Source organism: Microbacterium sp. SCPM-O-B-15248 (M128) (genome assembly GCF_058214835.1).
Map to the genome: position 1 here is coordinate 55355 of NZ_JBYQLI010000010.1, position 56446 is coordinate 111800.

Consider the following 56446-nt stretch of genomic DNA (forward strand, 5'->3'; position numbering starts at 1 on the left):
AAGGGTGCGCGGAGGACGACGAGCGGACGTGGCACGGGCAAGGCCAGCCACTCCACGGCGGCCAGGCCCGTGGCATCCAGGTCGACGAGCCACGAGCCGCGCGGCTTGCTCGCCTCGCCGAAGCTGTAGTGCAGCGGCGCTCCCGCGTAGCGCACGCGGTCGGAGAGCTGCTGACGTCCGTGGATGTGGCCGAGGGCGACGTAGTCGGGGCCGTCAAAGGCGGGCAGGGGGACGTTGTCGATCCCGCCCTGCCGGATCTCTCGCTCCACTCCGGGGGTCGCCTCGACCCCCGCGGCGAAGCAGTGCGCGACGGCCACCGACCGGCCGCCGCGAACGGCGGCGTCACGGCGGACGAGCTCCATCGCGTGACCGATTGTCTGCGCCTGGCTGCGCAGTTCGACGCCCTCCCACAGATGCCGGACGATCGCCGGTTCGAGATACGGGATGCCGTAGAAGTGCACGGGGCCGTGCGCATCGTCGATCGTGATCGGCGTGCCGACGGACAGCGGGTCGGTGACCACGGTGATCTCGGACCGGAGCAGGGCGGACTGGAAACCCAGCCGAGCGGCCGAATCGTGGTTGCCGGACGTGACGACGACACGCGCCCCGGCGTCGGCGAGGGCCGCGAGCGTGCGCGTCAGCAGCGGGTAGCACGCGGCCGACGGCGCCGCCGAGTCGAACACGTCGCCCGCGACCACGACGACGTCGACGTCGTACGCGCGCACCTGTCCGACCAGGACATCGAGGACCTCGGCGAGCGCGTCGAGTGTCGAGTGGCCGTGGAACGACCGTCCGATGTGCCAGTCCGAGGTGTGCAGGATCCGCATGCTGACACGGTACGTCGGGGCTCCGACATCGGCGCTCAGCCGATGCGCGGGTCGCCCGCGCCGAGCGTCACCCGCCGGCGACCTCGGCCGCCAGCGCGCGGATCCGGTCGTCGCCGACATCGAGTCCGATGTCGGCGAAACGCTGGCGCAGGACGTCGGCGATGCGCTCCTCGGGGGCGTCGCCCACGTCGGCGCGCGTCTGGACGACGACACCGTCGATGCGCGCCGCGTCGTCGGTGGGGTGGGTGTCCATCGCCGGCCCGGACTGCTCGTCCGGCCGCGGGACCTTCCGATCCTCGTGTAGAGCACCACCGACCGAGTCGGCGGCGGCGGCACCGCCCTCGGGGCCGTCCGAGGGCTCGGGGCTGCGGGTGTGGTCGGTCATGTCATTCCTCCGTGCTCATGTCGGGGTCGATGCCCTGGCTGGCGGCATCGCCCTCGATGGGGTCCGAGGGCTCCGCGTCGTTCAGACGCGGGGACCCCTTCGCGTGGGCGTTCTGCTCGGCGGTCTCGCCATCGGCGACGTCGCCGCTCTCCCAGCCTCCCGGCGGAATCGCGTCGATGACGCCTTCGGGCAGGTCGCGATCGTGGGTCATGGCATCCCCTTTCACCGACTCCAGCTTCCCGCCGACCCGCCGCATGACGGCGGGGGTTGACGGACTCCGGGGGCGTGGGTACCGGACGCGCTCAGGATCGGGCGTGCAGCAGCCCGGCCCGTTCGGGGTGGGCCTGGAACCACTCCCCCACGTACCAGCACACGGGCAGGATCTCGCGATCGCCCGCGCTCTCGATCGCATCCACGGCCCGCTCCACGACGACCGCGGCGTAGCCCTTCCCACGGAAGGTCGGAATGGTGAAGGCGCGCGTGAGGGCGATCGTGCGTCCGTCGTCTCGGTAGTCCAGCACGGACACCAGGTCGTCGCCGTCGTGCAGCGTGTACCGCGAGGCGGCCCGGTCGTCGGCGAAACGGAGATCGGTCATGGAACATCACCGTACGCCGCTCCGTCGCCCACGGCGTCGGGAGAGCATTGTGCTCGCTGAACGCTCAGCCTGTTCCGGCAAACACAGCAGGATGCCACATTCTCGGGGCGTCATGATTTGACGTGATCCGACCCGGTAGGTCATAATCACCCCCATGACTGTCAACGCGCTTTCTCTGTCCGCCCGGGAGGCGAACGGGACTGCCGGCATGATGATGCCCGGCCGCGTTGTCATGTGTTGTCGAATGTGCCGCTAACAGCGACCCTCGCTCCGACGACCCCGCGCTTCTGAACGCCGGCGTCGTCGCCCGGTCGTCCGCCTTCCGCGTCGATCACGCGCTCGCGGGCACCGCGCACCGGCCCCTCGGCCACACACCTCCCGTCGAACCCCGCACACTCGACGCCCGGGTTCACCACTGAAGGACACCTTCCTCATGTCGATCTCCGCCGTTCTCGACCGCCCCGCCGCCGCTTCGACCGCCGCCACCCGCCCCCAGCCCGCGCAGCGCGTGGCACCGGCACGCCCCACCGCCGAAGCGCCCGTGGCCGCACCGTCCCCCGCGGCCGCCACCGCCCGGCCCGCCGTCCCCGCCGGCACCTCCCCGCGCGGCTTCGCCCTCTACGTCGGCATCGACGAGGCCAAGGCCGCCGCCGCCGGCGTCAGCCTCGGCACCCTCGTCGAGGCATTGCGCCGCACGCTCGGCGAGCTGGCTCCCTCCGCCGAGACCTACGCCACCGTCGCCCTCGCCCCCGCCGGTGCGGGCGGTCGCGATGTCGACGTCGTCCGCCTCGCGCTGCACGAACCGTCCGCCGTGGCCCGCACCAAGGACGAGCCCGCCGACGAGGACCGCGCCCCCCGCGGCGTCATCGTCGACATCTCGCGCAAGCGCGTGCTCATCGACGGCGAGTCGGCGGCGTTCACGTTCAAGGAGTTCGAGCTGCTGCAGTACCTCGTTCTGCGCGAGGGTCGCACGATCGAACGCGCCGAGCTCGTGTCGTCGCTGTGGGAGGGCGCGACCGACGACGAAGCGCCCGGCGAGCGCACTATCGACGTGCACGTCCGCCGCCTGCGCGCCAAGCTCGGCGTGTACGAGGACATCGTCCGCACCGTGCGCGGCGTGGGCTACCGGTTCGACCGCCACGCCGACGTCTCGATCCGGTACGGCCACGGCACCCCCTCGCCCGACCGCTTCTGAGTCCTTCCCGGGCGGGTCGCCCTCGGACCGCGGCGATGTCGGCGGGCGGACGTAGGGTGTCCGCATGAGATCGACCCGGGTGTCCACGCGGCTGCGGCCGCGCGTGACGAGCCCGGCGTCCGCGGCACCCGTCGAAACCGAGTACCGCCCGCGGCAGCCCGTCGACGTCGGGCGCGCGGTCGCCGCGCAACGACACGGACGCAACGACCCCACGTACGCCGCGACCGGATCCCTCGGGGCGGGTGGCGTCGTCTGGCGGGTGAGCCGCACCCCCGACGGGGTCGCGACGCTCGCCCTGCGACGGACCGCCGACGGCACCGTCCGCGCGGCCGCCTGGGGCCCCGGCGCCGATTGGGCGCTCGATCAGCTCCCCGCCCTGTGCGGAGCGAGCGACGATCCCGACGGATTCGACGCGTCGCGGCATCCGTCGGTCGCCGAGTGGCATCGGCGGCATCCCGATCTGCGCATCGGACGCACCGACCTCGTGTTCGACGCCCTGGTCAGCGCGATCATGGAGCAGAAGGTCACGGGCATGCAGGCGTTCTCGGCCTGGCGGAGCATCGTCACGTGGTACGGCGAGCGCGCCCCGGGGCCCACGCCCCACCCCTTGTTCGCCCCACCCGATGTCGAGGGATGGCGTCATGTGCCGTCGTGGGCCTGGCATCGCGCCGGTCTCGAGCCGCCGCAGTCGCGCACGATCGTCGAGGCCGCGCGACGCGGGGCGACCATCGCCCGCGCGGCGACCGAAGCCCCCGACGGCGAGGCGCGCGATCGGGTGTTCATCAGCCTGCGGGGCGTCGGCGTATGGACAAGTGCCGAGACGCGCATCCGCGCCTTCGGCGATCCGGATGCCGTGAGCATCGGCGATTACCACCTCGCGCATCAGGTGGGGTACGCGCTGACCGGGCACCGCACCGACGACGACGGCATGCTCGAGCTCCTCGAACCCTTCGCGGGGCATCGCCAGCGGGTCATCCGACTGATCTCCGCGGGGTCGGCCCTCGAGCCGCGCCGCGGGCCCCGCTTGCACCCCGAGGACCACCGCGATCGCTGACGAGGAGCGTCGGCGACGAGGGGGCACCCGCGGGAGCGCGCCCTCTAGGCTGGGCGCATGACGCAATCCGGAACGGGCTGGCCTCGGGGACGCACCTACTGGATCCTCGGCACCGTGGTGCTGATCGGCGCCGGCGTGCTGTTCGGTCTGGTGTTCCAGAACGTCGGACTCGGCATCCTGCTCGCCGCGATCGTCTCGATCGGCTGGCTGATCGCGTTCGAGTCCAGCCGCGGGCGCAACGTCGGTGTCAACGACCCCGACAACGGCGTCGAGCTCTGACACCCCGCCCGTCCGCGGCGAGCCGTCTCGCGGGTCACCTCCGTTCGATGCCCGCGGCGAACGCGAGCACCCGCGCCGCGACGAACGGCCCCGAGTAGGCCGCGGCCCCCGACGGCGACGGTGGATCGACCGCGGTCGACGCCGCGGCCTCCGCGAGCGCTCCCCGCACGAACGGGACCTCGGCGCCGGTCCCGGTGAGCACGTCGACGGCTCGCCCCGTGTACTCGGCGGCGACCGCGACGCGGCGCGCGGTCGACGCCGCGGTGTCGACGTCGGCCGGCGGCCGCACGGTCTGCGCCGCGGCGAGAGCGGGAGCGGCGCGTGTGTAGCCCGCGACGGCGATGCCGAGCGCCGCCCATCCGTCGTCGCCGGGGACGATCTCGGCCAGGGCGTCGCGTGCGTGCGCGAGGGCGACGGCACGGAGCGTCTCCGGGTCTGCGGCGGCCAGCTTCGCCGCCGCCACGGTGTCGGAGACATCGTCCGCCTTCGCGCGTCCGGCTACGACGCGGGACGCGAACGCCTCCTCGGCGGCGATGCCCGCGCGGCGCAGCAGCGACGCCACCCCGTCGAGGTCGGCGCCGCCGGACAGCGGCGTCGTCGCGGGCTCGCCGGGCGATACGTCGGTCGCGCGCGCGGTCTCGAGGGCGGATGCCGCCAGGAGCGCCGCCGCGGTGCCCGCGCGGGCCACGTCGGGCTCGTCGGCGGCGGCGAGGGAGGTCGTGGCGTAGTGCGCCAGGGCATAGGCCTCGGCCGTCGCCGTGGCGGCCCGGAGCACGGCATCGGCTTCGCCGACCGACGCGGGCTCGCGCGCCGACAGGTCGGTCAGGAGATCGCCCGCGGCGGCGAGTGTCTGCTCGGCCTGCGCCGTCGCGGCGTCGGTCGAGGTCGCGGGCACCGCGCCGAGCACTGCCGCGTCGGCGGCGGTCGTCGCCGCGGCGAGCGCCCCCACCGTGTCGCCCGCGGCGCGCAGGTCGTCCGCGCGTGCGAGGGCGGAGCGCGCCTGCGCGATGGCCGTGGGATCGACGGCGACGTCGAGGGCTTCGGAGGCGCGGGCGATCGTGGCGTCCCGCGCGTCGCTCAGCGCCCCGTCGGATGCCGCCCCGTCCCCACCGGGATCGGGCGCCGTCGGCAGCGGTGAGGGCGAGGCGGCCGGCGTCGGGAACGCTTCTGCGGGGAGGTCCTCCCCGGTCATCACGGCATACGCGCCGGCGATGTCGGCGACCTCGGAGACCGTCATGCCCCCCGTCGCGGCGAGCTGGTCGAGGTCGACGGTGCCGCCCTGAGCGTCGCGGACGATGCGTTGCCCCGCGGGCACGAGGATCGTGTCGACGCCTCCGGCCTCGATCGCGGCCGTGACCTGTTCGGCGAGCCCGGGCACCGGCCGGATCGCCCCGAACGGCGTGACCGCTCCGGACAGCGCCACCCCCGGCAGGATCTCGGTGCCGTAGTACAGCGCGAGGACACCGACGGCGGTGACGGCCCCCGCGGCGGGAGTCGCGATGCGGGTGTCGAACCCAAACGTGTAGGCCGTGTCGGGCCGCGCCCCGGTGAGCAGAGTCGCCGCGGTCACGGCGGTCCAGGTCGCCGACTGCGTCACGGGATCGACGCCGCTGACGTCGTTCTCGGTGATGTCGATGCTGAGCCCCGCCCCTTCGGCCGACGCGGCCGTGATGCGCTGGGTGGCGAGGACGCCCTTCGTGCCGCTGGCGTAGAGCACGGGCACGGTGATCTCGGTGCCGTCGAACCGGCCGTCCTTCTCGGTGCCGAAGCCCAGCGAGAACTGCAGACCGCACCCCGAGAGCACGAGCGCACAGACCAATGCGACAGCCCCGGCGGCGATCCTTCTCACGAGGGCCGCTCCGAGACGAACAGCGCGCACGTCGTGTCGTAGTAGTCGCCGGTCTCGCCGGCGGGGAGCATGCCGATGCGGCGCGCGACGGCTTGCGACGCGGTGTTCTCGGGGTGAGTCACCGCGACGATCCGCCGGAGGCCGCTCTCGTGGGCGAGGGCGAGGACCGCCGCCGCAGCCTCGGACGCGACCCCGCTCCCCCAGGCATCCGGGTGGAAGTGCCAACCGATCTCGACATCTTCGGGGCGCCCGCCGCCGACGCCTGCGGACCAGGGGATCGGCTTCAGCAGGACCGCACCGAGGCGCTCGCCCTCGGAGGTGGTCACGGCCCGCACTCCGAGCACACCGTCCGCGCGCGCGGTCCAGCGTGCGAGCAGCTCATCGACCTCGGCGGCATCCGTCATGACCCGCCCGTCGCCGATGTACCGGCGCACCTCGGCGCGCCGATAGAGGTCGAACAGGAACGCCCGATCGTCGGCAGCGTCCGCCCACTCCCGCAGGACGAGCCGTTCGGTCGTCAGTCGCGTGCGGCGCATCGGGACGTGCGGGATGCCGTCCTCTGCGAACGGCTCCCCCGAGACGACGAAACCGAAGCGGCCGTACCAGTCGGCCAGGTGCGCTTGGGCGTCGAGGAGGGTAGGGATGCCGGGCGCCTCGCGGTCGAGCACCTCGAGGGCGGCGCGCATGAGGTCGGCCGCGAGTCCGCGCCCGCGCGCCGCGGGGAGCGTCGCCACTCGGCCGATGCGGGTGTTCTTCTCTTCGCGCAGCAGACGCAGGGTGGCCAGGACCGCGCCAGAGGGATCTTGGGCCCACAGCAGTTCGGCGCCCGGCTCGATGTCGCGCCCGTCGATCTCGGGGTACGCGGCATCCTGCTCGACGACGAAGACGCTCACGCGCAGCCACAGCAGGCGGTAGAGGGTGAGCGGGGGGATCTCGGCGACGGGGGCCCGGTGCAGCGTGACGGCCATCCCTCGACGCTATCGCGCACCCCGGACGCTAAGGTGACGGCATGTCGTTCCAGGCGTACCTCGACGCGGTCGAGAAGAAGACCGGGCTCACCCCTCGGCAGCTGGTCGATCTCGCGCACGAGCGCGGGTTCGGACCCGACACGAAGGCCACCCCGATCCTGGAGTGGCTGAAACAGGATCACGACCTGGGACGCGGCCACGGCATGGCGCTCGTGCACGTGATCACGAAGGGTCCGAAGATCAGCGACGCCCACGTCGGGAGCGGGGGCGCGCACGCCGACGCGACCGACACGCTCTGGCTCGACGGGGCGGCGACGAACCCGAACGCCTGACCGGCGCCGTCGGGCCCGACCGGGCGGGTCCCGGTCAGTCGCGCCCGAACCGCCGGGAGGCTGCGATCTGTTCGGCGATGCGGCGCAGGGCGAGGATCACCGGTTCCACGAGCACGGTGCCCAGCACCACGTAGCGCACGGCCGCCTCGGCGGATTCGGTCGGGGTGGCGTCGAGTTCCGCCTGCGCGATGGCCCTGAGGTGCTCGACGTACGACGCGAGCACAGGGGCGGGCACGGCGAAGCCTGCGCGATCGAGCGCGGCCAGTGCGCGGGCGAGGGCCGCGAGCTGACCGGGGTAGCAATCGTCGGTGTCGCCGCCGAGACGGTCGAGGAGCGCCAGGGCGGGGCCGAGGTCGAGATCGTCGTCCGCCTCGGGGGGATTCACCGCGGCGCTGGCCTCCCCCAGGAGCGCGTACGGGCTCTCGGGCGGGTTCTCCAGCACCGCGACGACGTTGCGCACGCCGGCGATACCCACTCCGGCGTCGACGAGCGCGCGGATGACCCCGAGTCGCCGCACGTGCGCCTCGCCGTACGTCGCTTGCGTGGGTGAGACCCGCTCCCCCTCGGGGAGCACGCGCTCGCGCAGGTAGTACTTGATCGTCGCGACCGAGACGCCGCTGCGGGCGGAGAGTTCCGAGATCCGCATGGATTCCCCCTTGACTGGATAGCCATACTATCCAATACTAGATAGTGGCACTATCGAGTGAGGACGGACCCATGGCATCCATCAATCCGGGGCGCATGACGCACCAGCACGACGGCGAACTGGTCCTGTTCCACATCGGCATGACGATCAACCGCTGGTGGCGGCCCGACGCGTGGCTGCCGATCTTCGGCGAGATGGGACCGATGCTGCGCGAGCTGAGCGTCGACCCCGACTCGGGCCTGCTCGGCTTCACGATGCTCTTCGGCCCGCGGGGTCCGTACCTCGTGCAGTACTGGTCGTCGCTGGAGAAGCTGTACGCCTACGCCTCCGCGCCCACCCAGGCGCACCGACCGGCCTGGACGCGCTTCCACAAACGCGCACGCAAGGCCGCCGGCGCCGTGGGCATCTGGCACGAGACCTACGTCGTCGATCGGGCCGAGACGATCTACGTGGCCACCCCGCCCATGGGGCTGCCGAAGGCGACGTCGACCGTACCCGTCGGCGCACGCCACGACCGCGCCGCCGCGCGCGTGGCGGACGGACGCACCCCGGCACGCGCGGCGACCGACTCCGCTCAGTAGCCGCTGCCCGGATTCAGGATGCCGCGGGGGTCGAACACCCGCTTGATCTCGTCGTGCAGTCGCACCGCGTCCTCGCCGAGCTCGCGCCGTGCCCACTCGCGCTTGAGCCGGCCGACGCCGTGCTCGGCGGTCACGGTGCCGCCGAGGGCCAGAGCGAGGGCGAAGATGTCGTCGGCAGCGGTGATCGCGTTCGCGGGGAGCTCGTCGCCGTGCTCGACGACGATGATCGGGTGCAGGTTGCCGTCGCCCGCGTGACCGAAGACGAAGATCGCCACGCCGCGGCGATCCGCGATCCGACGGATGCCGGCGATCGCCTCCGCCAGCCGACTGCGCGGGACCGCGATGTCCTCGATGAGCGGGCGACCGAGCCGCTCGAGCGCGGGGAGCGCCTGCCGCCGCGCGTGGAGCAGATCGGCGGCGCGGTCGGCATCCTCGGTCCACTCGACGTGCGCTGCGGTGGGGGCGATGGCGTCCACGACGACCCCCATCTCCTCCGCCGCGCCGAAACCATCGGTCTGTGCGAGGAGCAGGGCCTCGCCGCGCCCGCGCAGCCCCGTGCCCTCGGCGGCGTCGATCGCGCCGAGGGTCGCGCCGTCGAGGATCTCGAGCACCGCGGGCCGAGCACCGCTGACGGCGATCGCGGCCACCGCGGTCGCCGCCTCCTCCAGGGACGCGAAGAACGCCGAAGCCGTCGCCGTCCGCCGCGGCGCCGGCAGCAGCCGCACGCGGGCCGCCACGACGATGCCGAGCGTGCCCTCCGAGCCGACGACGAGACCGGCGAGGTCGTACCCCGTGACGCCCTTGATGGTCGGACGCCCGAGCCGCACGAGCGTGCCGTCCGCGAGCACGACGTCGACCGACAGCACCGCATCGCGGGTCACCCCGTACTTCGCGCCGCGCAGGCCCCCGGCGTTCGTGGCAATGTTGCCGCCGACGGTCGAGATGCCGACGCTGCCGGGGTCGGGCGCATACATCAGGCCCTGCGCCCGGGCCGCGGCATCCAGATCCGCCGTGATGACCCCCGCCTCGACCTCCGCCGTGCCGTCCACCGGATCGATCGCGCGGATGCGGGTGAGCTGCGACAGGTCGAGGACGAGCGCCCCCTCCCCCGCGACGGCTCCTCCGGCCAGACCCGAGCCCGCGCCGCGCGTGATGACGGCGAGACCGGATGCCGCCGCGCGTCGGAGCGTCTCCTGCACCTCGGCGACGTCGCGCGCCACGACGACCTCGACGGGGCGGCCGCCCGGGCGCAGGCCGGAGCGGTCGATGGCCCGGTCGATCTCGGTGGGGGGAACGGTCATGCGAGCACCTTTCGTTCGGCGCGGAGGGCGGGGAGGACGTGCGCGGCGATGTCCTCGAGCAGACGCGTGCTCTCGGTCAGACCGAACTCGGGCGGGAGGAACGCGATGAGGTCGTCCGCGGCCGCGACCGCGGGATCGGCGAGCAGGGCATCGACGACCGCCGACGGTTCCCCGTGGAGGGCGGGACTCATCGTGAAGGCCCCCGGCGGCGCCGATGTCGGTGCCGCGGCGCCGCTCGGTCGAGACGCGGCCGGACCGTTCGCCCGTCGGTCGGCGTCGTAGGCGGCGTACCTCCGCGCGCGGTTCGGCGACGTCGCGGGGAGGATCGATCGGCTCACCGACACCCGTGTCCGTGCACGGACCGGATGCCGGTCCCGGTACGTCTCGACGGCGGCGCGCTGCTCCGCCTCGTAGTCCGCCACGTCTCCGGTGAGGATCGTGCTCAGCATGAGGTTCAGTCCGCGCCGGGCGACGCGCTCCGCCGAAGCGACCGAGCCCGCGCCGAACCACGTGCGCTCGATCAGCGCGGGGCTCGCACCGCGGACGGTCAGCGACGAGCCGTCCGGAGCGAAACCGACGGGCTCTCCCCGCACGGCCGCGAGGAAGGCGTCCAGACGGTGAAGGGACTGCGCACGGCCGTCGTTCGGCTCCTGCCCGAATGCGCGGTCGAAACCGCCGAGCCCCGTGCCCAGGCCGAGCTGCAGGCGACCGCCGCTGAGGTGGTCCGCGGTGGAGGCGGCCTCGGCCAGCAGCACCGGGTCTTCGTAGCGGATGCCGATGATCGCGGTGCCGAGACCGATGCGGGCGGTGTGCTGAGCGACGACCGGCAGGAACACGAGCGGGGCGGCGAGGTAGTTGTCGAAGTGCCGCTGGTACACCCACCCGCGGTCGAAACCCAGATCCTCGGCCTCGCGAAAGAGAGCGATCCCGTCGCGGAGCCCCTCCGGCGCCCGCCCGCTCTCGAACGGCACGCGCGTGTGGAAGCCCAACGTCAGCTCGGGGAGGGTCACGACGCCACCGCCGCCCCGGCCGCGACCGCCACCTCGGGCGGCAGGGCCGCGGTGCCGGGGTGCCCGCCGCGCGCGGCGAGGGCGCCCACCGCCCGCTGCACGGCGTGCGCGAGCGGGGCCGCCGCGCCCGTCCGCCTCGCCAGCAGCCCGACGATCAGTCGTCGTCCGCTCACGCCACGTCCCGGCGGGCGAACACGACCTCGGGGTCGATGCCGCGGCGTGCGACCTCGTCCCGCACGAGCGGGATCACCAGGCGCCCGGCATCCACCGCGTCGTTGAGGTCGCCGAGCGTGGGGAGCGACACGATGTCGGCCCCGAGTTCGACGTACCGCACGATCGCCTCGGCGACGGTCTCGGGCGACCCGACCAGCAGCGACGACGCCCCGCCGGAACCGGCCACGCCCCGCGGCGTCCAGAGGACCCCGCCGTCGTGCTCCTCGGACTGCTCCGAGAGTTCCCGCAGCCGCACGGATCCGACGTTCGTGCTGTTGATGTCCTTGACCTTCTCGTAGAACGGTCGGGCCGCCTCGAGGATGCCGCGCGCCTTCTCGCGCGCGAGGGCGTCGGTCGCGGCGACGACCGGGCGGAAGGTCACCCAGAACCGGATGCGGTCCGTGCGACCGGACGCGCGGGCGTGGGCGTAGACGCGGTCGATCTGCTCGGCCGTCTGGGCCAGCGGCTCGCCCCACAGGGCGAAGATGTCGGCGTGCGCGCCGCCCGAGGCGTACGCGAACTCGCTGGATCCGCCGAGCGACACCGGCAGTGCGCCGCCGGAATGCGTGGCGTATCCGGGACCGAAGCCGTCGAAGCGGTAGAACTCCCCGTCGTGCGAGAACGGGGCGCTCTCGGTCCACACCCGGCGCAGGATCTGGATGAACTCCGACGAGCGGCGGTAGCGCTGCTCCTTGTCGAGGTAGTCGCCCTGGCGCGCCTGCTCCTGGTCGCTGCCGCCCGAGATGATGTGCACGAGGGCGCGCCCGCCCGACAGCTGGTCGAGCGTCGACAGGCCCTGCGCGGCGACCGTCGGGAAGGCCGAGTTCGGGCGGACCGCGACGACGGTCTTCAGCGAGCGGGTCGCCGCCAGGACCGTCGCGGCGAGCGCGTACTGATCGGCGCTCGCCGACGCGTAGGGGATGAGGGTGTAGTCGAAGCCGTACGTCTCGATCGTGCGCGCGTAGTGGCGGAGCCAGTCCACGTCGATGGGGGTGGTGAAGGTGCTGCCGCTGCGGGCGGGGGCACCGGGCGGGCGGCTGCCGACCATGTTGACGAATTCGATGGGCATGGGGGTTCCTCTCTGGAGAGCTGCGGTTCAGGCCGTGACGGGCACGGCGGGTCGGATGCCGCGCGGATCGGGGACCGCGGCGACGAGGGACTGGGTGTAGGGATGCCGAGGGTTCTCGAGCACCTCGGCGGCGGGCCCGTGCTCGACGACGCGCCCGTGGCGCAGCACCGTGACGGTGTCGGCGATCTGGCGTACGAGGGCCAGGTCGTGCGAGACGAAGAGGTAGGTCAGCCCGCGCTCGACCTGCAGACGCGCGAGGACGTCGAGGATCTCGGCCTGCACGGTGACGTCGAGGGCGCTCGTGGGTTCGTCGAGCACGAGGACGTCGGGTTCGAGCACGAGGGCGCGCGCGATCGCGACCCGCTGACGCTGCCCGCCCGAGAGCGCCGCGGCCCGCCGCCGCCACAGGTGTTCGCGCAGCCCCACCGCCGACAGCGCCGCGCGGACGGCCTCGCGTCGCGCTCGGCGGTCGCCGACGCGGTACCGGTCGAGCGGTTCACGGACGAGGCTCTCGACGTGCCACGAGGGATCGAGCGAGGTGAACGGGTTCTGGTACACCAGCTGCAGGTGCCGGCGCACGTCGCGCAGCGCGCGCCGGGAGCGCCCGTGCACCGACTCCCCCGCGACCCGCAGGTCGCCGGCATCCGGGGTCTCCAGCCCCAGCAGGAGGCGGACCGTCGTGGTCTTACCCGACCCCGATTCACCCACGAGGGCGTGGGTGCTGCCCGCGGCCACGGCGAAGGACACGTCGTCGACGGCGCGGAGCTCCTCCCCACCGATGCGGAACGTCTTCACGGCGCCCTCGACCCGCACCGCCGGGTGCGACGCGTCGATGCGGCGCGCGGCGAGCGTCGCGCGGTAGCGGTCGGGCGCGAGGGCCGGCACGTCGGCGCGCAGGGCGGCGGCGTAGGCCGAGCGGGGCGCGGCGAACACCTCGGCCACCGGCCCCGCCTCCTGGATCGTGCCGTCGCGGAGGACGACGAGGTCGTCGGCGCGCTCGGCGGCGAGGGCGAGATCGTGCGTGATGAGGAGGAGGCCGATGCCGAGCGACGTCCGCAGCTCCGTGAGCAGATCGAGGATCCGCTTCTGGATCGTCACGTCCAGGGCGCTGGTGGGCTCGTCGGCGACGAGCAGCGCGGGCGAGGGCAGCACCGCCAGGCCGATGAGGACACGCTGCAGCATGCCGCCGGAGAGCTGGTGGGGATACGAGCGGTAGACGCGCTCCGGGTCGGCGAGCCCGACGCGCTCGAAGACCTCCAGGATGGCGGCGCGCCGGCGTGCGGCATCCCGCTCCCCCGTCAACGCGGCCGCCTCGTGGGCCTGCGCGCCGATGGTGCGAACGGGGTTGAGGGCCGACGCCGGGTCCTGGGGCACGAAGCCGAGACGGCGACCGCGCAACGGTCGGAACCGCGCCGGAGACAGGGCGAGCACATCGTCGCCGTCGAGCAGGACACGCCCTTCGGCGCGACCGGAGTCGCGCGGGAGCAGGCGCAGCACGGCCTTCGCGATCGTCGACTTGCCCGATCCGGACTCGCCGATGAGGGCGAGGCTGCGACCGGCGCGCAGATCGAAGGAGACGTCGCTGACGACGCGGCGTCCGCCGTACGACACCGACAGGTCGCGGACGGCGAGGAGGGGTTCGGTCATGGCTCAGTCCTTCGCTCGCAGCCAGCGGCTGACCCGGTTGATCGACAGCACGACGACGACGATGACCGCCGAGGGGGCGTAGACGAGCCACGGGCTCGACACGAGGTAGTCCTTGCCCGCCGAGACCAGCAGGCCCCAGTCGGATGCCGGGGGCGGGTCGCCGTAGCCGAGGAACGCCAGCCCCGCGATGACGAGGATCGACACCCCGAACTGCAGCACGGCGAGCGCCAGGACGGAGCGTGAGGCGTTGGGCAGGACGTGGGTCAGGAGGACGTGCCACCGGGAACCGCCCTGCAGCTGGGCGGCCTCGACGTACACGGTGCCGCGGACCTTGAGAGCCTCGGACCGCATGACCCGGGCGAAGACCGCGACGGCCGAGACGCCCGTCGCGATCGCGGCGTTGACGGTCTGGAACCCGAGGGAGCTGACGACCACGACAGCGAGCAGGAAGCTGGGGATCGCCAGCAGCACGTCCACGACGCGGGCCGTGACGACGTCCACCAGACCGCCGAAGAAGCCCGCGACCAGTCCCAGCAGCCCGCCGATGACGACCGCGATCGCCACGGCGATCAGGGCGCTCAGCACCGACGACCGTGTTCCGTAGACGACGCGGGTGAAGAGGTCGCGGCCGAGGTTGTCGGTACCGAACCAGTGCGCGGCGCTGGGCGCGAGCAGCTTTTCGCTCGTGTCGCCGACGATCGGATCGGATGCCGTGAACAGCCCCGGCGCGACGGCCCAGGCCGTGACGATCAGTAGGACGAAGGCCGACACGACCACGGCGACCGGTATGCCGCGGCGGAAACCGCGCACCGGGTCGGAGCCGGGCAGAACCGGGGAGAGCACGGCGGTCATCGGACGCTCGCTTCCGGGAGGGGGACGGGGGTGGCGGAGGCCGCGGCGCGGCGCGACGGGAGCACGGACACGCGCGGGTCGAGGACGGGGTAGAGGAGGTCCGCGAGGAGGTTCACCGCGACGAACACCACCGCGGCCAGCGCCACCACCGCCTGGAGCACCGGGAGGTCTTGCGTGGCGACGGCCGTCTGCACGACGCTGCCGATGCCGGCCCGACCGAACACCGTCTCGGTGATGAGGGCGCCGCCGAGCAGCTCCCCCACCGTCAGGGCGATGATCGTCACGACCGGGAGGGCCGAGGGCTTGAGCAGGTGGGCGAAGAACAGGCGCGCCCGCCCGAGCCCCCGGGCGTAGGCGACCACGGCGTAGTCCTGGACGAACTCGTGATCGAGGCCCGTCACGAGGACCTGCGCGATCTGAGCCGACACCGGGATGCCGAGTGCCACCGCCGCGAAGAACGTGGCCACGGGGGCGTCCGGGGCGATCACCGAGAACAGCCCGAGCTGGAACGCGAACACGTTCAGCAGGAGCAGGCCGATGACGAAGTTCGGCACCGAGAGGAACAGCGCCGGAACCGACCGGAGGAGCTGTGCCGCGCGGCGCGGGAGCACCTGGGTGCCGTAGGCGATGACGAAGGCGAGCACGAGGGCGACGCCCAGCGCCGACGCCGCCAAGGCGAACGTCGACGGCAGGGCGTCTCCCACGATCGTCGCCACCGGTCGGCTCGACCTCAGCGAGATCCCGAGGTCACCGCGGACGAAGCGCGAGAGCGCCTCGACGAGCTGGACCCACACCGGGCGGTCCAGTCCGTAGAACTCCACCATCCGCTGGATCTCGTCCTCGGTGAATCCGTTCTCGGGGTTGCGCAGGGTGCTCGTGAGCGGATCGCCGGGGAGCACGCTGATCACCACGAACGTCAGCACGTAGGCCAGCAGCACCACCACGACCGCTTGGCCGAGGCGCTTGGCCGCGAAGAACAGGTAGGTGGGGTTCATCGGGCGTCCTACTTCTGCAGGTACGCCGTGGCGTAGTTCGCGATCGCGACGCCGTTGTACGTCACGCCCTGCAGCTTCGGGCTCTGGACGTAGATGCGCTGCACGATCTGCGTGATCGGCACGAACAGCCCCTGTTCGAGGACGTACGTCTGGAGTTCGTCCACGGCGCTCGCTCTCGCGTCGCGGTCGGTGGCGCGGGCGATGCGGTCGCGCAGGCCGTTCAGCGTGGGGTCGCTCTCGCCGACGCCGAACCAGTCCTCGCCCTTGTTGGCGTTGGTGAGGATGCTCGCGACCGTGCCCACGTCGATGAAGGACCGGGTGATCTCGTACAGCGGGGTCGTGGCATCCGGCTTCACCTTCTCGCCGAAGGTCGCCACATCGTACGTCTGCACGGTCACCGTGAAGCCGAGGTCGCCGAGCTGGTGCGCGACGAGCTCGTCGATCGAGGCCGACGTGGCCAGGTACGGGTTGGCGTAGAGGGTCACTTCGAGGGGCTGTCCGCCCTTCGAGCGGGTGCCGTCGGCGCCCTTCACCCATCCCGCCTCGTCGAGCAGGGCGGCGGACGCCTCGGGGTCGTAGGCGAATTCGGCCGAGTGGTCGGTGGCTTCGGGGACGTTGCTCTGGATGAGTCCCTGGGCGGCCTCCCACCCTTCGGTGTAGACGGTGTCGAGGATCTGCTCGCGGTCGATGCCGTGCTGCAGGGCCTGCCGCACGCGCACGTCGTCGAACGGCGCGGACTGCACGTTCACGCGGTAGCCGTTGGTGAATCCGAGGTAGCGCGGCAGACCGGCGACGAATCCCTGGGCGGTGAGGCTCGTGATCTCGCTCGGCTGCACGTTGTAGATGACCTGCGCCTGACCCGACGTCAGCGCGCCGATCCGGGTGCTGGACTCGGCGACCTGCTTGTACGTCAGCGTGTCGAGGTAGGCCGGGCCGGGGTGGCCGAGGGCTGCGGGGCCCCACTGGTAGTCGTCGCGCTTCTGGAGCACCACGTCGTCGCCGTCGGCCCAGCTTCGGATGGTGAAGGGGCCCGAGCCGGAGAAGTTGTCGAGGTCGCCCTGCTCCTCCTTGCTCAGCGCGAGCGTCTTCGGCGAGACGAGGATCGAGCCGTGGTAGCCGAGGGTCGGGATGAAGCCGAGAGTCGGAGCGGAGAAGGTCACCGCGACCGTCTTCGCGTCGACGGCGGTGGACTTCCGGTAGGTCTTCGGGAACAGCCCGATCGGCGCGATGCCCTTGTCGGCGCTGCCGAACGCCCACGAGTCGAGGTTGGCGACGACGGCGCCGGCGTCCAGCGGCGCGCCGTCCGAGAACGTGACGCCGTCCTTCAGGTGCAGCGTGAACTCGGTGGCATCAGTGTTCTGCTCCCAGCTCTCGGCGATCCAGGGCGACACCTCGCCCTTGTCGTCGACGTAGACGAGCTTGTCGGTGACCTGGCCCCAGATGTTGCCCTGGTAGCTCGAGATCGAGCTCTCGTTGGGCACCCAGCTGCTGCCGAGCGAGTTGATGAGGAAGACGACGTCGCCGCCCTCGACCGGGGCGGAGTCGGTGGGCGCCGCAGCCGGCGTGGTGCCGGCGCACCCGGCGAGGAGGGTCAAGGACAGGGCGAGGGCCGCGCCGAGGGCGGCTCGGCGTCGGCGCTTCGGGAATGCGGACATGGTGGCGATCCTTCGTCGGGGAACCGACCGCGGTGCACGGCCGGGAACTCTGCAGCGAGTCTCGGCGCGGTCCGCGGGAGCGTCCAACGACGACGACCGATGGGAAACGATCGGTCCGGATGATGGATGCCGAAACCCCCGGGATCCGCGGGATTCCGGGGGTTTCGAGGGGGTGGCGGGTCATGTCGCGGCGGCGGGGAGGCCCGCGCGCATGACGCCGTGTTGCGTCAGAGGCCGAGGGCCCGCTTCCCCGCGGCGAGGAGCGCCGAGTCCTCCTGCGGAGGATGGACGCGAGCGGAGAGGACGTCGCGCAGGTGTCGCTCGAGGGGGTTCGACCGACTCAGCGCGGGATTGCCGAGGGCCGCGACCGCGGTCTCGACCGCGGCGATCGCGGAGCGCACGATCAGGATCTTCGCGAGCGGGACGCGCGCCACCGCCTCCGCGTCGCCGGCCACCGCGCGCTCGGTCACGCCGTACAGCAGGGTCTCTGCCTGCACGAGCTGCGCCTCGATCTCGCCGGCCACCGTCTGGATGCGCTCGGTCGTCGCGATCGGACGCCCGAGCCCCGCGGGCACGCGGTCGTGGGCGAAGCGGGTGAAGAAGTCCTGCGCCGCGCGCGCGACGCCGACGTAGAGCGCGGCGTGCGTGAGCCCGAGGGCGCCGGCCTGGGCCGCCGGGTCGCGGTAGACCCCCGTGTACGGGATCTCGAGGAAGTGGTCCGCGGGCGCTTCGACACCGTCGTAGACGACGTCGTGGGTGGAGCTGGCCCGCAGGCCCAGGTGGTCCCACGTGGGGATGATCGTGATGCCGGGCGCATCGCCGCGGACGATGAGATGCCCGACCCGCGGCTCGGGGTCGTCGGTCCTCGCCCACACCAGGTGGTAATCGAGGCCGGTGCTGGCGGTGACGTAGGCCTTCCGCCCCGTCACGGCCCAGCCGCCCGCGGTGCGCCGGACCGTGGTGGCGGGAAGCCCCCCGCGTGCGGGCGCGCCCAGCTCGGGTTCGGCGCGCGCGGTGTTGATCGAGACGGGCCGCTCGGCGGTCTCGGCGACGACCTGCTCGTACAGGTGCGCCGGCCACACGTCGCGATCGATCTGGGCGATATGGGTCGCGAGGGTGTTGGCGACGATGAGGGCCACCGAGGGGTCGCCCCGGCCGATGGCCTGCAGGATGCGCAGCCGCTCGAGCGCATCGACCCCGTCGCCGCCGAAGCGTTCGCCGATCACCGCCTGGAAGACGCCCGCGCGGTGCGCGGCGGCGAGGCCGTCGGCGGGGAAGTCGCCCGAGCGGTCGTAGCGCTCGGCGGTTTCAGCGACGGAAGCGGTGAGGGCGCCGAGGTCGAGGCGCGAGAGGGTCGGAGAGGCAGTCATGCTCCCCATGCTCCGCGCGCGGGACCGCGCACGTCCAACACGGATCGCCGAACCGCACCCATCGGCGTTCCCGATGGACGGCCGCTCACGCCGAGACGGCGTGGATGTGGCGACGCACGGCGAAGAACCCGTCGAGCGACGTCAGCGCCGTCTGCTCGACACCCGGCTCGAGACCTCGGCGCGTGATGAGCCGCACGAAGATCCGGCCGAGATCGGGGAAGTCCCGGCGCACCACGAGCCCGGCCGGAGCGCGCCCCGCGGTGGGGAGCACCGCGATGCCGAGTCCGGCCCGCGCCGCCGCGATGACGCCCTCGAGGCTGCCCGACTCCGCCGCGATGTCGACGCGCGCGCCGATGTCACCGAGCTCCTGCAGGGCGCGCTGCCGCATGCCGCACGGCTCGACGTACGCCACGAGCGGGACCGCCTCCCCGTGCGCCGGGGGCTGCCAGCCGGGCGACGCGTACCAGTTCAGTGGCAGGTCGCCCACCTCGACGCCGGCCACGGTCGACCCGGTGTCGAGCACGACCGCGAGGTCGATGGTGCCCTTGGATACGGCATCCGTCATCCGCGTGGACCGATCGATGTGGAACTGCACCTGCCGCTCGGGGAACGCGCGGCGCAGGGTTCCGAGGAGTTCGGGCAGGATCTGCTCGGCCGCCGTCTCGGTCGAGCCGACCACGATCGTGCGCGCGCGGGTGACGTCCAGGCGCGCGAGCGCCTCGTCGTGCACCGCGAGGATGCGACGGGCCTCGGCCAGCAGCTTCTCGCCCGCGAGCGTGAACCGCGCCCGCCTCCCGTCGCGCTCGACGAGGGGCTGTTGCAGACGCTTCTCGAGGGAACGCACGTGCTGGCTCACGGTGGGCTGGCTCATGTGGAGCGCGACCGCGGCACGTCCGAATCCGCCGCACTCGTCGATCGCGACGAACGTGCGGAGTTGGATGATGTCGAGGGTCTCGGCCATGCCTGGACGATAGACGGCGGCGGGGCGCTCGCGCTCGGCGGCGGTCACGCGCGTTCACACGGCATCCATCACGCGGCACGATGAGTGCCCATCACGGAGCGGGCATTGCTCGTCGGGGAGGGGCTTCCTAGGCTCGGACCGGCGCGCGCCACCCGACCGGCGCGACGGCAGGGAGTGAGAGATGAGCGACTTCTTCGACCGCGAGGGCGATCGCGCCTACACGCGCGACTACAAGGAGACGACGCCGGACGTACTGGCGGCGTTCACGGCGTTCAACGACAGCGTCTTCGCGCCGGAGGGGCGCGAGATCCCGCTGAAGTTCCGCGAACTCATCGCCCTTGCCGTCGCCATCACGACCCAGTGCACCTACTGCATCGACGGCCACTCGCAGGCGGCCGTGCGCGCGGGGGCGTCGAAGGCCGAACTCGCCGAGGCCGCGTGGGTCGCCACCGCGATCCGCGCCGGCGGCGGGTTCGCCCACGGGCGGCTCGCGTTCAAGCTGTCCGGCATCCACGAGGCCGAAGCGGTGCACGCACATGTCTGACGTCCTGGTCACCGCGACCGAGCTGCACGACGCTCTCGCTGCCGGTCGATTCGCGGACGGCGGTCCGGTCCGGGTGCTCGACGTGCGCTGGCGCCTCGATCGCCCCGACGGGCGGCCCGAGTACCTCGCCGGGCACATCCCGGGCGCACAGTACGTCGACCTCGACCACGACCTCGCCGCGCACGGCGAGCCCACCGACGGACGGCATCCGCTCCCCCCGGTCGAGGCGTTGCAGGACGCGGCCCGCCGCTGGGGCATCGACGACGGCGACACCGTCGTCGTCTACGACGATCTGAAGAACCTCTCGAGCGCCCGCGCGTGGTGGCTCCTGCGGCACGCCGGCGTCGCCGACGTGCGCCTGCTCGACGGGTCGCTGCGGGCGTGGACCGACGCCGGGTTCGACCTGGAGTCCGGGGATGCCGCGGCCCCCGCGCCCGGATCGGTGACCCTCGCCTATGGGGCTCTCCCCGTGCTGTCGCTCGAGGACGTGTCGGGGTTCGCCGACTCCGAGCTGCTGCTCGACGCGCGCGCGGCCGAGCGGTATCGCGGCGACGTCGAACCGATCGATCCGCGCGCGGGACACGTGCCCGGGGCCGTCAGCGCGCCGACCACCGAGAACGTCGGTCCCGACGGCCGGTTCGCGGACCCGGAGGCTCTACGCGCCCGCTTCGTCGCGCTCGGCGCGCTGTCGGGGGTCGAGGTCGGCGTGTACTGCGGCTCGGGAGTGACGGCGGCGCACGAAGCGGTCGCCCTGACGCTCGCCGGCTTCACCCCGCGGGTGTTCCCCGGGTCGTGGAGCCAGTGGTCGAATCACCCCGAGCTGCCGGTGGCGACGGGTTCCGAACCCCGCTGACCTCCGGGAGCGTCAGCCCCAGAGGTGCTCGACGGGCACGGCGCGGCCGAGGACGTTCTCGGCCGCGCGGTGTCCCGAGAGCAGCGCGCCGGGAACGGTCGCCGGGTCGTCGCCCCACGTGGCCTCGCCCGCGAGGTGCAGCACTCCGCCGACGGGCTCGGCCAGCTCATCGTGGTCGGGCCCGACGGAACCGGGCTTCATGTAGCTGTACGACCCGCGCGAGAACGGGTCGTCCTGCCAGCGCGTGACGACGACGCTCTCCGGCTCGGGAACGTGCGCGCCGTACAACCGGCGCAGCTGCGCGAGCGTCGAGGCCGCGATCTCCTCGTCGCTCCAGTGCCGCGTGGCGACGGCGGCCGGGCCCGCGGCGAAGGTCAGGAGAGCGGCCTCGTCGTGGATGCGCCCGAGGTCGTACCAGGAGTGCCACCACTCCCCTTCGTCGCCGAACTGGCGGATGCCGTAGACCCCGGCATCCCAGAACTTCTCGCGGAAGCGCAGCACGACCTTCTCGAAGGCATTGGATGCCAGGACGCCCAGGACGCGCCGATGGGTGTCGGGCAGCGACGGGGCGATGGCGACGTCACCCGACTGGAGGACGCCGATGGGGAGCGTGACCACGGCCGTCGCCCCGTGGAAGGTGCCGCGATCGGTCGTCACGGTGACGCCGGTGGCGGACCACTCGATCGCGCCGACGACGTGTTCCAGCCGCACATCGAGGCCTTCGGCGAGGTTCGTCGCGAGTTCGTCGTATCCGCGCGGGAAGACGACCTCGTCGCCGTTCACGGTGTCGTCGTCGAGTCCGTGCGCGCCGAGCACCGACATGTGGACGCCGTACTGCTCCTCGGCGCGGCGGCCGTTGTATTCGCGGACGCGCTGCGCGCGTTCGGGCGCCCAGTCGCGCCCGGCGAGGGCCTCGTCGACGACGTCGGCGTAGGTGGCGTCCGGGGCCGAACGCGCAATGACCTCGACGAGGTCGGCGTTCAGGGCGCGCACGTCGTCGGCGAACGCCTGCACCTCCTCGGGCGTGAGGCGGGCGGCATCCGGACCGAAATAGGCCAAGGGGCGGCTGTCGGGCTGGTACCCGCCGACGGTGAACTCGGCCATGGGCATGCCGAAAGCGCGGGCGGCCGCCTCGACGGGACTGTCGTCGATGCCGTGGATCCAGGACGCACCCCGGTCGGTGACTCGGTGCCCGTCGCGCTGCGAGTGCACGCGTCCCCCGACGCGGTCACGGGCTTCCACGACGACGACGCGGCGCCCCTCCCGCGCGAGGAGACGGGCGGCTGACAGACCGGCGATGCCCGCTCCGACGACGACGGTGTCGAACTGGTCCTGCATGACGGCTCCCTCGGGTAGACGACCGTGTGACGAGAGTAGTCTCCGCGCTGCGGCGGCGGCATTAGGGTGAGCGCATGATCCCGTGGGCGAACGTGGCGGCATTCGTGCTGGCATCCGTGGTCATCATCGTGATCCCCGGTCCCAGCGTGCTGTTCGTGATCGGCCGGTCGATCGCCCTCGGTCGCCGCGCCGGTGTGCTGAGCGTCGTCGGCAACGCGCTCGGCACGATCCCCGCCGTCGTGGCCGTCGCCTTCGGGGTCGGAGCGATCGTCGCGTCGTCGGTGGTGGCGTTCACCGTGCTGAAGATCGTCGGCGCGGTCTACCTCGTGTGGTTGGGCATCCAGGCGATCCGCCATCGACGTGCGCACGCCGACATCGGCGCGGTCGGCGGCCGGTCGGCGTGGACCCTGCTGAGACAGGGCATCATCGTCGGCGCGACCAATCCCAAGACGATCGCCTTCTTCGTCGCGGTGCTGCCGCAGTTCGTGGCCCCGGGCGCGGGGCCCGTCTGGGCGCAACTTCTCCTGCTCGGGCTCGTGTTCCAGGTGCTCGCGCTCGCGTGCGACAGTGCGTGGGCGCTGGCCGCGGGGACCGCGCGCGACTGGTTCGCCCGGTCGCCGCGGCGGATGTCGACGCTCGCGGGGACGGGCGGCGCGATGATGATCGGCCTCGGCGGGACGCTGGCGCTGACGGGCGCGAAAGCGTAGACCGGAGCCGCTCGCACGCAGCCCGACCCGCGCCGCTCACGCAGGCGGCCGCGCCGCTCCGCTCACTCGCAGCCGACGCCGTCCCCGTCGCGGTCGAGCCGCGAACTGTAGCCGGGGTCGCCGCGGCGGACGGGCGCTGCGCCCGCGTTGCGGGCCTCCGTGCAGTTCGCGTAGGAGACGTTCTGGCCCGTCGATGCTTCCCGCACCGGTGCGGACTGCACGGGCTCGGGCGGCGCGGGGACCTTGGTCTTGAGATCCGCGATCTCGGCCGCGCGCGCGTCGAGATCCGCCTTCGCCGTCACGGCGGCCGCTTCCAGAGCGGTCACCTGGGCGGTCGCTGTCGCGAGCTTCTGCTCCGCCGCAGTCGCGCGCGCCTGCGCCCCCTCGAGGTCTTCACGGGCCGTGTCGGCGGCATCCTCGGCGCTCTCCGACGCCGTCTCGGCCTCACTGACGGCGACCTCCAGCGCGCTCACCTGCGCCTTCAGCGCGTCGCGCTCGCCCAGCGATCCGGCTCCGCCGCTGCCTGCACCGACCATCAGTCCGACCACGAGCGCCGTTCCGGCCGCGATGGCAGCCGTCCGTCGTCGCACCGACGCGGGAGGCTGAGCCTGTGCGGCATCGTCTCGTGGCTGTCCTCCGCGGCGCAACGCGGTCGTCGTCGCGGGCTCGAGGGCCTCGGTCGCGGCCTGTTCTTCGTCGAACCACCGCGTCCCGTCCCACCACCGCGCCTCGCCGTTCGCGTGCGCCGCCGGATACCAGCCGGCCGCGGGCAGCTCGGAATTCCCCATGTGCTCTCCCCCAAGAACAGGACCCGGAAGGTCCCCCTCGACGCGTCGGATCGCGCGTCTGCCGCACAGCATGGCACATCCCGCGGGCGTGCCGTTGTCTGCGTCGCACTCGTCCCGTTCGCCGTGTTCGCTCCGATCTCGTGTCCACCACGCCCGGGGCTCCTACCGAAGGTCGGACGGCCGGACACCGAACTGATGCGTCACCTATGAATCACGAAAAGGTAACGGCATCCTCTTCCGTTCCGTTACCTCACCGTTATAGAGTCATCGCACGGTAGTTGTTTTGCTGTGGCAGCTACCGACATGTGATTGCAGGACACTCTGGTGCAGGGATAAGGGCCGGTCGACACTCCTCGACCGGCCCTTCGTCTTGCCCCGGGACGCGGGAGGATGGGCACGTGAAAGATGAGGATCTGACCGACCCCGACGGGCGCCTCGTACTCGTGCGCCACGGCGAGACCGAGTGGAGCCGCAGCGGACGCCACACGGGGCTCACCGACATCCCGCTCACCGAGACCGGCGCCTACAAGGCCGAGCTCGCCGGGACGCTGCTGGCGACCCGGCACTACGACCTCGTCCTGACGAGCCCACTGCACCGGGCGGTCGAGACCGCCGCGCGCGCCGGCTACCCGCACGCGGAGCACGAGCCGCGCCTCGTCGAATGGGACTACGGCGCCTACGAGGGACTCACGACCCCCGAGATCACCGCGCAGCTCGGCCGCCCGTGGACGATCTGGCAGTCCGGCGCTCCGGCGGGCGAGACGCCGGGCGAGAGCGTCGAGCAGGTCACCGCCCGCGCCGAGTCACTCCTGGACGATCTGCGCCCCCGCGTGCGCGCGGGTGAGCAGGTGCTGGTCTTCTCGCACTCGCACTTCTTGCGCGCCCTCGCCGGAGTCTGGCTCGGACTGACCGCCGCGGGCGGGCGCTACTTCGTCCTGGGCACCTCCGCGGTCAGCGAGCTCGGCTTCGAGCACGGCTCCGAGGTCATCACGCAGTGGAACCACGTGCGCGGACGCTGAGCCGAACCTCGAATCATCACGAAGAGATCACGACGACCTCTTCCCTTCCGTTATCTCACCGTTATAGAGTGCTCGCACGGTAGTTGTTTTGCTGTGGCAGCTACCGACATGTGATTGCAGGACACTCTGGTGCAGAGGGCCGGTCGGATGCCGCTCCGACCGGCCCTTCCTGTCTTCACCCGGGCGCTCGAGGTGCCCCGCTAGTTGCTTCTGCTGCGACGGCGGCGCAGGATCATGAGCCCGCCGCCGAGTGCCATGAGTGCCACCGCCGCCGCGGCCCACAGTCCGAGCCCCTCGGCATCCGTTCCGGTGACGGCGAGAGCCCCGTGGCCCGCGCCCCGCGACGGTTCGGCATCCGCGACCGACGGGGCAGGAGTCCCCTGATCCGAATCGGTCGGCTCCTCGCCGCCGGGCGGCGTCGTACCCGGCTCCACGGGGTCGACCGCTGCCGCCCGGACGGTGAACAGCGCCACGCGTGAGCGATCGACGGCGCCGTAGGGGTCGCTCGACCGGACGTACCAGCCGTGCTCACCCTCCTCAGTCAGGGGCCAGGATGCCGACACGATCGTTCCGCTGGCGACACCGGTGAAGGACGCGATCTCGGTGGTCCCGAGGACTTCGGCCGAGAATGCATCCGTGCCGAGCACACGCTCGTGCGGCTCGATGCCCAGCTGGTCGTACGTCAGCTCGAACTCCTGCTGCGCGTACGGGTCGTCCGTGGGACCGAGCAGGCTCGGCTCGTCGGAGTTGTAGCGATCGAGCGACGGCGAGTAGGTGCGCACCATCATGCGTTCGCCCTCGTTGTCGAAGTGCAGCAGACGGAGGTATCCGAGACCGCCCTCGGGCAGGCCCTGGTAGTCGAAGAGCATCGAGTACACCGTCCGGTCGTCGACGCCGTCGCCGTCGTCGTCGAACGCATCGGTCCGAAGGAACGCGTCGTGGTAGTGACCGGACATGACCATGCGCACGTTGGGATTCGGTGCGACGACCTCGTCGAGGACGCGCTGCGGGATGGCCCCCAGACCCCCGGTGGTGAGGATGAACTCGTGCTGCGCCACGATCGCGACCCGGTCGGGGTATCGCTTCAGCACCTCGTTCATCCACGCGATCGACGCGTCGTCGGGGAGCCATCCGGTGTACAGCATCAGGAAGTCGATGCCCCCGGCCGAGACGAGGTCGTAGTGGCCGCGGTTGTTCTCGTAGCTCCCGCCGTACCAGGGGTTCCCCGCGAATCGGTCCTCACCGAAGTACCTGCCGTAGTTCGTGTAGTCGCCGACGTCGTGCCCGACGTCGTGATTCCCCGCCAGCACACCGTAGGGCAGCCCCGCGGCATCCAGCCGGTCGTACTGCACGTCGGCGCGCTCCCACTGCGGGAGGACGTCGTAGTCATCGACGATGTCGCCGGTGTGGAACACATACTGCAGGTTGAGGTCGTCCCGACGATCCAGGAAGTACGAGTGGATGGCCTCCTGGTGCTTGTAGGGCTCGCCCGCCATCTCGTTCTCGTTGTAGTACTGGGTGTCCGACTCCCACCCGAACGTGAAGTCGTAGTCCGAACGGGCCACGTCGTCGGGGTTGTGGGGCGTCACCTCGCTGTCGCGCGTGCTGCGGTCGGGAGCCGCGAAGCCCTCCGAGTGCTGCACGAGCAGGCGCACGGCACCGTCGACCGCGTAGGCGTCGACGGAGACGACGCCGTCCAGTTCGAACGCCTCATCGTCGGCGGTCGCCACATGGCGGTCCACCTCGTCCCACCCCGAACCGTCCGGTCGCTGGGCCGACAGGATCACCGTGGCGCCGGCGTTCGCCCGTCCCGACCACGTCGCCCGCACGTCTGCGCCCGCGTCCGCGGCCTCCACCGCCACCTCGAAGAGCTGGTAGGGGAACGCCTCGGCGCTCGTGACGTCGTCCGAGAGTCCGTCGACGTCGGCCAGTGTCTCGACCTGCGCGCGGGACAGCGTCTGCGGCGCGGCGCGGTCCACGGACGCGGCGTCGGCGACGGTGCCCGACTGCACCGAGACGTCGCCGTCCGCGAGATCGACTCGACGTCCCTCGAGGAACGCGACGTCGAGAGGATCGCCCTGCGGATCTTCGACTTTCGCCTGCAGCGTCACGTCGCCGGCGGAGACCTCGGCGCCTTCGGCGGGTGCGAGGAGCCCGGCGGCGGGCTGCTCGGCGTACGTCTCGAACGTGGCCTTCCAGGTCGTCGCGTTGCCGACGACGTCGGTGGCGCCGATCTCCAGCACGTGGTCGCCCGCCGAGAGGGCCACCGACGAGGTCTGGTAGGGCAGGGCGATCTCCGCGCCGTCCAGGCGCGCGCTGACGGCGGCCACCCCCGACCCGGCGTCGACGACCTCGGCGTCGATGTCGATCGTGCCGCGATACGCCGTTCCGTCCTCGACGCGCGAAGTGACCGCCGGCGCGGTGTTGTCGACGCGGGCCGTGCGCGAGACCGTCTCGTCACCGTCGGTGGCGGCGATCACGACGTCGCCGTCGGCGTGTGCGGACGTGTCCCACGTGTGGGAGATGGCGGTGTACGCGTCTTCGGGGACGGAGAAGCGGGCGTCGAAGAAGTCGAGCTTGCCCGTGCTGTCGCCCATCCGAAGGACCGCGGCGGGGTCGTCGTATCCGGCCGGGGTGAGCGTGCGACCGTCCGGCAGGATGAGACGCAGCCCGCGGATCTCGAAGTCGTCGTTGTTCTCGTCGGGGTCGATCTCGGGGGCCTTCTTCGTGCCCGCCCAGACGCTGGCCGTCAGAGCCTCGCCACGCCGGAGGTAGTCGAGCGGGACGGGCGTGACGATGGTCTCCCACCCTTCGGTGCCCGTGTCGAAGATCGTGAGCACGTCGTCGCCGATGCGCACACCGTTCTTGAAGTAGTAGTTGACGTTGGTCGCTTCGAAGACGAACACGGGACGCGATTCGAGACTCGGCGCGGTCTCGACGCGCTCCCCGTCGATCGAGAGCGACAGCGGGCTCGGGTACGAGTCACCGGATGCCACGACCTCGATCGCGCCGCGGACGAACTGACCGTCCTCGACGTTGAGGCGCACCGGGTCGTCGGAGGTTCCGGCGACGGCGACGCGGCGCTCGTCCGTGGTGACGGAGTTCGTGCCGTCGGTGGCGGTGACCGTGTAGGCGTACCAGCGCTTGCCGGTGAGGTCGACGGCCTTCACCGTGTGCCGGAACACGCCGTCACCGGCGTCCGTGAGACTGATCCGCAAGGGCTGCTCATCGACGTCGTTGCGAAGCTCGAGCGTGGCGGTGCGGACGTCGACGTCGTCGGCGAGGGCGAGGTCGATCACGAAGTCGCTGCCGGGCACGATCTCCGCGGCCGTGCGGTCGGTCACCGTGGGTGCCGTCGTGTCGACGGGCGTGACGACCGGCGTCGCGGCGATCTGCGCGTCCTGCACCGCGCCGGGGCTGGCGGGCACGATGTCGAGGATGCGCTGGGCCGCGGCATCCGCGGTCGCGGTGAAGCGGATGCCCTTGTCCGCCTGGGTGTCGTCGCGACCGTCCAGGTTGTAGAAGGCGGTGCTCACCGGGTGGCCGGTGTTGGTCGACACCTGGACGCCGCGCGGGCTGCCGTTGGCCATGCCTGCGGAGGAGATCTCCACCAGCGTCTCCCCCGCGACCAGCGAGGTTGCGAACTGGCGGTTGAAGTCGTCGGCCGTGAGGGCGTCATTGGCGCCGTTCTTGATCCAGAACACCAGCGCGCTGCGACCCGGGATCACGACGTCCGCGGGCACGGCCGGCCAGCGGCTGACGGTGCCCTCCACGGGGTAGAGGTAGTCGATGGCGTAGTCGGAGAAGTCGATGGGCGCATCGGTGGCGTTGAACACCTCGATGAACTCGTACCCGTCCGACCCGCCGACGTTGGTCGAGTCGGGCAGAAGCTCGGTGACCTGGAGCGGTGCGCCCGGGAGCGGCGACCCGCCCGGCACGGTCGCGGTGGGCATGGGGGTCGCCGTGGGAGTGGGGGTCGCCGTGGGAGTGGGGGTCGCCGTGGGCGACGGAGCGGCGCCAGGATGCACCACCGCCTCCGGCAGCACGGTGCCGGGCGATGGGGCGGCGTTCACACCGAGCACGTCGAGCCGGCGCTCCGCGGGGTCGGCGGGCAGGCGGAAGTGCGTCGCGAGGTCGGCACCGAACGCGCCCGACGGCGCGTGCGACCACGAGGTGAGCTCGCCGTTCTCGACGACCCGGATGCCGCGGTTTCCCCCGTTGGCGATACCGGCCTGCCCGGTGAGCCGGACGACCTGCACGTCGTCGGCGACCGTGTGGAACGCGCGGAAGTCCGCGACCGTGCGGGCCGAGGCGTCCACGGAGCCGGAGGTGTAGCTCACCCACAGCAGCGCGGTCTCCCCCGCGGCGAGCCTCGCCGGCTCGGCCGTGAGGGGGACGTCGCGTGTGCGGTCCGCGGAGTCGTCGTAGGAGTACGCGAACGTGATGCCGGATGCCGCGAGGTCGACGACGGCATCCGAGATGTTGTGGATCTCGACGTACTCGAAGTTGTCGGCGCCGGTGTTGTCGGCGACGATCTCGGTCACCACGACGGTCGACGCGGGTGTCGCGGCATGAGCGACCGGGGCGGCGAGGGTCGGGATACCCGCGGCGACGAGCGCCGTCGCGAGGGCTGCGGGAAGGATGCGGGAACGCGGAGAACGGATGGCGGAGCCACCTTCATCTGGGGGGACGCGTCGACGGTAGGCAAGCCGACGGAGCGACGCGTGAACGCCACCGTCCTCCCGGGTGTCCACCGGGTGACGTCGGGCGTTACCCGGATCTGCTACTCGTGCGGGGGCGCGAGGGTATCGCGCGGCTCTACGCTGAGTTCATGACCGATCGTCGCCTCGCCGTCCAGGCATGGGAGAGCCTGTTCCGCGCGCAGCATGAGGTGTTCGAAGACCTGCGCACCGATTTCGAGTGCGCGGAGCTCTCGCAGGCCGAGTACGACGTGCTCCTGACGGTCACCCGGAGCCGTGGCATGACCGCGCGCCTGCGCGACGTGACCGCCAACATGCTCATCAGCCAGCCCAGCGTCTCGCGCCTCGTGGAGCGGATGGCCGCACGGGGACTCGTGACCAAATGCGCCGACCCCGACGACGGCCGCGGGGCGCTCGTGACCGCGACCGAGGCCGGGGCGGTGGCGTTCCGCCGCATCGCATCGACGCACGCCACCTCGATCGCCGACCGCATGGCACGCCTGGACGACACCGAGCTGGCCCAGCTGCAGGCCCTCACGGCCAAGCTCCGCGACCAACGCTGACCGGCTGCGCGTGGCGAAAGCCCATGTCCGGGCCGAACGCCCCCGTTCGGTACGTCCGTGAGGTGGGTGCTCGACCCGGATATGAGCGCTCGCCGCGCCGCCCGCCGCTCAGCACTCGATGACGTTGACCGCGAGGCCGCCCTCGCTCGTCTCCTTGTACTTCGTCGACATGTCGATGCCGGTCTGCCGCATCGTCTCGACGACGGTGTCCAGCGACACGTAGTGGGTTCCGTCGCCGCGCAGAGCGAGGCGGGCGGCGGTCACGGCGGTCGACGCGGCGATGGCGTTCCGCTCGATGCACGGGATCTGCACGAGCCCGCCGACCGGGTCGCACGTGAGTCCGAGGTGGTGTTCCATCGCGATCTCGGCGGCGTTCTCGATCTGCCGGTTCGTGCCGCCCATCACCGCCGTCAGTCCGCCCGCGGCCATGGCGCACGCGGAGCCGACCTCGGCTTGGCATCCACCCTCGGCTCCGGAGATCGAGGCGTTGTTCTTGAACAACGAGCCCAGAGCCGCCGCGGTGAGCAGGAATCTCCGGATCCCGCGACGCCGATTGGCCTCGGCCACTCGCGCGTCGTCCCACTCCTCCGTTTCGTCGCGCGTCGCGCCGTGACCGGGGAACCTCAGCAGCGCACTCCCCACGAGTTCTCCGTGCGGGGTGACGGCGTTACCGACACCGAGCCCCGAGTCGGCGAGGAAGCGCCACCAGTACATCGCGACGGCGGGCAGGATGCCGGCTGCACCGTTGGTCGGCGCGGTGACGACGCGTCCGCCCGCGGCGTTCTCCTCGTTCACGGCGAGCGCGAAGGCGCCGAGCCACTCCCCGGGCAGCTCGCGGTGCCCCTCGGCCTCGATCCCCTCGAGCTGCGCACGGATCACGGACGCGCGCCGCTTCACCTTCAGGATGCCGGGCAGCACCCCGTCGTGGCTCAATCCGGCGTTCACGCAGGAGGCCATGGCATCCCAGATCCGGTCCAGACCCTCGGCGATCTCCTCGTCGGAACGCGACGCCTCTTCGTTGCGGCGTGCCGCTTCGGCGATCGTGATCCCGCGCTCGTCGCACAGCGCGATCAACGTCGCCGCGTCCGTGTACGGGAACGGAACCGGCGCAGCGGCGATCCGCGGGGGTTCCCCGTCACGGCGGATGAAGCCGCCCCCGACCGAGAAGTAGGTCTCGTCGGCGACGATCGCCCCGTCGGCGTCCCGCGCGGACAGCGTCATCGCGTTCGGGTGCCCCGGCAGCCGCGTGCGGGGCGCGAGCACCACGTCGCCCTTCGAGAACGGGATGCCGTGGATGCCGGCGAGCAGGAGCGCCCGACCGTCGGGCCAGTCCGACCACGCCCGGCGCACGGCATCCGGGTCGACCGTCTCGGGCTGGAGGCCCTGGAGCCCGGCGACCACGGCGTCGGGGGTGCCGTGCCCGATCCCGGTCGCGCCGAGCGACCCGTACAGGGCGCAAGAGACGGATGCCACGTTCTCGAGCACTCGGGTGGAGCGCAGTCGTGCGGCGAAATCAGCGGCGGCCCTCATGGGGCCGACCGTGTGGGAGCTCGAGGGTCCTACACCGATGGAGAACAGCTCGAACGCCGAGACGTAGGCGCTCATGCCTCCAGCGTACGTCGCGCCCGCTTCACCGCCCGGACACGTGCGCGCCACGCCCGAGATGCGTGCGCGTCGGCGCCGATTAGACCTCGGCGCAGGTCCCGGCTATGCTGGACCACGGCCTGCGCGCCGTTTCGCGCGGAGGCCCTGCGCCCGTAGCTCAATGGATAGAGCATCTGACTACGGATCAGAAGGTTAGGGGTTCGAGTCCCTTCGGGCGCACACTGTGTTGAGACAGTGACAGACCCGGCCCGGAAGAGATTCCGGCCGGGTCTTTTCTCTCTCCCGCGGACGCGGCGGACCCGCACCGGGAATCAGGCCGAGGTCGACTTCTTCTTCTTGCCGCCCGCCGCCTCGACCGGAGCCGCGTCGCGCGCGGCAGCCGCGTGCTCCTTCGCCCGCTTCTTCGCCTGCGAGGCCAAGCGGGCGAGGTCGACCATGCGCAACGCGTCCATGCGGGCGCGACGCATCGTGGCGTAGTCGGGGTCGGCATCCTCGGTCATGCCCTCGACGTCGAGCCGTTTCGAGAGGTTCGCCTCGACGTCGCCCCAGGCCGCCGCGCGGGCGGCGGCGACGAGCTCACCGACCCGTTCGGGATCGTCCGCGAAATCGCGCAGTTCCTTCGCGACACCGCGGGACTGGCGGGCGCGACGGCGGAGGTTGCGAGTGTCGCGGTCGCGGTAATCGTGCGTGCCCGAGGAGTCCGAGAAACGGCCCCACGCGCGCTTGCGCTGCTGCGTGACGCGGTCGGCCGCCTGATCCTGCTCGTCGGCGAGCGCGCGCAGCGTCTGGCGCGCGAACTCCGCGAACAGGGCACCGTCGAAGTGCCCACCCCGCGCGATCGTCTCGACGAGGAGGTGGTTGCGTATGGTGAGCCGCGCCGCGGCCGTCGCGATCGACAGCCCCTCGGCGATGGCATCCTTCGTCCGGCCCACGCGACCTCCCGTACCAGGCTATCGTCCGGGCCGCGCGCGCGAGCCCGCGGTCACTCCAGGGCGGAGACGATGTTCGCGATGCGGCGTGCACGGGTCTCGGGCGCCTTCGCGCCGTCGACGCTCCCGGCGTGCGCCTTGCGGACACTCGGGGCGAGAGCGTCGAACGCGGCGCGGACACCCGCCTCGGCGAGCGCCGCCGCGAGGTCGTCCGGTACTTCCGCGGTCCGCTCGGCGGTGTCGAGCGTCAGCTCGACCGTGATCGGGTCGCCGCCCGCGAGCCCGGTCGCTTTGCGCCTATCGGACGAAAAGGGGATGAGGTGCCGGCCGCCCATGACGCCGAGAGTGCTGGAGTACACGTAGCCGTTGACGTCGACGGTGACGGCGGCGCGTGTGCCGCCGCCCAGTCCCTCTACGACCTCGGGCGGCACCTCGATACCGGTGTTGTTGCCCATCTGGGACAGCGTGGTCTCGAACCTCATGGCGTGAGTGTGACAGAGACCGCAATAGACGAACACGGGTGGAAATGCAATCCCGGGCGGAGGGGCTCGGGTGCACGTAAGGTCGGACCCGTTGCGGAGGGCCTCGGAGAGTACTCGGGGGCCTTCTGTCATGTCCGGGGACGGTCGCCGTGTCGCCGGCCGGTGAGCCGGACCGCGTCCCCCACGGTCAGCCGTGCGACAAGGGGACCCGGATCACGGGGTGCCATCCGCGACGGCGTCGAGGAGGTCCTCGAGGGCCGTGAGGTCGAACCCGCGCACCATCGCGCGGAAATACTCCGCCAGCGCCTCGGCCATGTCGGTCGACGTCGGGTCGAGCAGCCACTGCACTTGGAGTCCGTCCATGAGCGCGATGGTCGAGACCGCCGCGCGGCCGGGATGCACTCCCGAGGCGAGTCGACCGGCCGCCGCGATGCGTTCGAACGCGCGACCCACGCTCGTGCGCACCTCTTCGTAGCGGCGACGGAAGTAGTCGTGCGCCGGGTGATCGGGGGCCGTCGCCTCGGCGGAGACGGCGCAGTACAGCTCGACCACGCCGGGCACCGACGCGTTGTGGCGGGCGAGGGCGACGAGGTTGCGCAGCGTCTCGACCCCGTCGTCGTCCTCGAAGTCCACGATCGCCCGCGCGAGCTCGTCGCGATGATCGAGCACCGCCTGCAACAGCGCGCTCTTGCGCGGGAAGTGGTGCAGCAGACCCGCCTCGCTCATCCCGACGCGCTGTGCGATCTCGCGCAGCGAACCGGAACGGTAGCCCGCCTCCGCGAAGACCTCGAGGGCCGCATCCAGGATCGCCTGCCTCGTCCCCTCGGACTTCGCATACTCGCCCCGCTGTCGCCGGGGGGTCTGCGGTCTGTCGGTCATCGCTTCACCGTACCGCCACGACGACGCCATCTCGTCGGCGTGGGAGCCCTCTCACGATCCGTTTTACAACGAATTCCTAGTGATCGCTAGTTTTTTGTCTCAAAAATCTAGCGGTCACTCGGAATTGGTGTTAGCTTCTCGCCGCAGGGTCGCTCACCCGAGCCCCGCACCACAGAGAAGAGGACAAGGATGTTCCGATGGAAGGCCACAGCAGCCCTCGCCGTCGCAGCGGCGTTGACACTGACCGGTTGCGCCGCGAATGACACCGGTGGCGGAGAGGCCGGCGCTCAGCTGACTCTCGGCGCGATCATCGCTCCCACCAGTTACGACATCGGCGCCGGCGCCGAATACGGCAACCGCAGCCCCTTCTTCCAGGCCGTCTTCGACACGCTCCTGCAGAAGAACTCCCAGGGCGAGATCGAGCCGTGGCTCGCGACCGCGTGGGAATACAACGCGGACAACACCGTCCTGACGCTCACGCTGCGCGACGACGTCTCGTTCACCGACGGCACGAAGCTCGACGCCGCTGCGGTCGTGGCCAGCCTCGAGCGCTTCCGCGACGGAACGTCGCCGCAAGCGGCGACGTTGACGGGCAAGGAGTTCGCCGCACCCGACGCCACCACGGTGACCATCACCCAGGCCGCACCCGACCCGTCCCTGGTCAACCTGCTCTCGGTCGCACCCGGCCTCGTGGAGGCCCCGTCCTCGTTCGACAACCCCGACGTGTCGACCAACCCGGTCGGCTCCGGGCCCTACATCCTCGACACCGCGGCGACGGTGACGGGCACCACGTACGTCTACACGGCCAACCCCCAGTACTGGAACAAGGACGCCGTGAAGTACGACAAGCTCACGATCAACGTCTTCGACGACACCACAGCGACCCTCAACGCCATCAAGGCCGGCGAGCTGAACGGCGCCAAGATCGCCGACAACAACACCATCTCCGAGGTCGAGGGAGCCGGCTGGACGATCGAGTCGAACGAACTCGACTTCCAGGGCCTCCTCCTGCTCGACCGCGCCGGCACCATGGCACCCGAGCTGGCCGACGTGCGCGTCCGTCAGGCGATCAACATGGCGTTCGACCGCGAGGCACTGCTGCAGTCGCTGCAGACCGGCTACGGAACGGTCACCGAGCAGGTCTTCCCGCGCACCTCGGTCGCGTACGACGAGAAGCTCGACTCCACCTACGGCTACGACCCCGCGGCAGCCAAGAAGCTCCTCGCCGAGGCCGGGTACCCCAACGGTTTCACGCTCAACATGATGTCGACGCCCGCCTTCCAGCAGACGTTCGACCTCGTCGCCCAGCAGCTCGCCGACATCGGCATCACGGTCAACTACACCGACCCCGGCACGGGCAACTTCATCTCGGACATGCTCGCTCCGAAGTACCCCGCCACCTGGATGGCCCTCGAGCAGAACCCCGACTGGCAGCTCATCAACTTCATGATCGCTCCGACCGCGACCTTCAACCCCTTCACGTACGAGGACCCGAAGGTCGACACGCTCATCTCGACGATCCAGACCGGCAGCCAGAGCGAGTCCGACGCCGCCCTGAAGGAACTGAACAAGTACATCGTCGACCAGGCCTGGTTCGCCCCGTTCTTCCGCGTGCAGGGCACCTTCGCCACCGACCCGAACACGAACCTCGAGTTCTGGCCGACCAACGCCTACCCGTCGATCTTCGGCTTCTCGCCGAAGAACTGACCCGTCGACCGGCCCGCCCGCACGTCGGGTGGGCCGGTCCGCCCCGAGGGACTACACATGTTCGCATTCATCGTGCGCCGGCTGCTGTCCGGCGTCGTCCTCGTCGCGGTCATCTCGCTGCTGGCCTTCACCCTGCTGTACGCCGCCGGTGGCGACATCGCCCGGCGCATCCTGGGCGAGACCGCGACCCCCGAGACGGTCGCCAAGAAGACCGAGGAGCTGGGCCTGGATCGGCCCCTGCTCACCCAGTACACCGATTGGCTCAGCTCGGCCGTCACGGGGAACCTCGGCCGCAGCTGGTTCAACGGAGAGCTCGTCTCGGTCAGCGTCTCCGGGCGGCTGGGCGTGACCCTGTCCATCGTCATCGGCGCCACGCTCGTCTCGGCGATCCTCTCCATCCTCTTGGGCGTCCTCGCCGCTCGCCGCGGAGGAGCAGTGGATGCCGCTGTGCAGTTCCTCTCTCTCGTCGGCTTCGCCGTCCCGGGATTCCTCATCGCCCTCTTCCTCGTCCTCGTCTTCGCCGTGAACCTCGGCTGGTTCAAGGCCACCGGATTCACGCCGCTGACGACCTCGTTCAGCGGATGGCTGGCCTCGGTCGTCCTCCCGATCGCGGCGCTCTCCATCGGAGCGATCGCCACCGTCGCGCAACAGGTGCGCGGTTCGGTCCTGGATGCCACCTCCCGCGACTACGTCCGCACGCTCCGCTCGCGCGGCCTCAGTGAGACCTCCGTCATCTACAAGCACGTGCTGCGCAACGCCGGCGGGCCCGCCCTGGCGGTCCTGGCCGTGCAGTTCGTCGGCCTCCTCGGCGGCGCCGTCATCGTCGAGCAGATCTTCGCCATCCCCGGGATGGGACAGCTCAGCGTGCGCGCGACGAGCCTCGGTGACATCCCCGTCGTCATGGGCCTGGTGATCGCGTTCGCGATCATCGTCGTCGTCGTCAACCTCCTCATCGACCTGGCCCAGGCCGCTCTCAACCCGAAGGTGCGACTGTCATGACCGCCATCGACGTCCCTCCCGCCGTCCCCGTCGCCCCCGTGCGCGTGGCGCTGTTCCGGCGCCTGCTGCGTCGGCCCGTCGGCATGGTCTCGCTCGGATTCCTCGCGATCATCGCCCTCCTGGCCTTCATCGGCCCGCTGATCGCGCCGCAGGATCCCAACTTCGCCGACATCCGCGCCATCCTCGCGGGACCGAGCCCCGCGCACCTGCTCGGGACCGACGGCAGCGGCCGCGACGTCCTGTCGCGCCTGCTCGCCGCCACCCAGACGAGCATCGCCGCCGCGCTCATCGCGGTCGTCGTCGCCGTCGTCCTCGGCGTGGTGAGCGGCCTGATCGCCGGCTACTACCAGGGGTGGTTCAATACCGCTGCCACGTGGGTCACCGAGCTGAACATGGCCCTCCCCGGCATCGTCGTGCTGCTGGCCGCCCGCGCGGTCGTCGGCCCCTCGGTGTGGGTGTCGATGGTGATCTTCGGCATCCTGCTCTCGCCCGGGTTCTTCCGTCTGGTGTACGCCTCGGTCACGGCCGTGCGCGGCGAGCTCTATGTCGACGCCGCCCGGGTCTCGGGGCTCAGCGACGCCCGCATCATCGGCCGCCACGTGCTCTCGGTCGTGCGGGCGCCCATCATCATCCAGGCCGCGATCGTGTCGGGCATCGCCATCGCGATCCAGTCGGGGCTGGAGTTCCTCGGGCTCGGCGACGTCAACGTCCCCACGTGGGGTTCGATGCTCACCGACGGCTTCAAGAACATCTACAAGAACCCGGTGCTGCTGATCTGGCCGTCGCTGGCGATCGCCCTGACGTGCATCGCCCTGACGCTCCTCGCCAACGTCCTCCGCGACGAGCTCGAGCGCACGGTGAGCGTGCGCCGTCGTCGGCGCCGCGCGGTCTCCAGCAAGACCGGTTCGATCGCCGCGGTCACGACCTCGGTCTCGCTCGGTGGCGGTGACATCGCCGACCCGGACGAGCTCCCCGAAGTGGACTCCGACGTGTTCGTCCACGCGGACGACGCCCGCAGCACCTCGGCGGACACTCTGTTGCGCGTGCGCGATCTGCACGTGGGGTACGACCAACCGGACGGCTCGCACATCGAGGTCGTCCACGGCGTATCCCTCGACATCCGCAAGGGCGAGGTCCACGGCCTCATCGGCGAATCCGGCTCGGGCAAGTCGCAGACGGCCTTCGGGGTCCTGGGCCTGCTCCCCCGCGGTGGTTCGGTCACGGGCGGATCGATCCTCTTCGACGGGACCGAAATCGCCGACGCCGACGAGAAGGTGTACGGAGGGGTGCGCGGCAAGCGCATCGCCTACATCCCGCAAGAGCCGATGAGCAACCTCGACCCGGCCTTCACGATCGGGAGCCAGCTCGTCGAGCCGCTGCGCAAGAACCTCGGGCTGTCGAAGAAGGCCGCGCGCGAGCGCGCGCTCGAGCTGCTCGCCCGCGTCGGCATCCCCGACCCGGCGCGCACCTTCGACGCGTACCCGTTCGAGGTCTCCGGCGGCATGGCCCAGCGCGTCCTCATCGCCGGCGCCGTCTCGACCGACCCCGAGCTGATCATCGCCGACGAGCCGACGACCGCGCTGGACGTCACGGTGCAGGCGGAGGTGCTCGACCTGCTGCGCGACCTGCAGCAGGAGCGCCACATGGCGATGCTGCTCGTGACCCACAACTTCGGCGTCGTCGCCGACCTGTGCGACCGCGTGACGGTCATGCAGAACGGCGTGTTCGTCGAGCAGGGCCCCGTGCGGGCGATCTTCACCGACGCGCAGCACCCGTACACGCGGGCGCTGCTGGACGCGATCCTCGACGAGGGTCCGGCACGGCCGCCGCTGGGCGCCGAGGAAGGGGTGCGGGCATGACCGCTCCGCTGCTCACCGTCGACGACCTCGTCGTCGAGTACCCGGGCAAGGGCTTCCGCGCCCAGCCCTTCCGCGCCCTGAAGGGCGTCTCGCTGGACATCCTCCCCGGGGAGACGATGGGGCTGGTCGGCGAGTCCGGGTCGGGCAAGACGACGCTCGGACGGGCCGTCCTGGGCCTCGCCCCGGTCACCGGCGGCACCGTGACGTACGACGGTCGCGACATCTCGCACCTGGGCCGCTCCGAGCGCCGCGCGCTGAGCTCGGAGATCCAGGTCGTCTTCCAGGACCCGTACTCCTCGCTCAACCCGTCGATGACGATCGAGCAGATCCTCACCGAACCGTTGACCGCCTCGGGCGTCGCCGGGTCCGAGGCGCGCTCCCGCGTGCGCGACCTGCTCGACCAGGTGGGCCTGCCCTCCGATGCGCGCAGCCGCCTGGCCCGGGAGTTCTCGGGCGGGCAGCGTCAGCGCGTCGCGATCGCCCGTGCTCTGGCGCTCCGCCCGAAGCTCATCGTCTGCGACGAGCCCGTCTCGGCGCTCGACCTGTCGACGCAGGCGCGCGTGCTCGACCTGTTCATCGACATCCAGAACCGCACCGGCGTGGCGTACCTGTTCGTCACGCACGACCTCGCCGTCGTCCGTCACATCAGCCACCGCGTGGCCGTGATGTACAAGGGCGAGATCGTCGAGACCGGACCGGCCGATCGCGTGACCTCTGCACCGGAGCACCCGTACACGCAGCGTCTGTTCATGGCCGCGCCCGTCCCCGACCCCGACCGTCAGGAGGAGCGCCGCATGGCCCGTCGCGCGCTCCTGGCCTCCTCGGCATCCTGACCCGTCCTCCCTTCGCACTCGGAAAGAACACCGTGACTCTTCCCTCCACCTCCCTGTCCGCCCCCGCGACGGAGCACCTGATCCCACTCCTGGAGCAGCTCACCCTCGAGCAGAAGGTCGCCCTCGTCCAGGGCGCCGACTTCTGGACGACCGTGCCGCTCCCCGAGATCGGGCTGCGTGCCATGACCCTGTCGGACGGGCCCGCCGGGGTCCGCGGCCCCCGGTGGGACGAGCGCGAGCCCTCGCTGAACATGCCGTCGGGGTCCGCGCTCGCGGCGTCGTGGGATGTCGAACTGGCCTACCGCTACGGCGCAGCCGCGGCCGCCGAGGCGCGCCGTAAGGGCGTCGACGTGGTGCTCGGCCCCACGATCAACCTGCACCGTTCCCCGCTCGGTGGACGCCATTTCGAGTGCTTCAGCGAGGACCCCGAGCTCTCGGCCGAGCTCGCGGCCGCCTACGTCCGCGGCCTCCAGGACAACGGCGTCGCGGCGACGCCGAAGCACTACGTCGCCAACGACTCCGAGACCGACCGCTTCACCGTCGACATCGACGTGGACGAGCGAGCGCTGCGCGAGCTGTACCTGGCGCCGTTCGAGCGCGCGGTCGAGGCCGGCGCGTGGTCGATCATGAGCTCGTACAACGCGGTCGACGGCGTGACGATGACCGAGAACGAGCTGCTCGAGACCCCGCTGAACTCGGAGTGGGGCTTCGATGGCGTCGTCATGAGCGACTGGACGGCCGTGCGTTCGCTGGCGGCGGCCACGGCGTCTCAGGACCTCGCGATGCCCGGGCCCGCGCCCGCGTGGGCCGATCTCGTCGCGGCCGTCCGCGACGGCCGCGTGCCCGAGGCGGACCTGGATCGCAAGGTCCTGCGCATGCTGCTCCTGGCCGAGCGCGTGGGCGCCCTCGGGGACTCGGTCGCTGTCGAGCCGACCCCCCTCGATGCCACGACCTTCGCCCGCGAATCGGCGGTCGCCGGTACGGTCCTGTTGGCCAACGACGGCATCCTCCCCCTGGAGCCTGGCTCCGTCGCCTCCGTCGTCGTGATCGGGCAGAACGCCCGGGACGCGCGTACGCAGGGCGGCGGCAGCGCCACCGTCGTGCCCGAGCGGATCGTGTCGCCCCTCGAGGGTCTGCGGCACGCGTTCGGTGCCGAGCGCGTGTCGTACGAACTGGGCGCCGTGGTGCAGGAGGGAGTGGCCGAGATCCCGGTCTCGCAGCTGCGCAACCCCGCGACCGGGCAGCCCGGCGTGCGCGTGAGCTTCCTCGACGCGGACGGCCGCGAACTGTTCACCGAGGACCGACGGGCGACCGCCCTGGTGTGGTTCGGCGGCGACGCTCCGATCGCCCGATCGCGCGTCGTGGTCTTCGAGACCGTCTACACCCCCGAGTCCACGGGCGAGATCCAGCTCGGCTTCGCCGGCGCCAATCCCGGACGCCTCCTCGTCGACGGCGTCGTCGTTCTCGACGACGCCCCGGTGCTGGAGGGGACCGACCTGGGTGCGGCCTTCCTGAACCCGCCGTCCCTGACTGCCGCCGTGCGGGTGGAGGCCGGGCACGAGATCGTCGTCCGCGCCGAGTTCGACCGCTCCGACGACGGTGCGATCGCGGGAGCCATGTCCGTCACCCTCGGCATCGCCCCGGAGAAGACTGATGCCGACGCGCTCATCGCCCGCGCCGCCGCGTCCGCCGCGAACGCCGACGTCGCGGTCGTCGTGGTGGGCACCAACTCCCAGGTCGAGTCCGAGGGGTACGACCGCGTGTCCCTGGATCTGCCGGGACGTCAGGACGACCTCGTCCGCGCCGTCGCCGCCGCGAACCCGCGCACCGTCGTGATCGTCAACGCCGGATCGCCGGTCGTCCTGCCGTGGGCCGCGGACGTCGCGGCCATCGTCCAGGGCTACTTCGGCGGCCAGGAGTTCGGCACGGCCCTCGCGGACGTCGTCACCGGCGCCGCCGAGCCCGGAGGCCGCCTCCCCACCACGTGGCCCGCGGCGCTCGAGGATGTGCCCGTCCTCGACGTGGCCCCGCAGGACGGCGTTCTCCGCTACAGCGAGGGCATCCACATCGGCTACCGCGCGTGGCTGCGCGCCGACGCCCGGCCCGCGTTCCCCTTCGGCCACGGCCTGGGCTACACGAGCTGGTCGTGGGACGCTGCCGCGCGCGACGACGAGGAGCTCGTCGTGACCCTCACCAACACCGGCGCGCGCGCGGGCGGCCAGGTCGTCCAGGTGTATGCCGAGCGCGCCGGCTCCGCCGTCGATCGACCTGCCCGCTGGCTCGTCGGGTTCGCCGCGGTACGCGCGGACGCCGGCGAGACGGCGACGGTCCGCATCCCCCTCCCCGCCCGTCGCCTCGCGCACTGGGACGGCGGCTGGGAGGTCGAGCCCGGCTCGTACACGCTCCGCGTCGGCGGCTCGGTGGTGCATACGCCGCTCACCGAGAGCTGGGAGGTCGGCGCATGACCGCGGGTCTGCTGCACGGCCACGTCGATCCGCGTCTGGCGGCGGCGGGCGAGCGTCTGGCTGCCGCGCTGGCGGCCGACCCGGAGCTGTCGTTCCAGGCGGCGGCGTTCCACCACGGCGCACCCGTCCTCGATGTGTGGGGCGGAGCGCACCTCGGCGAGGACAGCGTCATCGTGCCCTACTCGGTGTCGAAGAACACGATCGGCATCACCGTCGGTGTGCTCGTCGAGCGCGGACTCCTCGACCTCGATGCGCCTGTGGCCTCGTACTGGCCGGAGTTCGCCGCGGCGGGCAAGGCCGCCGTGACGGTGCGTCAGCTGCTGTCGCACCAGGCGGGCCTCGCGCAGGCGACGCCCGCGCTGGACTTCGTGGACTTGCTCGACCAGCCGGTCGCGGCCGAGCGCCTCGCGGCGAGCGTGCCGTTCTGGCATCCGGGAAGCGCGTTCGGGTACCACGCCACGACGATCGGCACGCTCGGTGCCGAGCTCGTGCAGCGCGTCACCGGACGGACGATGCACGCGTTCTACGAGGAGGAGATCCGCGCTCCTCACGGCATCGACTTCTTCCTCGGCCTTCCGGCGGACCAGGAGTCGCGGCGCGTGGACGTGCTGCCGATGATCCCGCCCGCGGCGGGACCCGGCGAGCGCACCGTCACGCCGCTGGGCGCGCTCGTGTTCGACCCCGGCCACTCCCGCGTCGACATGGCCAACGACCGGCGGAGCTGGGGCTACGGCCACCCCGCCACCTCGGCGACCGGTAGCGCCCGCGGCATCGCCCGGATGCTGGCCGCCGCGGTCACCGGTGTCGACGGGCGGGCACCGTTCCTCTCGGCCGAGACGGTCGCGACGATCGGTCAGCAACAGGTGCGCGGGTTCGACGAGGTGCTCGGTCAGCACGACCGCGCCCACGCGATCGTGTTCCAGAAGCCCTCGGCCGCGATGCCCTTCGGCGGACCGCGGGCCTTCGGGCACGACGGCGCGGCGGGGGCGTTCGCGTGCGTCGACCCCGACACGGGCGTGGCTTTCGCCTGGACGATCGCGCGCGGCGCGTGGCCCGGCGGCGGAGATCCGCGCGCCATCGCCCTGGCGGCCGAGATCGGTCGCGTCCTCGACACGGAGACCGCAGCATGACCGACTACCCCAATCCTCTCCTCGCCGGTTTCCACCCCGACCCCTCGGCGGTGCGCGTCGGCGACACCTGGTACCTGGCCACCTCGACGTTCGAGTACCTGCCCGGCATCCCGATCCACCGTTCGACCGATTTCGTCACGTGGGAGCTCATCGGTCACGTCGCGACGCGCCCGAGTCAGCTCGGCGTCGAGGAGGTGCGCACCGCGGGCGGCGCGTGGGCACCGACCCTGCGGCACCGCGACGGCGTGTTCCACCTGGTCGTGACGGATGCCATGGGTCGGGGCATGCTCCACTTCACGGCGACCGATCCGGCCGGGCCGTGGAGCGACGGCGACCTGATCGTCGACCGGGACGGCCGTGCGTCGCTCGACGGCATCGACCCGGACATCGCGTGGGATGCCGACGGCACCGTCATCGTGACCTACTCCGGTCTGGTGCTCGGCGGCCCGGATGCCGGTCGCCATCTCGGCATCCTGCAGGCGCGCGTCGACCTGGACACGCACCGCGCGCTCGAGGAGCCGCGGTCGCTGTGGTCGGGCACCGGGGGCCAGTTCCCCGAGGCACCGCACCTGTACGAGATCGACGGCCGCTGGTATCTGCTCATCGCCGAGGGCGGCACCGAGCGCGGGCACGGCGTCTCGATCGCCCGCGCCGACCGCCCCGAGGGACCGTTCGAGACGGGACCGGCCAACCCGCTCGTCTCGGCACGTTCCACGATCCGTCCGGTCCAGAACACCGGACACGGCGATCTCGTCATCGGTCCCGACGGCGAGTGGCTGTGCGTCCTGCTGGGGGTCCGTCCGCGCAGCATGACGCGCGCGTTCTCGGCCCTCGGACGCGAGACGTTCGTCACGCCCGTGCGCTGGCACGAGGACGGGTGGCCGACGATGGAGCCGGTGGCGCTGAACCCGCGCCCCGGCACGCGCGCGGAGGTGGCCTTCGCCCCGGACGCGCCGCTGGACGGCGAGTGGATCACGCCCCGGCGTCTGCCCACCGAGCTCGCGGACCTGACCTCCCGGCCGGGGTGGCTCGTCCTCCGCTCCGACGGATCGACGCTCGACGACCCGCGCCCCGTGTTCGTCGGCCGCCGACAGGAGCACTTGACCCAGACCACGTCGGTCGCCGTCGACTGCACCGCGGGCGTGGGCGGTCTCGCCTGCCGCTACGACGAGAACTTCCACGTCGAGATCGAAGCGGGAGCCGGGCGCCTGGTGGCGCGCGCGACGGTCGCCGGTCTCGTGCAGGAGTGGGACGCCCCGATCGATGCGGACGTCGTGACCCTGCGCATCTCGTCGGAGCGTCCCCTCTCCGAGGGAGGGTTCGCGCGCACCAGCGACGTCTTCCGCCTCGCCGCCGAGGTCGACGGGCGGCGCATCGAGCTCGCCGAGGTCGACGGGCGATTCCTCTCGTCCGAGACGGCCGAGTCCTTCACGGGCCGCGTCATGGGCGTGTACGTCCGGGCCGGACGTGTGGATGCCACGAGCTGGATCTCCGAAGGGCACGACGAGTGAGCGTCACCGAGGTGATCGTGCGGGCCGAGCTGCGGGAGGACACCCCCTTCGTCGCGACGGCCCGGCCCCGACTGTCGTGGCGCGTGCAGACGGAGACACGGGACTGGCGGCAGGCCGGGGCGGAAATGACCGACGGGAGGGACACCGTCACGCTGGACGGCGACGCGTCCGTCCTCGTGGCGTGGCCGTTCGCCCCCCTGGCGCCCGGCGAGGTCCGGTCGGTGCGGGTGCGCGTGACCGACACCGCGGGCAACGCGAGCGACTGGAGCGCCCCACTCGAGGTGGCCGCAGGATTCCTCGGCGAGGGCGAATGGGTGGCCGAGCCGATCGGTCTCGCCTCGCCCGAGGCCGAAGCCCAGCCCGCGCTCGTGCGCACCGTGTTCCACCTCGACCGCCCCGTGCGCCGCGCGCTGCTGTTCTGGACGGCGCTCGGCGTCGCCGAACCCGAGGTCAACGGCTCCCCGGTGAGCGACGACGTCCTCTCCCCCGGCTGGACGGCGTACCGCGACCGCCTCGTCCACGAGACGGTCGACGTGACCGCGCACCTCACCCCGGGCGAGAACGTCCTGGGGGCGGCGATCGCGGGGGCCTGGTACACCGAGAAGTACGGCTTCTTCGTCTTCACGGATCGCGTGTACGGCGACCAGCCGGCGTTCCTGGCCCAGCTGCGCGTGACCTACGACGACGGCACCACCGAGACCCTCACCGCGACGGGACCCGGGTGGGAGGCCTCGACCGGAGGGGCCGTCCGGGCGAGCGGCATCTACGCCGGCGAGCATCAGGACCTGCGCCGCGCCGGCGAGACCGCGACGACGCCGGCTGACGGCGTGACCTGGATGCCGGCCCGGATCGGGGCCGTCGCCCGCCCCGGCTACGCGTCGGTACCCGTGCCCGAGGCCCGCATCGCTCCTCCCGTGCGCCGCATCGAGTCCTTGCCCGTGACCGCGCGCCTGCGGACGCCCTCGGGCGGTACCGTCCTCGACTTCGGGCAGAACCTCGTCGGACGCCTGCGCGTGCGCGTGCGCGGAGCTGCCGGCACGCGCGTGAGCATCCGGCACGCCGAAGTGCTCGACGACGGCGAGCTGGCGCTCCGCCCGTTGCGCAACGCCCGGGCCGAGGCATCCTTCGACCTCTCCGGCGACGAGGACGTGCTCGAGAGCCGCTTCACGTTCTACGGCTTCCGGTATGCGCAGATCGAGGGCGTCGAGGTCGCCGACGACGACGTCGAGGCCGTCGTCCTGCACAGCGACCTGGTGCGGACGGGGTGGTTCTCGTCCTCGCACGGGCTCCTGGACCGTCTGCACGAGAACGTCGTGTGGGGCATGCGGGGGAACTTCCTGTCGATCCCGACCGACTGCCCCCAGCGCGACGAGCGCCTGGGCTGGACGGGCGACCTGCAGGTCTTCGCGCCCACAGCGAGTTTCCTGTACGACAGCGTCGGGTTCCTCACGTCGTGGTTGCGCGACCTCGCCCACGAACAGGAGCGCCAGGACGGCGTCGTCCCCGTCGTCATCCCGGCCGCCCTCCCGTCCTTCGCGGGAGGTGGCCCCGTCGCCGCCTGGGGAGACGCGGCCACGGTCGTGCCGAGCGTCCTGCACGAGAGGTTCGGCGACCGCGAGGTGCTCGCCGCCCAGTACCCGAGCATGCGCGCGTGGGTCGAGGCCGTCCGCCGCGACGCCGGGGAGAGCGGCTTGTGGGCCGGACGCATGCAGCTCGGCGACTGGCTCGATGCGTCGGCTCCACCGGACAAACCGGGACGGGCGAAGGTCGACGCCGACATCGTCGCGACGGCCTCCTTCGCCCGCTCGCTGCGGCTCGTCGCCGAGGCCGCCGAGATCCTCGGGCGCGACGAGGATGCCGCCCTCTACGGCGACCTGGCCGAACGCAGCCGCCGAGCCTTCGTGTCCGAGTACGTCACCCCCGCCGGGCGCATGATGAGCGACGCCCCCACGGCGTACGCGCTCGCCCTGCGGTTCGACCTCGTCCGCGACGTGCCGACGCGTCGCGCGCTGGCCGACCGCCTCGCCGCGCTCGTGCGCGAGGGCGGGTACCGCATCGGCACCGGCTTCGTGGGCACTCCGCTCGTCACGGACGCCCTGAGCGACGGCGGCCACCTCGCCGCGGCGGAGCGTCTGCTGCTGCAGACCGAGTGCCCGTCCTGGCTCTACCCGGTGACGATGGGGGCGACGACGGTGTGGGAGCGCTGGGACAGCCTGCTGCCGGACGGCTCGGTGAACCCGGGCGAGATGACGTCGTTCAACCACTACGCGCTGGGCGCGGTCGCCGACTGGCTGCACCGGACCGTCGCCGGCCTCGCGCCGGCGGCACCGGGGTACCGCCGCCTGCGGATCGCCCCGCGTCCTCTCGCGGCGTTGGACCACGCCTCGGCACGACACGAGACGCCGTACGGCGCGGCCGAGGTCGCCTGGCGACGCGAGGGGAACGACGTCCGGGTCACCGCCGTGGTGCCCCCGAACACGACCGCCGACGTCGATCTCCCCGGCATCCCGAACGACGGCCAGGCGTTGCCTGCGACGGTGGGATCCGGCGCGCACGAGTGGACCGTCGTGCTGCCGGCGGCATCCCCTCGTCCCCCGCTCCCGGGGCTGGAAGCGTCGCTCGCGGACGTCATGGACGACCCGCGCGCGTACGCGGCGCTCCTCGAGGCGCTGAGCGAGGCCGCCCCCGAGCGGGTCGACACCGTCCGCGGCGAAACCGTCTGGGGAGCGGGCCGGCCGCTCTCCAGCGCCCTGATGTTCACTCCCCCCGACGTGCTCGCCCGGGTGGATCGCGCCGTCCGCGACGCCACCGGCGCCGTCTGACCCCGAATCGAGGACCCTGATGTTCGACCGCCGCTCTCTCTTCGGCGATGCCCTCGACCACCCCGGCGCCCGGGCCGTGCTCGAGCGCTTCCTGCCCGGCGTCGCCGCTTCCCCCATGGCGACGCAGTTCCGCGGCGGCCGCCTCGGCCAGCTCATCGCGATCGTGCCGAGCCTGCAGGACCCGGAGCATCGGGCGGCGTTCTGGGAGGCGCTCGCCGAGATCGGCGACGGCGACGTGCGCCCGCCGCACGCGCCGGCGATCGAGCCCTCGGCCACCTACGAGGGCGCCGAGGTCGCCCGCGCCTCCGCACGCGTGCGGCCGACCTCGGCGACGACGCAGTGGGGCGTCATCGAGGTCCGCGTCGACGGCCCCTCGCACGGCAACCCCTTCGTCGACGTCGACGCCCACGCGACCTTCCGCCGCCCCGACGGCTCCACCGCGCGCGTCGGCGGGTTCTACGACGGCGACGGCGAGTGGGTCTTCCGCGCGCTGGCGGATGCCGAGGGCGAATGGACCTTCGAGACGGATGCCACGACCCGGTCCCTCGACGGACTGACCGGATCGGCCCACGTGGGGGCGGCGGCATCCGGAGCCCACGGTCCGGTCCGGGTCGACGGCTTCCATTTCCGGCACGCGGACGGCACGCGGCACCGCCCGCTCGGAACCACCGCGTACGCGTGGACCCACCAGCCCGACGACCTGCAGGAGCAGACGCTCGCCACGCTCACGGACGGACCGTTCCGCAAGCTCCGCATGTGCGTTTTCCCGAAGTCGTACCTGTTCAACGCCAACGAGCCCGAGGACTTCGTCTTCCCGGGGTCGCTGGCGGACGGCTTCGATCTCGAGCGCTTCGACCCCGCGCACTTCCGTCGACTCGAACGGCGCATCGCCCAGCTCGCCGAGCGGGGCATCGAGGCCGACCTGATCCTGTTCCACGCCTACGACCGCTGGGGATTCGCCGATCTCGGACCCGCCGTCGACGACCGCTACGTGCGCTACGTCGTCCGGCGACTGGCCGCGTTCTCGAACGTGTGGTGGTCGCTGGCCAACGAGTACGACCTGGTGTGGGGGAAGGACGAGGACGACTGGGAGCGCATCGCCGCGATCGTCGGCGAAGAGGATCCGTTCGCCCACTTGATCTCGATCCACAACTGCCGCCCGTTCTACGACTACTCCCGGGCGTGGATCACTCACGCGAGCGTGCAGCGCGTCGACGTGTACCGCACCGCGGAGAACACCGACGAGTGGCGCGAGCAGTGGGAGAAGCCGGTCGTCATCGACGAGTGCGCCTACGAGGGCGACATCGACCAGGGGTGGGGCAACATCACCGGCGAGGAGATGACGCGCCGGTTCTGGGAGGGGGCCGTGCGCGGCGGATACGTCGGTCACGGCGAGACCTACCTGCCCGCGCCCGTCGGCGAAGCGATCATGCCCGCGGCGGCGGGCGACGACGACGAGGTGCTGTGGTGGGCCAAGGGCGGCGTGCTGCACGGCTCGTCCCCCGACCGCATCGGCTTCCTCGAGCGTGTCCTCGCCGACGTCCCCGGGGGCGTGCTGGACCCCGCCCCCTCGGACTGGGACGTGCCCTGGGCGCAGTCGGAGGACGGCTCGGTGCGCGTGGCCTACTTCGGCTTCAACAGACCGCGCTTCCGCACCGTGCTCCTCGGCGAGGGCGAGTGGAAGGTCGAGGTCGTCGACACCTGGAACATGACGGTCGAGGCGGTACCCGGCACACACCGGGGTACCGTGCGCGTCGACCTGCCGGGACGGCAGTTCCTCGCGCTGCGGGTGACGCGGATCGCCTGACCGGGCCGGGCGTGGGCCGATCAGGGCGCAGGCAGCGCCGCGCGGACGCCCTAATACCTGATCGCTGAGGATGCCGCAAAGCCCAATCCGAATCTCCCATCGTCCCCGAAGATGTGGGGATGGCGGCCGAGTGGTCGCTGCAAGAACTCTGGGAGGTTCATCATGAGCTCGTCTCCGAACCGCATCGTCGCCACCGTCTTCGGCGCCGTCTATCTGCTCGTCGGTCTGCTCGGCTTCGCCGTGACCGGCGGCGTCGGCTTCATCGCCACCGAGGGTGGCCTGCTGCTCGGCATCTTCGAGGTGAACCCGCTGCACAACATCGCGCACCTCCTGATCGGTGCCGCGCTGCTGGTCGCCGGTCTCGCGAACGCGCGCGCCGCCAAGGGCGTCAACACCACCGTCGGCGCCGTGTACCTGCTGCTGGGCATCATCGGCTTCTTCCTGGTGGGCACCGCCGCCAACATCCTCGCGCTGAACACGGCCGACCACTTCCTGCACCTCGCCAGCGCGGTCGTGCTGTTGGGTGTCGGCCTCGGCACCGAGCGCAACGTCCCCCGCACCGCGGCGGTCTGATCGTGAACGCTGCGACCTTCGTCCGGTCGTGGCCCTCCGTGTCCGCATGGGGGGCCGGGCTCATCGTGGCCTCCCTCGGTGCGGGCGCGATCGTCGGGCCCGGCTCCGGGGTCGCCTCGCGCGGCCTCGGAGCGGGGTTGGTCGTCCTGGGTGTGGCCTCGCTCGTCTGGGGCGGCGCCGTCCTGGCCCTGGGGCGACTCGTCGCGCCCCGGGCCGCCCTCGCGGGAGTGCTGATCGCGCTGGTCGCCACGTCCGCCCTGATGTTCGTCCTCCCCGCGCACACGAGCGTGCTCGCCGTCGCTGCGGCCATGCTTCTGCTGGTCGTCGTCGGGGGCGCCGCTGCGGTGCACCTGCGCCGACGGGGCCGCTCCGGGGACTCCCCGCGTACCGCGCAGCCGATGAGCGTCGTCGGTCTTCTCGTGGCCGCCTCGGTCATCGCGGTGGTCGTCACCCCCGCCCTGGGCTCCGCGCAGAACGCGGTGCTGCTGCGCGACGACGGATCGGTCCCCGTCATCAGCCACGAGGGTCACTGATCCGGCCCCACCCCTCCCGCGCGATGGCACGCTGGAGGGGTGACGCCTCCTCCCCCGGTCCCGCCGCACGTCGCCCGATTGCGCGCGCGGCTCCTCACCGCTCTCGCGGGTGACCCGACCGGGATGGCCCCGTACGTCCGCGCGATCGCCGAGGGCGACGACGCGGGGTACTTCGTCGAGAACGGTCCCGCGTGGACCGTTCATGCCGGGATGGGGACCCTGGTGGCCGGCATCCGGGCTCTGCTGCTCCAGGCCCTGCACCCCGGGGCTCTGGCCGGGGTCCACGACTTCTCGCGCTACCGCGAGGATCCCATCGGCCGCCTCACCGGCACCGTGCGCTGGGTCATCACGCTCACGTACGGATCGACCACCCAAGCGGATGCCGAGACCGCCCGCGTCGGGCGTTTCCACCGACGCGTCCAGGGCACGTACGTCGCCGGCGACGGCGGGGAGCGCGGCTACACCGCCGAAGACCGCGACCTCGTGCGCTGGGTGCACCTGGCCTTCACCGACGCGTTCCTGTCGAGCCACCAGGCCTACGGCGGGACGATCCCCGGGGGCCCGGATGCCTACGTCGCCGACTGGGCCACGGCCGGTCGCCTCATGCGCATCCCCGATCCCCCGCTCACCGAGGCCGCGCTGCGCGGCGAACTCGACGGGTTCCTCGACCGCGGCGAGCTCCGCCGCGACGAGCGGGTCGACGACGTCGTGCGGTTCTTGAAGAAACCGCCGTTCACGGGCGTCATGGGCATCGCCTACCGCGTGCTCTTCGCGGCGGCCGTGGCGACGATCCCCCCGCGCCTGCGGCGGATGCTGGGCGTGCGCCGGTCGTGGCTGCCGGTGAAGACCGCGACCCGGCTCATCCTGCGGGTCACCGAGCGCGCGCTCGGCTCAGGCCCGCGCGCCCAGGACATGGCCCGGCTCCGGCTGCGGCGGCTCGGGCTGTAGCCGCTCGGGCTGTAGCCGCCCCCGCACCCGGCACAACTCCTGCACACACGCACGCCGCCACGGCATCCCCCTCCCCCGGACACGGCCCGCCGGAGTTGTGCCCGCCCCCGCCTCACCCGGCACAACTCCTGCACACCCCCGCCCCGCCGACACCAACTCCCCACCTCGCCCAACCTCTGCCGGAGTTGTGGCCGCCCCCACCCCACCCGGCACAACTCCTGCACACACGCACGCCGCCACGGCATCCCCCTCCCGCGGATACGCCCTGCCGGAGTTGTGGGCGTCGTAGCCTGGAGGAACCCGAGCACACCGCGGAGGCAGCATGAGCGACGACCCGAGGCAGGCGGCGGAACGCTACCGCCTGGACCGGCGGCTGAGGGATGCCGGGATCGAACCGGAGCCCGAGGATGCCGCTCCCCCACGCGGCTCGACCACCGCTGAGCGGGCGGCCTACGTCGAGACCGCAATTCAGCAGGCGATCCGCCGCGGCGACTTCGACGACCTGCCCGGGGCCGGCAAGCCACTTCCCGATCTCGGCGGCAGCCACGATCCGGACTGGTGGATCCGCCGCAAGATCGAGACCGAGAAACTCAACGGTCTCGGGCCGCCCGCCTTGACGCTGCGGGTCGAGCACGCCGAGCTCGCCACGCGCATGGACGCGCTGTCTCGCGAGGATGACGTGCGCGAGGCGCTCGAGGACTTCAACCGCCGCGTCATCGATGCGCGGAGGCAGCTCCTCGGCGGGCCGCCCGTAGTGACCCCGACCGTCGACATCGAGGCCGAAGTGGCCGCGTGGGCCGAACGCCGTCGCCGGCGCCTCGCCGCGACACCGGCCGCTCCGCTCGCGCGGCGGCGGCGTGGATGGTTCCGGTCGCGTTGACCGCGGGCCCGCAGCGCCGCCAGATCACGTGAACTCGCCGAGGTCACAGGTCATGGCGCTCCACAGCGGGTCACCTCGATCAGATCACGTGATCTGGGCGCCACGGTGGCGCCACGGTGGTGCCACGGTGGTGCCACGGTGGCGCCGCACAGCCCGGACCGGCGTCGGCGTCAGAGCGCGGCCAGGGCCTCGGCGCGGGCCACGAGCGCGCGGGCGCGGGCCCGGGCAGGGGCGTACGACCCGTCGACCGGGCCGTCGGGCGTCGCCGAGAGCAGGGTCCGGGCCGCGGCGACCTCGTCGGGCGACGGCGTGAAGCCGACGTGGGCGCCGGGGATCGCGGCATCCCGCAGCGCCAGCGTCCCGGTGAAGCCCATCGCGGCGGCGTGGGCCGCGGCATCCTGGGCCTGCTCGCTCGCGCCGCACGGACCGTCGATCGGCCCGGCGATCCCGGCCGCCGCCGACGCGACGACCAGCTGCGCGCGCGGCCACGACAGCGCGAGGCGGTCGGCGGCCATGCCGGTGTCGCGGCGGAAGTCGCCGGTGCCGAACGCGAGGCGCCGCGTCGCGGGGTGGGCGGCGATCGCCGGGGCCGAGAGCAGCGCCACGGCCGACTCGATCATCGCGACGATCGGTACCCCCGAGGGAAGGGATGCCGCGACGTGCGCGACGTCGGCCGGCCCCGCGCACATCGCCAGCACGACGCCCGCGAGACGACCGTCGAGGTCCCGGCCCAGCGCGAGATCGGCCTCGCCGTCGGGAGTTCCGGCAGCGCTGATGCGCAGCCACACCGGCGCGGCCTCGGCCGCGTGGCGGGCACGGTCGCGCCCCTCGGCCTTGCGGCCCGCGGGCAGACCGTCCTCGAGGTCGAGGACACGCACGTCGGCCGCGGTCCCGCCGTCCGCGGCGAGCGGCGAGCGCAGCAGCCACGTCCGCGCGAGGTCGACGCGCGCGGAGGCGGAGGCGGCCGAAGCCGTCCCCGCCCCCAGGTGCGCAAGGCTCACGAGCGACCCCGCGCCGCAGCCGCCGCCTCGGCCTCCGCCTGGGCGCGGAAGGCGTCCAGGGCACGGGTGTCGACCGGGGCGGGCCCGGTGCCGGCCTCCGCCGACGCCTCTTCCTTGGCATCCGCCGCGGGGGTGGCCGAGTGGTCGTGACCGGTGAGGAGCGCCTCGTCGAACGGCATCCGGCCCGAGAGCACCTCACGCACGCGCTCGCCGTCGTACTGCTTGGTCCACACGCCGATGAGCATCGTGGCGACCGCGTTGCCGGTGAAGTTGGTGACCGCGCGGGCCTCGGACATGAACCGGTCGATGCCGACGATCACGCCGACGCCGTTGACCAGGTCGGGGCGGTAGGCCGAGAGACCGCCGGCCAGGGTGGCGAGGCCGGCGCCGGTCACCCCGGCGGCGCCCTTGGACGCGATGATCATGAAGACCATGAGCCCGATCTGCTCGCCGATCGACATGGGTGCGCCCATCGCCGAGGCGATGAACAGCGACGCCATCGTGAGGTAGATCGCCGTGCCGTCGAGGTTGAACGAGTACCCCGTGGGCACGGTGATGCCCACGACGGGCTTCGAGACGCCGAGGTGCTCCATCTTGGCGATGAGGCGGGGCAGCGCGGCCTCGGACGACGAGGTGCCGACGATCAGCAGGTACTCGCGGCCCAGGTACTTCATGAGCGCGAAGATGTTGACCCGCGTGACGACGTAGAGCAGCACACCCAGGACGAGCGTGATGAACAGGAAGCACGTCAGGTAGAACGCCCCCATCAGGATGCCGAGACTGATCACGGCCTGGAACCCGGTCTTGCCGACGACCGCGGCGATCGCGCCGAACGCACCGATGGGCGCGAGCCACAGGATCATGCCCAGGATGCGGAAGACCAGCGCCTGGAAGTTGCGGATGCCCTCGACCATGCGCGCCCCGCGCTCGCCCATACCCTGCAGCGCGAAGCCGACGAGCAGGGCGATGAACAGCACCTGCAGGATGCTGCCGCCGGTGAACGCCGAGAAGAACGTCGTCGGAATGATGCCCAGGATGAACTCCTGCGTCGTGGTGGCCTCGGGGGCCGCCTCGTACGTGGCACCGGCGATGTTCAGGCCCTCGCCGGGGTGGATGATGTTGCCGACGACGAGGCCGATGACCAGCGCGAACGACGACATGACGAGGAAGTAGAGCATCGCCAGTCCGCCGATCTTGCCGACGGTCGACGCCTTCGCGATGGAGCCGATGCCGACGACGATCGTGCAGAAGATCACCGGCGCGATCATCATCTTGATGAGGTTGACGAAGCCCTTGCCGAGGGGCTCGAGGCCCGTCGCGAACTGCGGGGCGGTGAGTCCCACCACGATGCCCGCGACGACGGCGAGGATGACCGCGATGTAGAGCCAGTGGTTGCGGTCGATCTTCTTACGCGGACGACCGTCGCGCGTGGTGCGGAGTGAGAGAGACATCGGCGACTTCCCCTTTTCCTAACGTCTTCGTTGAGTCCGGCGGGGTCGCCGGCGACGTGACGACTCTGCGGGAGCGCCGACCCCGGGCCGAGTTGTGGTCGTATTGTTCACGGCAGACCGGAAAGGGCACGGCGTGCGATTGAGCGTGGGCGGACGGCTGGCGATGGTGTCGCTGGGCGTCGTCGTGCTGGTCGCGGGCGTCCTGGCGGCGCTCATGTCGGTCCAGCTGTCGGACTCCGGTCAGCGGCAGGCCGAGCAAGTGACGCGCTCCGTGGCCGAGACCCTCGCGCACGAACCGGAGGTCGCCGCGCTGGTGCGCGAGCGGGACTCGGACACGCTGCAGCCGATGGTCGAGGCGATCCTGTCGGACGCCGACCTGTCGTTCGTGACGATCATGACGCCCGACGGCATCCGGTTGACCCACCGCAATCGCTCCGAGATCGGCGAACCGTACCTGGGCTCGCGCGAGGAGGCGCTCGCGGGAAGCACGCACACCGAGGTGTACGGCGGCACCCTGGGCCCCTCGGTCCGCACGATCGCGCCGATCCGCGCGGACGGCGCTGACGAGGGCGAGATCGTCGGCCTCGTCTCGGTCGGGGTCACCCTGGGCGCGGTGCAGGCCGACCTCGCCGCACGCGTGCCGCTGATCGTCACCGCCGCGGCCGGAATCGTGGGGATCGGCATCCTCGGTGCGCTCTACGTCCGTCGCAGCGCCCGCCGTGTCACCGGCTCGTACACGCCCCGCGAACTCGCGCGGCTCGTCGAGAGCTACGAGACCGTCCTGCACTCGCTGCGCGAGGGGCTCGTCGTCACCGACCACGAGGGCCGGATCGTGCTGTACAACGACGAGGCGGCCGACCTGCTGGGCCTTCCCCCCGCCACGACGGGGCAAGTGAGCCTGGACCCGCGGGAGATCGACATGGATGCCGCCCTCGCCGAGGCACTCGTGAGCGGCCGCCGCATGGTCGAGGAGACGGTCGTCACGGGCGACCGCGTGCTGCTGATCAACCAGGAGGAGGCGCGCGACCTGACCGGCCGCCGCGCTCCCGAGCGCGGTCGGGTCATGACCCTGCGCGACCGCTCCGAGCTGCAGGCGCTGCTCGGCGAGCTCGAGGGCGTGCGCACGCTGAGCGACACCCTGCGGTCGCAGACGCACGAGCACGGCAACCGTCTGCACGCGCTGCTGGCGTTGCTCGAGCTCGGTCGCATCGATGACGCGCGCCGGCTCATCGCGGCCTCCACCGAGGATCGGCAGGCGCTCGCCGACCGCCTGGTGGCGGGCAACGACGGCGCCGTCGTGGTCGCGCTGCTGCTCGGCAAGCTCGACGAGGCCGCCGAACGCGGCGTCGCCCTCGACCTCGACGTCGATGAGCCCACGCCCGCGCTGCCCCTCGCCCCGGCCGAGGCGGTGACGATGGTCGGCAACCTCGTGGACAATGCGATGGATGCCGCGGCCGCCGGCGCGGATCCGCGGTGGGTGCGCGCTTCCCTGACGCGAAGGGCTGCCGACGTCGTGATCGAGGTGAGCGACAGCGGGACGGGCTTCGACCCCCGTCTGGCGGACCCGTTCGCGTTCGGTGCGTCGACCAAGGATGCCGCGGCGCCGGGCGGCCGCGGGGTGGGACTCGCCCTCGTGCGCGACATCGTCGCGGCCCACGGCGGCACCCTCCGCGTCACCGCCGATCCCACGACCGTGCGGGTGCTGCTCCCAGCTCCCGTCGAGGCGGTGACCGCG

At 72.0% G+C, this 56446-nt stretch carries 51 protein-coding genes and 1 tRNA gene (3 of these 52 running past the window's edge); 26 read left to right on the top strand and 26 right to left on the bottom strand.

The window, feature by feature from the left end:
* The 4 genes from AC3E6M_RS15255 to AC3E6M_RS15270 form a co-directional block, all read right to left on the bottom strand.
* Positions 1 to 827 carry the 5' portion of an exonuclease SbcCD subunit D gene (locus AC3E6M_RS15255; RefSeq protein WP_138177218.1) on the bottom strand. It extends 328 nt beyond the left edge of the window, so 827 of the gene's 1155 nt are visible here — the first part of the coding sequence; it begins with the start codon at positions 825 to 827; its stop codon lies off the left edge, out of view.
* Positions 828 to 894: 67 nt separating this feature from the next.
* Positions 895 to 1212, bottom strand: a complete 318-nt coding sequence (locus tag AC3E6M_RS15260) for a hypothetical protein (protein WP_138177215.1) — start codon at positions 1210 to 1212, stop codon at positions 895 to 897.
* Position 1213: 1 nt separating this feature from the next.
* Positions 1214 to 1423, bottom strand: coding sequence for a hypothetical protein (locus AC3E6M_RS15265; RefSeq protein ID WP_138177212.1), 210 nt, complete (start codon positions 1421 to 1423; stop codon positions 1214 to 1216).
* Positions 1424 to 1514: 91 nt separating this feature from the next.
* Positions 1515 to 1808, bottom strand: a complete 294-nt coding sequence (locus AC3E6M_RS15270; protein WP_138177209.1) for a GNAT family N-acetyltransferase — start codon at positions 1806 to 1808, stop codon at positions 1515 to 1517.
* A 433-nt stretch (positions 1809 to 2241) separates the two neighbouring features.
* On the opposite strand from AC3E6M_RS15270, the gene AC3E6M_RS15275 reads away from it, so the two are divergent.
* The 3 genes from AC3E6M_RS15275 (at position 2242) to AC3E6M_RS15285 (ending at position 4336) form a co-directional block, all read left to right on the top strand.
* Positions 2242 to 3003 carry a winged helix-turn-helix domain-containing protein gene (locus tag AC3E6M_RS15275; protein ID WP_394529747.1) on the top strand — a complete coding sequence of 254 codons (762 nt, stop codon included), beginning with the start codon at positions 2242 to 2244 and terminating at the stop codon, positions 3001 to 3003.
* A 64-nt stretch (positions 3004 to 3067) separates the two neighbouring features.
* Entirely contained in the window at positions 3068 to 4057 is a 990-nt protein-coding gene (locus tag AC3E6M_RS15280) for a DNA-3-methyladenine glycosylase family protein (protein WP_394529746.1), read from the top strand.
* 57 nt (positions 4058 to 4114) lie between these two features.
* Positions 4115 to 4336 (top strand): hypothetical protein, encoded by a 222-nt coding sequence (locus AC3E6M_RS15285; RefSeq protein WP_138177902.1) that lies wholly within the window; start codon positions 4115 to 4117, stop codon positions 4334 to 4336.
* A gap of 34 nt (positions 4337 to 4370) precedes the next feature.
* Here the strand turns inward: AC3E6M_RS15285 and AC3E6M_RS15290 are convergent, their stop codons facing one another.
* Positions 4371 to 6185, bottom strand: a complete 1815-nt coding sequence (locus AC3E6M_RS15290) for a hypothetical protein (protein ID WP_171024392.1) — start codon at positions 6183 to 6185, stop codon at positions 4371 to 4373.
* On the bottom strand, positions 6182 to 7153 hold the full coding sequence (locus AC3E6M_RS15295) for a GNAT family N-acetyltransferase (protein WP_138177898.1): 972 nt from the start codon (positions 7151 to 7153) through the stop codon (positions 6182 to 6184). Before AC3E6M_RS15295 ends, AC3E6M_RS15290 begins: the two co-directional genes overlap by 4 nt.
* Before the next feature lie 41 nt (positions 7154 to 7194).
* Between AC3E6M_RS15295 and AC3E6M_RS15300 the strand changes: the two genes are divergently transcribed.
* Positions 7195 to 7485 carry a DUF4287 domain-containing protein gene (locus tag AC3E6M_RS15300; RefSeq protein WP_138177896.1) on the top strand — a complete coding sequence of 97 codons (291 nt, stop codon included), beginning with the start codon at positions 7195 to 7197 and terminating at the stop codon, positions 7483 to 7485.
* Between the two features lie 34 nt (positions 7486 to 7519).
* Here AC3E6M_RS15300 and AC3E6M_RS15305 read toward each other — a convergent pair whose 3' ends face one another.
* A complete protein-coding gene (locus AC3E6M_RS15305) occupies positions 7520 to 8131 on the bottom strand; it encodes a MerR family transcriptional regulator (RefSeq protein ID WP_138177894.1) in 612 nt (203 codons plus the stop codon).
* A gap of 71 nt (positions 8132 to 8202) precedes the next feature.
* On the opposite strand from AC3E6M_RS15305, the gene AC3E6M_RS15310 reads away from it, so the two are divergent.
* Positions 8203 to 8712 carry a DUF4188 domain-containing protein gene (locus AC3E6M_RS15310; RefSeq protein WP_138177892.1) on the top strand — a complete coding sequence of 170 codons (510 nt, stop codon included), beginning with the start codon at positions 8203 to 8205 and terminating at the stop codon, positions 8710 to 8712.
* On the opposite strand, the gene AC3E6M_RS15315 is transcribed toward AC3E6M_RS15310, so the two are convergent.
* From AC3E6M_RS15315 to AC3E6M_RS15360, 10 genes are all read right to left on the bottom strand, one after another.
* The gene (locus tag AC3E6M_RS15315; protein ID WP_138177890.1) at positions 8706 to 10013 is read right to left on the bottom strand and encodes an FAD-binding oxidoreductase; all 1308 of its coding nucleotides are present in this window, start codon (positions 10011 to 10013) and stop codon (positions 8706 to 8708) included. The two genes, AC3E6M_RS15310 and AC3E6M_RS15315, sit on opposite strands and share 7 nt — an antisense overlap.
* Positions 10010 to 11023: an LLM class flavin-dependent oxidoreductase gene (locus tag AC3E6M_RS15320; RefSeq protein WP_138177888.1), complete on the bottom strand. Its 1014-nt coding sequence runs from the start codon at positions 11021 to 11023 to the stop codon at positions 10010 to 10012. The genes AC3E6M_RS15315 and AC3E6M_RS15320 overlap by 4 nt, the downstream gene beginning before the upstream one ends.
* Positions 11020 to 11196, bottom strand: coding sequence for a hypothetical protein (locus tag AC3E6M_RS15325; RefSeq protein WP_171024391.1), 177 nt, complete (start codon positions 11194 to 11196; stop codon positions 11020 to 11022). Before AC3E6M_RS15325 ends, AC3E6M_RS15320 begins: the two co-directional genes overlap by 4 nt.
* Positions 11193 to 12305 (bottom strand): LLM class flavin-dependent oxidoreductase, encoded by a 1113-nt coding sequence (locus AC3E6M_RS15330; RefSeq protein WP_394529743.1) that lies wholly within the window; start codon positions 12303 to 12305, stop codon positions 11193 to 11195. The genes AC3E6M_RS15325 and AC3E6M_RS15330 overlap by 4 nt, the downstream gene beginning before the upstream one ends.
* Before the next feature lie 27 nt (positions 12306 to 12332).
* Positions 12333 to 13952 carry a dipeptide ABC transporter ATP-binding protein gene (locus AC3E6M_RS15335; RefSeq protein WP_138178161.1) on the bottom strand — a complete coding sequence of 540 codons (1620 nt, stop codon included), beginning with the start codon at positions 13950 to 13952 and terminating at the stop codon, positions 12333 to 12335.
* A 3-nt stretch (positions 13953 to 13955) separates the two neighbouring features.
* A complete protein-coding gene (locus AC3E6M_RS15340; RefSeq protein WP_138178163.1) occupies positions 13956 to 14804 on the bottom strand; it encodes an ABC transporter permease in 849 nt (282 codons plus the stop codon).
* Positions 14801 to 15799 (bottom strand): ABC transporter permease, encoded by a 999-nt coding sequence (locus AC3E6M_RS15345; protein WP_138178166.1) that lies wholly within the window; start codon positions 15797 to 15799, stop codon positions 14801 to 14803. Before AC3E6M_RS15345 ends, AC3E6M_RS15340 begins: the two co-directional genes overlap by 4 nt.
* An 8-nt stretch (positions 15800 to 15807) precedes the next feature.
* Entirely contained in the window at positions 15808 to 17454 is a 1647-nt protein-coding gene (locus tag AC3E6M_RS15350; RefSeq protein ID WP_138178169.1) for an ABC transporter substrate-binding protein, read from the bottom strand.
* A gap of 227 nt (positions 17455 to 17681) precedes the next feature.
* Positions 17682 to 18824: an acyl-CoA dehydrogenase family protein gene (locus AC3E6M_RS15355; RefSeq protein ID WP_252370963.1), complete on the bottom strand. Its 1143-nt coding sequence runs from the start codon at positions 18822 to 18824 to the stop codon at positions 17682 to 17684.
* 85 nt (positions 18825 to 18909) lie between these two features.
* The gene (locus AC3E6M_RS15360) at positions 18910 to 19785 is read right to left on the bottom strand and encodes a LysR family transcriptional regulator (RefSeq protein WP_138175071.1); all 876 of its coding nucleotides are present in this window, start codon (positions 19783 to 19785) and stop codon (positions 18910 to 18912) included.
* A 181-nt stretch (positions 19786 to 19966) separates the two neighbouring features.
* Here AC3E6M_RS15360 and AC3E6M_RS15365 point away from each other — a divergent pair, with 181 nt between their 5' ends.
* A complete protein-coding gene (locus AC3E6M_RS15365; protein ID WP_138175069.1) occupies positions 19967 to 20329 on the top strand; it encodes a carboxymuconolactone decarboxylase family protein in 363 nt (120 codons plus the stop codon).
* On the top strand, positions 20322 to 21182 hold the full coding sequence (locus AC3E6M_RS15370) for a sulfurtransferase (RefSeq protein ID WP_138175067.1): 861 nt from the start codon (positions 20322 to 20324) through the stop codon (positions 21180 to 21182). Before AC3E6M_RS15365 ends, AC3E6M_RS15370 begins: the two co-directional genes overlap by 8 nt.
* 12 nt (positions 21183 to 21194) lie before the next feature.
* Here the strand turns inward: AC3E6M_RS15370 and AC3E6M_RS15375 are convergent, their stop codons facing one another.
* The gene (locus AC3E6M_RS15375) at positions 21195 to 22520 is read right to left on the bottom strand and encodes a flavin monoamine oxidase family protein (protein ID WP_252370962.1); all 1326 of its coding nucleotides are present in this window, start codon (positions 22518 to 22520) and stop codon (positions 21195 to 21197) included.
* A 74-nt stretch (positions 22521 to 22594) separates the two neighbouring features.
* On the opposite strand from AC3E6M_RS15375, the gene AC3E6M_RS15380 reads away from it, so the two are divergent.
* Complete coding sequence (locus AC3E6M_RS15380) at positions 22595 to 23227, top strand: LysE family translocator (protein WP_138175065.1); 633 nt, start codon at positions 22595 to 22597, stop codon at positions 23225 to 23227.
* 62 nt (positions 23228 to 23289) lie between these two features.
* On the opposite strand, the gene AC3E6M_RS15385 is transcribed toward AC3E6M_RS15380, so the two are convergent.
* Entirely contained in the window at positions 23290 to 24015 is a 726-nt protein-coding gene (locus AC3E6M_RS15385) for an excalibur calcium-binding domain-containing protein (RefSeq protein WP_490530427.1), read from the bottom strand.
* Between the two features lie 398 nt (positions 24016 to 24413).
* Between AC3E6M_RS15385 and AC3E6M_RS15390 the strand changes: the two genes are divergently transcribed.
* On the top strand, positions 24414 to 25034 hold the full coding sequence (locus AC3E6M_RS15390; protein WP_138175061.1) for a histidine phosphatase family protein: 621 nt from the start codon (positions 24414 to 24416) through the stop codon (positions 25032 to 25034).
* 200 nt (positions 25035 to 25234) lie between these two features.
* Here AC3E6M_RS15390 and AC3E6M_RS15395 read toward each other — a convergent pair whose 3' ends face one another.
* Positions 25235 to 29788: a lamin tail domain-containing metallophosphoesterase family protein gene (locus AC3E6M_RS15395; protein WP_490530429.1), complete on the bottom strand. Its 4554-nt coding sequence runs from the start codon at positions 29786 to 29788 to the stop codon at positions 25235 to 25237.
* Positions 29789 to 29865: 77 nt separating this feature from the next.
* On the opposite strand from AC3E6M_RS15395, the gene AC3E6M_RS15400 reads away from it, so the two are divergent.
* Positions 29866 to 30297 (top strand): MarR family winged helix-turn-helix transcriptional regulator, encoded by a 432-nt coding sequence (locus tag AC3E6M_RS15400; RefSeq protein WP_138175057.1) that lies wholly within the window; start codon positions 29866 to 29868, stop codon positions 30295 to 30297.
* A gap of 108 nt (positions 30298 to 30405) precedes the next feature.
* Here AC3E6M_RS15400 and AC3E6M_RS15405 read toward each other — a convergent pair whose 3' ends face one another.
* Positions 30406 to 31902 (bottom strand): L-serine ammonia-lyase, iron-sulfur-dependent, subunit alpha, encoded by a 1497-nt coding sequence (locus AC3E6M_RS15405; RefSeq protein ID WP_490530431.1) that lies wholly within the window; start codon positions 31900 to 31902, stop codon positions 30406 to 30408.
* Positions 31903 to 32048: 146 nt separating this feature from the next.
* Here AC3E6M_RS15405 and AC3E6M_RS15410 point away from each other — a divergent pair.
* A tRNA-Arg gene (locus tag AC3E6M_RS15410) sits at positions 32049 to 32121 on the top strand.
* A gap of 92 nt (positions 32122 to 32213) precedes the next feature.
* Here the strand turns inward: AC3E6M_RS15410 and AC3E6M_RS15415 are convergent.
* The 3 genes from AC3E6M_RS15415 to AC3E6M_RS15425 form a co-directional block, all read right to left on the bottom strand.
* Positions 32214 to 32834 (bottom strand): asparagine synthase, encoded by a 621-nt coding sequence (locus AC3E6M_RS15415; protein WP_490530432.1) that lies wholly within the window; start codon positions 32832 to 32834, stop codon positions 32214 to 32216.
* Between the two features lie 50 nt (positions 32835 to 32884).
* Positions 32885 to 33313, bottom strand: a complete 429-nt coding sequence (locus AC3E6M_RS15420; protein WP_490530434.1) for a YdeI/OmpD-associated family protein — start codon at positions 33311 to 33313, stop codon at positions 32885 to 32887.
* A 213-nt stretch (positions 33314 to 33526) separates the two neighbouring features.
* The gene (locus tag AC3E6M_RS15425; RefSeq protein WP_138175049.1) at positions 33527 to 34192 is read right to left on the bottom strand and encodes a TetR/AcrR family transcriptional regulator; all 666 of its coding nucleotides are present in this window, start codon (positions 34190 to 34192) and stop codon (positions 33527 to 33529) included.
* A 189-nt stretch (positions 34193 to 34381) separates the two neighbouring features.
* Between AC3E6M_RS15425 and AC3E6M_RS15430 the strand changes: the two genes are divergently transcribed.
* The 13 genes from AC3E6M_RS15430 (at position 34382) to AC3E6M_RS15490 (ending at position 52259) form a co-directional block, all read left to right on the top strand.
* Positions 34382 to 35899: an ABC transporter substrate-binding protein gene (locus AC3E6M_RS15430; RefSeq protein ID WP_490530436.1), complete on the top strand. Its 1518-nt coding sequence runs from the start codon at positions 34382 to 34384 to the stop codon at positions 35897 to 35899.
* Between the two features lie 57 nt (positions 35900 to 35956).
* The gene (locus AC3E6M_RS15435) at positions 35957 to 36898 is read left to right on the top strand and encodes an ABC transporter permease (protein WP_490530437.1); all 942 of its coding nucleotides are present in this window, start codon (positions 35957 to 35959) and stop codon (positions 36896 to 36898) included.
* A complete protein-coding gene (locus AC3E6M_RS15440; RefSeq protein WP_490530439.1) occupies positions 36895 to 38757 on the top strand; it encodes a dipeptide/oligopeptide/nickel ABC transporter permease/ATP-binding protein in 1863 nt (620 codons plus the stop codon). The genes AC3E6M_RS15435 and AC3E6M_RS15440 overlap by 4 nt, the downstream gene beginning before the upstream one ends.
* Positions 38754 to 39590, top strand: coding sequence for an ATP-binding cassette domain-containing protein (locus AC3E6M_RS15445; RefSeq protein WP_490530441.1), 837 nt, complete (start codon positions 38754 to 38756; stop codon positions 39588 to 39590). Before AC3E6M_RS15440 ends, AC3E6M_RS15445 begins: the two co-directional genes overlap by 4 nt.
* A gap of 182 nt (positions 39591 to 39772) precedes the next feature.
* On the top strand, positions 39773 to 42055 hold the full coding sequence (locus tag AC3E6M_RS15450) for a beta-glucosidase family protein (protein ID WP_490530470.1): 2283 nt from the start codon (positions 39773 to 39775) through the stop codon (positions 42053 to 42055).
* Positions 42052 to 43185, top strand: coding sequence for a serine hydrolase domain-containing protein (locus tag AC3E6M_RS15455; RefSeq protein ID WP_138175045.1), 1134 nt, complete (start codon positions 42052 to 42054; stop codon positions 43183 to 43185). Before AC3E6M_RS15450 ends, AC3E6M_RS15455 begins: the two co-directional genes overlap by 4 nt.
* A complete protein-coding gene (locus tag AC3E6M_RS15460) occupies positions 43182 to 44696 on the top strand; it encodes a glycoside hydrolase family 43 protein (RefSeq protein ID WP_138175043.1) in 1515 nt (504 codons plus the stop codon). Before AC3E6M_RS15455 ends, AC3E6M_RS15460 begins: the two co-directional genes overlap by 4 nt.
* Entirely contained in the window at positions 44693 to 47518 is a 2826-nt protein-coding gene (locus tag AC3E6M_RS15465) for an alpha-L-rhamnosidase (RefSeq protein WP_490530443.1), read from the top strand. The genes AC3E6M_RS15460 and AC3E6M_RS15465 overlap by 4 nt, the downstream gene beginning before the upstream one ends.
* A gap of 19 nt (positions 47519 to 47537) precedes the next feature.
* Positions 47538 to 49325 (top strand): DUF5605 domain-containing protein, encoded by a 1788-nt coding sequence (locus AC3E6M_RS15470; RefSeq protein WP_490530445.1) that lies wholly within the window; start codon positions 47538 to 47540, stop codon positions 49323 to 49325.
* A 162-nt stretch (positions 49326 to 49487) separates the two neighbouring features.
* Complete coding sequence (locus AC3E6M_RS15475) at positions 49488 to 49898, top strand: DUF4383 domain-containing protein (protein WP_138175038.1); 411 nt, start codon at positions 49488 to 49490, stop codon at positions 49896 to 49898.
* A gap of 2 nt (positions 49899 to 49900) precedes the next feature.
* Positions 49901 to 50431, top strand: coding sequence for a hypothetical protein (locus tag AC3E6M_RS15480; RefSeq protein WP_490530447.1), 531 nt, complete (start codon positions 49901 to 49903; stop codon positions 50429 to 50431).
* Between the two features lie 123 nt (positions 50432 to 50554).
* A complete protein-coding gene (locus AC3E6M_RS15485) occupies positions 50555 to 51379 on the top strand; it encodes an oxygenase MpaB family protein (protein ID WP_394529752.1) in 825 nt (274 codons plus the stop codon).
* Between the two features lie 322 nt (positions 51380 to 51701).
* Positions 51702 to 52259: a DnaJ family domain-containing protein gene (locus AC3E6M_RS15490; protein WP_490530449.1), complete on the top strand. Its 558-nt coding sequence runs from the start codon at positions 51702 to 51704 to the stop codon at positions 52257 to 52259.
* A gap of 170 nt (positions 52260 to 52429) precedes the next feature.
* On the opposite strand, the gene AC3E6M_RS15495 is transcribed toward AC3E6M_RS15490, so the two are convergent.
* Both AC3E6M_RS15495 and AC3E6M_RS15500 read right to left on the bottom strand, forming a co-directional pair.
* Entirely contained in the window at positions 52430 to 53260 is an 831-nt protein-coding gene (locus AC3E6M_RS15495) for an HpcH/HpaI aldolase/citrate lyase family protein (protein WP_490530450.1), read from the bottom strand.
* Complete coding sequence (locus tag AC3E6M_RS15500; protein ID WP_138175029.1) at positions 53257 to 54711, bottom strand: cation:dicarboxylate symporter family transporter; 1455 nt, start codon at positions 54709 to 54711, stop codon at positions 53257 to 53259. The genes AC3E6M_RS15495 and AC3E6M_RS15500 overlap by 4 nt, the downstream gene beginning before the upstream one ends.
* Positions 54712 to 54844: 133 nt before the next feature.
* On the opposite strand from AC3E6M_RS15500, the gene AC3E6M_RS15505 reads away from it, so the two are divergent.
* Positions 54845 to 56446, top strand: the 5' portion of a protein-coding gene (locus AC3E6M_RS15505) for a sensor histidine kinase (protein WP_138175027.1). 3 nt of this gene lie beyond the right edge of the window; 1602 of the gene's 1605 nt are visible here — the first part of the coding sequence; the start codon lies at positions 54845 to 54847; its stop codon lies off the right edge, out of view.
* Position 56446, top strand: partial view of a response regulator gene (locus AC3E6M_RS15510; RefSeq protein WP_394529741.1) — a 1-nt sliver only. The gene runs 680 nt beyond the window's last position; only 1 of the gene's 681 nt is visible here; its start codon straddles the right edge of the window (only 1 of its three bases is visible, at position 56446); its stop codon lies beyond the right edge, outside the window. The genes AC3E6M_RS15505 and AC3E6M_RS15510 overlap by 4 nt, the downstream gene beginning before the upstream one ends.

Excerpts from the sequence above, each read along its gene's own strand:
- AC3E6M_RS15260 (WP_138177215.1), bottom strand. The coding sequence starts at position 1,212 with ATGACCGACCACACCCGCAGCCCCGAGCCCTCGGACGGCCCCGAGGGC.
- AC3E6M_RS15265 (WP_138177212.1), bottom strand. The coding sequence starts at position 1,423 with ATGACCCACGATCGCGACCTGCCCGAAGGCGTCATCGACGCGATTCCG.
- AC3E6M_RS15270 (WP_138177209.1), bottom strand. The coding sequence starts at position 1,808 with ATGACCGATCTCCGTTTCGCCGACGACCGGGCCGCCTCGCGGTACACG.
- AC3E6M_RS15275 (WP_394529747.1), top strand. The coding sequence starts at position 2,242 with ATGTCGATCTCCGCCGTTCTCGACCGCCCCGCCGCCGCTTCGACCGCC.
- AC3E6M_RS15280 (WP_394529746.1), top strand. The coding sequence starts at position 3,068 with ATGAGATCGACCCGGGTGTCCACGCGGCTGCGGCCGCGCGTGACGAGC.
- AC3E6M_RS15285 (WP_138177902.1), top strand. The coding sequence starts at position 4,115 with ATGACGCAATCCGGAACGGGCTGGCCTCGGGGACGCACCTACTGGATC.
- AC3E6M_RS15295 (WP_138177898.1), bottom strand. The coding sequence starts at position 7,153 with ATGGCCGTCACGCTGCACCGGGCCCCCGTCGCCGAGATCCCCCCGCTC.
- AC3E6M_RS15300 (WP_138177896.1), top strand. The coding sequence starts at position 7,195 with ATGTCGTTCCAGGCGTACCTCGACGCGGTCGAGAAGAAGACCGGGCTC.
- AC3E6M_RS15305 (WP_138177894.1), bottom strand. The coding sequence starts at position 8,131 with ATGCGGATCTCGGAACTCTCCGCCCGCAGCGGCGTCTCGGTCGCGACG.
- AC3E6M_RS15310 (WP_138177892.1), top strand. The coding sequence starts at position 8,203 with ATGGCATCCATCAATCCGGGGCGCATGACGCACCAGCACGACGGCGAA.
- AC3E6M_RS15315 (WP_138177890.1), bottom strand. The coding sequence starts at position 10,013 with ATGACCGTTCCCCCCACCGAGATCGACCGGGCCATCGACCGCTCCGGC.
- AC3E6M_RS15330 (WP_394529743.1), bottom strand. The coding sequence starts at position 12,305 with ATGCCCATCGAATTCGTCAACATGGTCGGCAGCCGCCCGCCCGGTGCC.
- AC3E6M_RS15335 (WP_138178161.1), bottom strand. The coding sequence starts at position 13,952 with ATGACCGAACCCCTCCTCGCCGTCCGCGACCTGTCGGTGTCGTACGGC.
- AC3E6M_RS15340 (WP_138178163.1), bottom strand. The coding sequence starts at position 14,804 with ATGACCGCCGTGCTCTCCCCGGTTCTGCCCGGCTCCGACCCGGTGCGC.
- AC3E6M_RS15345 (WP_138178166.1), bottom strand. The coding sequence starts at position 15,799 with ATGAACCCCACCTACCTGTTCTTCGCGGCCAAGCGCCTCGGCCAAGCG.
- AC3E6M_RS15350 (WP_138178169.1), bottom strand. The coding sequence starts at position 17,454 with ATGTCCGCATTCCCGAAGCGCCGACGCCGAGCCGCCCTCGGCGCGGCC.
- AC3E6M_RS15355 (WP_252370963.1), bottom strand. The coding sequence starts at position 18,824 with ATGACTGCCTCTCCGACCCTCTCGCGCCTCGACCTCGGCGCCCTCACC.
- AC3E6M_RS15360 (WP_138175071.1), bottom strand. The coding sequence starts at position 19,785 with ATGGCCGAGACCCTCGACATCATCCAACTCCGCACGTTCGTCGCGATC.
- AC3E6M_RS15365 (WP_138175069.1), top strand. The coding sequence starts at position 19,967 with ATGAGCGACTTCTTCGACCGCGAGGGCGATCGCGCCTACACGCGCGAC.
- AC3E6M_RS15370 (WP_138175067.1), top strand. The coding sequence starts at position 20,322 with ATGTCTGACGTCCTGGTCACCGCGACCGAGCTGCACGACGCTCTCGCT.
- AC3E6M_RS15375 (WP_252370962.1), bottom strand. The coding sequence starts at position 22,520 with ATGCAGGACCAGTTCGACACCGTCGTCGTCGGAGCGGGCATCGCCGGT.
- AC3E6M_RS15380 (WP_138175065.1), top strand. The coding sequence starts at position 22,595 with ATGATCCCGTGGGCGAACGTGGCGGCATTCGTGCTGGCATCCGTGGTC.
- AC3E6M_RS15385 (WP_490530427.1), bottom strand. The coding sequence starts at position 24,015 with ATGGGGAATTCCGAGCTGCCCGCGGCCGGCTGGTATCCGGCGGCGCAC.
- AC3E6M_RS15400 (WP_138175057.1), top strand. The coding sequence starts at position 29,866 with ATGACCGATCGTCGCCTCGCCGTCCAGGCATGGGAGAGCCTGTTCCGC.
- AC3E6M_RS15405 (WP_490530431.1), bottom strand. The coding sequence starts at position 31,902 with ATGAGCGCCTACGTCTCGGCGTTCGAGCTGTTCTCCATCGGTGTAGGA.
- AC3E6M_RS15420 (WP_490530434.1), bottom strand. The coding sequence starts at position 33,313 with ATGAGGTTCGAGACCACGCTGTCCCAGATGGGCAACAACACCGGTATC.
- AC3E6M_RS15425 (WP_138175049.1), bottom strand. The coding sequence starts at position 34,192 with ATGACCGACAGACCGCAGACCCCCCGGCGACAGCGGGGCGAGTATGCG.
- AC3E6M_RS15430 (WP_490530436.1), top strand. The coding sequence starts at position 34,382 with ATGTTCCGATGGAAGGCCACAGCAGCCCTCGCCGTCGCAGCGGCGTTG.
- AC3E6M_RS15435 (WP_490530437.1), top strand. The coding sequence starts at position 35,957 with ATGTTCGCATTCATCGTGCGCCGGCTGCTGTCCGGCGTCGTCCTCGTC.
- AC3E6M_RS15440 (WP_490530439.1), top strand. The coding sequence starts at position 36,895 with ATGACCGCCATCGACGTCCCTCCCGCCGTCCCCGTCGCCCCCGTGCGC.
- AC3E6M_RS15445 (WP_490530441.1), top strand. The coding sequence starts at position 38,754 with ATGACCGCTCCGCTGCTCACCGTCGACGACCTCGTCGTCGAGTACCCG.
- AC3E6M_RS15450 (WP_490530470.1), top strand. The coding sequence starts at position 39,773 with ATGACCCTGTCGGACGGGCCCGCCGGGGTCCGCGGCCCCCGGTGGGAC.
- AC3E6M_RS15455 (WP_138175045.1), top strand. The coding sequence starts at position 42,052 with ATGACCGCGGGTCTGCTGCACGGCCACGTCGATCCGCGTCTGGCGGCG.
- AC3E6M_RS15460 (WP_138175043.1), top strand. The coding sequence starts at position 43,182 with ATGACCGACTACCCCAATCCTCTCCTCGCCGGTTTCCACCCCGACCCC.
- AC3E6M_RS15470 (WP_490530445.1), top strand. The coding sequence starts at position 47,538 with ATGTTCGACCGCCGCTCTCTCTTCGGCGATGCCCTCGACCACCCCGGC.
- AC3E6M_RS15475 (WP_138175038.1), top strand. The coding sequence starts at position 49,488 with ATGAGCTCGTCTCCGAACCGCATCGTCGCCACCGTCTTCGGCGCCGTC.
- AC3E6M_RS15485 (WP_394529752.1), top strand. The coding sequence starts at position 50,555 with ATGGCCCCGTACGTCCGCGCGATCGCCGAGGGCGACGACGCGGGGTAC.
- AC3E6M_RS15490 (WP_490530449.1), top strand. The coding sequence starts at position 51,702 with ATGAGCGACGACCCGAGGCAGGCGGCGGAACGCTACCGCCTGGACCGG.
- AC3E6M_RS15500 (WP_138175029.1), bottom strand. The coding sequence starts at position 54,711 with ATGTCTCTCTCACTCCGCACCACGCGCGACGGTCGTCCGCGTAAGAAG.